This window comes from Halomonas sabkhae (assembly GCF_030409265.1).
Lineage (GTDB): Bacteria > Pseudomonadota > Gammaproteobacteria > Pseudomonadales > Halomonadaceae > Halomonas > Halomonas halmophila.
In genome coordinates this window covers 114,327-171,997 of record NZ_JAUFPM010000006.1, presented here as the reverse complement: position 1 = coordinate 171,997, position 57,671 = coordinate 114,327, and the positions used below count along the sequence as shown (strand labels likewise).

Annotated in this window: 41 protein-coding genes and 1 pseudogene (2 of these 42 cut by a window edge); 23 read left to right on the top strand and 19 right to left on the bottom strand. The window is 62.0% G+C overall.

The window, feature by feature from the left end; all coding sequences use genetic code 11:
• From QWY79_RS05360 to QWY79_RS05305, 12 genes are all read left to right on the top strand, one after another.
• On the top strand, positions 1-703 hold the 3' portion of the coding sequence (locus QWY79_RS05360) for a HalD/BesD family halogenase (RefSeq protein WP_290270630.1). 191 nt of this gene lie to the left of the window's left edge; 703 of the gene's 894 nt are visible here — the last part of the coding sequence; the start codon falls outside the window, past its left edge; the stop codon is at positions 701-703.
• A 51-nt stretch (positions 704-754) separates the two neighbouring features.
• Entirely contained in the window at positions 755-2,002 is a 1,248-nt protein-coding gene (locus QWY79_RS05355) for a M24 family metallopeptidase (RefSeq protein WP_290270628.1), read from the top strand.
• A gap of 170 nt (positions 2,003-2,172) precedes the next feature.
• The gene (locus QWY79_RS05350) at positions 2,173-3,042 is read left to right on the top strand and encodes a glycine betaine ABC transporter substrate-binding protein (protein WP_290270626.1); all 870 of its coding nucleotides are present in this window, start codon (positions 2,173-2,175) and stop codon (positions 3,040-3,042) included.
• 275 nt (positions 3,043-3,317) lie between these two features.
• Complete coding sequence (locus tag QWY79_RS05345; RefSeq protein ID WP_290270624.1) at positions 3,318-4,100, top strand: hypothetical protein; 783 nt, start codon at positions 3,318-3,320, stop codon at positions 4,098-4,100.
• 123 nt (positions 4,101-4,223) lie between these two features.
• Positions 4,224-5,147 (top strand): metallophosphoesterase, encoded by a 924-nt coding sequence (locus QWY79_RS05340; protein WP_290270622.1) that lies wholly within the window; start codon positions 4,224-4,226, stop codon positions 5,145-5,147.
• A 35-nt stretch (positions 5,148-5,182) separates the two neighbouring features.
• Positions 5,183-5,719, top strand: a complete 537-nt coding sequence (locus QWY79_RS05335) for a GNAT family N-acetyltransferase (RefSeq protein ID WP_290270621.1) — start codon at positions 5,183-5,185, stop codon at positions 5,717-5,719.
• Positions 5,720-5,814: 95 nt separating this feature from the next.
• Positions 5,815-6,552 (top strand): oxygen-insensitive NADPH nitroreductase, encoded by a 738-nt coding sequence (nfsA, locus tag QWY79_RS05330; RefSeq protein WP_290270619.1) that lies wholly within the window; start codon positions 5,815-5,817, stop codon positions 6,550-6,552.
• A 21-nt stretch (positions 6,553-6,573) separates the two neighbouring features.
• A complete protein-coding gene (locus QWY79_RS05325; protein ID WP_290270617.1) occupies positions 6,574-7,764 on the top strand; it encodes an MFS transporter in 1,191 nt (396 codons plus the stop codon).
• A 376-nt stretch (positions 7,765-8,140) separates the two neighbouring features.
• Positions 8,141-9,082 (top strand): carbon-nitrogen hydrolase family protein, encoded by a 942-nt coding sequence (locus QWY79_RS05320; RefSeq protein WP_290270615.1) that lies wholly within the window; start codon positions 8,141-8,143, stop codon positions 9,080-9,082.
• Positions 9,083-9,288: 206 nt separating this feature from the next.
• Entirely contained in the window at positions 9,289-9,888 is a 600-nt protein-coding gene (locus QWY79_RS05315) for a hypothetical protein (RefSeq protein ID WP_290270613.1), read from the top strand.
• On the top strand, positions 9,885-10,430 hold the full coding sequence (locus tag QWY79_RS05310) for a nucleotidyltransferase family protein (RefSeq protein ID WP_290270611.1): 546 nt from the start codon (positions 9,885-9,887) through the stop codon (positions 10,428-10,430). The genes QWY79_RS05315 and QWY79_RS05310 overlap by 4 nt, the downstream gene beginning before the upstream one ends.
• 295 nt (positions 10,431-10,725) lie before the next feature.
• A complete protein-coding gene (locus QWY79_RS05305; protein WP_353960358.1) occupies positions 10,726-12,360 on the top strand; it encodes an MFS transporter in 1,635 nt (544 codons plus the stop codon).
• Positions 12,361-12,399: 39 nt separating this feature from the next.
• Here the strand turns inward: QWY79_RS05305 and QWY79_RS05295 are convergent, their stop codons facing one another.
• Together QWY79_RS05295 and QWY79_RS05290 are read right to left on the bottom strand one after the other, a co-directional pair.
• On the bottom strand, positions 12,400-12,717 hold the full coding sequence (locus tag QWY79_RS05295) for a CcdB family protein (protein WP_290270610.1): 318 nt from the start codon (positions 12,715-12,717) through the stop codon (positions 12,400-12,402).
• Positions 12,717-12,962, bottom strand: a complete 246-nt coding sequence (locus tag QWY79_RS05290; protein WP_290270607.1) for a type II toxin-antitoxin system CcdA family antitoxin — start codon at positions 12,960-12,962, stop codon at positions 12,717-12,719. The genes QWY79_RS05295 and QWY79_RS05290 overlap by 1 nt, the downstream gene beginning before the upstream one ends.
• A gap of 229 nt (positions 12,963-13,191) precedes the next feature.
• Between QWY79_RS05290 and QWY79_RS05285 the strand changes: the two genes are divergently transcribed.
• Positions 13,192-13,734: an OsmC family protein gene (locus tag QWY79_RS05285; protein WP_290270606.1), complete on the top strand. Its 543-nt coding sequence runs from the start codon at positions 13,192-13,194 to the stop codon at positions 13,732-13,734.
• Positions 13,735-13,899: 165 nt separating this feature from the next.
• Here the strand turns inward: QWY79_RS05285 and QWY79_RS05280 are convergent, their stop codons facing one another.
• On the bottom strand, positions 13,900-14,895 hold the full coding sequence (locus QWY79_RS05280) for an ion transporter (RefSeq protein WP_290270604.1): 996 nt from the start codon (positions 14,893-14,895) through the stop codon (positions 13,900-13,902).
• 236 nt (positions 14,896-15,131) lie between these two features.
• On the opposite strand from QWY79_RS05280, the gene QWY79_RS05275 reads away from it, so the two are divergent.
• The 4 genes and pseudogenes from QWY79_RS05275 (at position 15,132) to QWY79_RS05255 (ending at position 18,954) form a co-directional block, all read left to right on the top strand.
• Complete coding sequence (locus QWY79_RS05275; RefSeq protein WP_290270603.1) at positions 15,132-15,482, top strand: VOC family protein; 351 nt, start codon at positions 15,132-15,134, stop codon at positions 15,480-15,482.
• A gap of 120 nt (positions 15,483-15,602) precedes the next feature.
• Positions 15,603-15,944 carry a DUF427 domain-containing protein gene (locus QWY79_RS05270; RefSeq protein WP_290270601.1) on the top strand — a complete coding sequence of 114 codons (342 nt, stop codon included), beginning with the start codon at positions 15,603-15,605 and terminating at the stop codon, positions 15,942-15,944.
• Positions 15,945-16,164: 220 nt separating this feature from the next.
• Positions 16,165-18,332, top strand: a pseudogene (locus QWY79_RS05260) (AAA family ATPase).
• Positions 18,333-18,471: 139 nt separating this feature from the next.
• Complete coding sequence (locus QWY79_RS05255) at positions 18,472-18,954, top strand: GNAT family N-acetyltransferase (protein ID WP_290270597.1); 483 nt, start codon at positions 18,472-18,474, stop codon at positions 18,952-18,954.
• Positions 18,955-18,995: 41 nt separating this feature from the next.
• Here the strand turns inward: QWY79_RS05255 and QWY79_RS05250 are convergent, their stop codons facing one another.
• The 5 genes from QWY79_RS05250 to QWY79_RS05230 all read right to left on the bottom strand — a co-directional run bounded on the left by QWY79_RS05250 (position 18,996) and on the right by QWY79_RS05230 (position 34,469).
• Positions 18,996-19,250, bottom strand: coding sequence for a Txe/YoeB family addiction module toxin (locus tag QWY79_RS05250; RefSeq protein WP_290270596.1), 255 nt, complete (start codon positions 19,248-19,250; stop codon positions 18,996-18,998).
• Complete coding sequence (locus tag QWY79_RS05245; RefSeq protein ID WP_353960359.1) at positions 19,247-19,498, bottom strand: type II toxin-antitoxin system Phd/YefM family antitoxin; 252 nt, start codon at positions 19,496-19,498, stop codon at positions 19,247-19,249. The genes QWY79_RS05250 and QWY79_RS05245 overlap by 4 nt, the downstream gene beginning before the upstream one ends.
• Positions 19,499-19,584: 86 nt before the next feature.
• Entirely contained in the window at positions 19,585-22,932 is a 3,348-nt protein-coding gene (locus QWY79_RS05240) for a phospholipase D-like domain-containing protein (RefSeq protein WP_290270592.1), read from the bottom strand.
• 12 nt (positions 22,933-22,944) lie between these two features.
• Entirely contained in the window at positions 22,945-26,427 is a 3,483-nt protein-coding gene (locus tag QWY79_RS05235; protein WP_290270591.1) for a hypothetical protein, read from the bottom strand.
• Positions 26,427-34,469 (bottom strand): hypothetical protein, encoded by an 8,043-nt coding sequence (locus QWY79_RS05230; protein ID WP_290270589.1) that lies wholly within the window; start codon positions 34,467-34,469, stop codon positions 26,427-26,429. Before QWY79_RS05230 ends, QWY79_RS05235 begins: the two co-directional genes overlap by 1 nt.
• Positions 34,470-35,558: 1,089 nt before the next feature.
• On the opposite strand from QWY79_RS05230, the gene QWY79_RS05225 reads away from it, so the two are divergent.
• From QWY79_RS05225 to QWY79_RS05210, 4 genes are all read left to right on the top strand, one after another.
• Positions 35,559-36,302, top strand: a complete 744-nt coding sequence (locus QWY79_RS05225) for a sce7726 family protein (protein ID WP_290270587.1) — start codon at positions 35,559-35,561, stop codon at positions 36,300-36,302.
• Positions 36,303-36,335: 33 nt separating this feature from the next.
• Positions 36,336-37,280, top strand: coding sequence for a sce7725 family protein (locus QWY79_RS05220; RefSeq protein ID WP_290270585.1), 945 nt, complete (start codon positions 36,336-36,338; stop codon positions 37,278-37,280).
• 121 nt (positions 37,281-37,401) lie between these two features.
• The gene (locus QWY79_RS05215) at positions 37,402-38,616 is read left to right on the top strand and encodes a PIN domain-containing protein (RefSeq protein ID WP_290270584.1); all 1,215 of its coding nucleotides are present in this window, start codon (positions 37,402-37,404) and stop codon (positions 38,614-38,616) included.
• Positions 38,617-38,734: 118 nt separating this feature from the next.
• Positions 38,735-39,889 (top strand): hypothetical protein, encoded by a 1,155-nt coding sequence (locus tag QWY79_RS05210; RefSeq protein ID WP_290270582.1) that lies wholly within the window; start codon positions 38,735-38,737, stop codon positions 39,887-39,889.
• A gap of 422 nt (positions 39,890-40,311) precedes the next feature.
• Here the strand turns inward: QWY79_RS05210 and recD are convergent, their stop codons facing one another.
• The 8 genes from recD to QWY79_RS05170 form a co-directional block, all read right to left on the bottom strand.
• Positions 40,312-42,555 (bottom strand): exodeoxyribonuclease V subunit alpha, encoded by a 2,244-nt coding sequence (recD, locus tag QWY79_RS05205; protein ID WP_290270580.1) that lies wholly within the window; start codon positions 42,553-42,555, stop codon positions 40,312-40,314.
• On the bottom strand, positions 42,552-46,562 hold the full coding sequence (recB, locus tag QWY79_RS05200) for an exodeoxyribonuclease V subunit beta (protein WP_290270578.1): 4,011 nt from the start codon (positions 46,560-46,562) through the stop codon (positions 42,552-42,554). The genes recD and recB overlap by 4 nt, the downstream gene beginning before the upstream one ends.
• Positions 46,559-50,293: an exodeoxyribonuclease V subunit gamma gene (gene recC / locus QWY79_RS05195; RefSeq protein ID WP_290270576.1), complete on the bottom strand. Its 3,735-nt coding sequence runs from the start codon at positions 50,291-50,293 to the stop codon at positions 46,559-46,561. The genes recB and recC overlap by 4 nt, the downstream gene beginning before the upstream one ends.
• Before the next feature lie 67 nt (positions 50,294-50,360).
• The gene (locus tag QWY79_RS05190) at positions 50,361-50,594 is read right to left on the bottom strand and encodes an antitoxin of toxin-antitoxin stability system (protein ID WP_290270574.1); all 234 of its coding nucleotides are present in this window, start codon (positions 50,592-50,594) and stop codon (positions 50,361-50,363) included.
• 316 nt (positions 50,595-50,910) lie between these two features.
• Positions 50,911-51,366, bottom strand: coding sequence for a nucleoside deaminase (locus tag QWY79_RS05185; RefSeq protein ID WP_290270572.1), 456 nt, complete (start codon positions 51,364-51,366; stop codon positions 50,911-50,913).
• 159 nt (positions 51,367-51,525) lie between these two features.
• On the bottom strand, positions 51,526-51,912 hold the full coding sequence (locus tag QWY79_RS05180; RefSeq protein WP_290270570.1) for a DMT family transporter: 387 nt from the start codon (positions 51,910-51,912) through the stop codon (positions 51,526-51,528).
• A gap of 62 nt (positions 51,913-51,974) precedes the next feature.
• Positions 51,975-52,298, bottom strand: coding sequence for a DMT family transporter (locus tag QWY79_RS05175; RefSeq protein WP_290270568.1), 324 nt, complete (start codon positions 52,296-52,298; stop codon positions 51,975-51,977).
• Positions 52,299-52,378: 80 nt separating this feature from the next.
• Entirely contained in the window at positions 52,379-53,020 is a 642-nt protein-coding gene (locus QWY79_RS05170) for a DsbA family oxidoreductase (protein ID WP_290270566.1), read from the bottom strand.
• 504 nt (positions 53,021-53,524) lie between these two features.
• On the opposite strand from QWY79_RS05170, the gene QWY79_RS05165 reads away from it, so the two are divergent.
• Positions 53,525-53,968, top strand: coding sequence for a MarR family winged helix-turn-helix transcriptional regulator (locus QWY79_RS05165; protein ID WP_290270564.1), 444 nt, complete (start codon positions 53,525-53,527; stop codon positions 53,966-53,968).
• Positions 53,969-54,316: 348 nt separating this feature from the next.
• Here the strand turns inward: QWY79_RS05165 and QWY79_RS05160 are convergent, their stop codons facing one another.
• The gene (locus tag QWY79_RS05160; RefSeq protein WP_290270562.1) at positions 54,317-55,267 is read right to left on the bottom strand and encodes a LysR substrate-binding domain-containing protein; all 951 of its coding nucleotides are present in this window, start codon (positions 55,265-55,267) and stop codon (positions 54,317-54,319) included.
• Positions 55,268-55,436: 169 nt separating this feature from the next.
• Here QWY79_RS05160 and QWY79_RS05155 point away from each other — a divergent pair, with 169 nt between their 5' ends.
• The gene (locus tag QWY79_RS05155) at positions 55,437-56,297 is read left to right on the top strand and encodes a DMT family transporter (RefSeq protein ID WP_290270561.1); all 861 of its coding nucleotides are present in this window, start codon (positions 55,437-55,439) and stop codon (positions 56,295-56,297) included.
• Between the two features lie 101 nt (positions 56,298-56,398).
• On the opposite strand, the gene QWY79_RS05150 is transcribed toward QWY79_RS05155, so the two are convergent.
• The gene (locus QWY79_RS05150) at positions 56,399-57,256 is read right to left on the bottom strand and encodes an SMP-30/gluconolactonase/LRE family protein (RefSeq protein ID WP_290270559.1); all 858 of its coding nucleotides are present in this window, start codon (positions 57,254-57,256) and stop codon (positions 56,399-56,401) included.
• Positions 57,253-57,671: the final stretch of an SDR family NAD(P)-dependent oxidoreductase gene (locus QWY79_RS05145; protein WP_290270557.1), read on the bottom strand. Its footprint extends 448 nt past the window's final position; 419 of the gene's 867 nt are visible here — the last part of the coding sequence; its start codon lies beyond the right edge, outside the window; the stop codon is at positions 57,253-57,255. Before QWY79_RS05145 ends, QWY79_RS05150 begins: the two co-directional genes overlap by 4 nt.

Below are 57,671 nucleotides of genomic sequence, written 5' to 3'. Positions count from 1 at the left end.
ACGCTTGCGCCAGGAGAGCGCGCGCATGGCCGAGACCAGCTTCTACAACACCCGCGAGGTCAACGCCTACTTCACCGCCGACGACCCCGCACTCCCCGAAGATGACCCGCGTCGCCTGTTCATGACGCGTACCAGCGGCTTCGTGACCCGCGACATGATCACTGCCGATACCCTGATGCAGCGGCTCTATGTGTCCAGCGCCATGAAGTCCCTGGTGCAGCGTTGCCTGGGCGAGTCGCGCATCTATGAGTACGCCGATCCCTACGCCGGCCTGGTGCTCAACGTGCTGCCGGACGGCACCCAGCAGCCGTGGCATTACGACACCAACGAATTCATCGTCACCATGATGACCCAGCAGCCGGAGGATGGCGGCATCTTCGAGTACTGCCCCAATATCCGCAACCCTCGGGACGAGAATTATGACGACGTGGGGGCGGTGATTCGCGGGGAAGAGACCGAACGCGTTCAGCGGCTCGACCTGCGCCCGGGTGACCTGCAGCTGTTCAAGGGACGCTTCAGCCTGCACCGCGTCACTCGCGTGGCAGGCAATACGCCTCGCCTGACGGCGATCTTCGCCTATTCGCAGGCGCCCGACGTCGTGGGGCGCCTGGAGCGTACTCGGCAGCTCTACGGCCGGGTCTCGGAGCAGCACATGCTGGCCGAGGAACGTCGCGAAGAGCGCGCCGACGGCCTGATCGACTGACCAGCGGGCCAGCACGGCCCGGCATGACGATATCCCAACGAGGAGAAAGCGATGAAAATGGACCTGGCGTCCCTGGGGATCCTGCCGCCCACACAGGACCCGGCTGACTGCGAACCCACCGCCGACGAGATTCCGCGCATCCTGCTGGACCGGCTAGGGCGCGTTCGTGCCGAGCTGGCCAGGCGCGATATCACCGCCGCGGTGCTGTTCGACCCCGCCCATGTGCGCTATGCCACCGGCTCGCGCAACATGCAGGTCTACAGTTCACGCAACCCGGCGCGTTACGCCTTCGTACCCGCCGAAGGGCCAGTGGTGCTGTTCGAGTTCTCCGGCTGCGAGCACCTCGCCAGCCACCTGCCCACCGTCGACGAGATCCGCCCGGCCAAGGCCATTTCCTACTACTTCAACGAGAAGAACACCGAGGCGGTCACTCGTGCCTGGGCCGACGAAATCAGTGAACTGGCGCGCCACTGTGGTGGCGGCGAGCGCATTGCCCTGGAGAGTGCCACGCCGCAGGCGGCCTTCGAACTGCAGCGTCGCGGCTATCAGGTGCTGGATGCCCAGGAGCCCCTGGAGCAGGCGCGTGCCTACAAGGTGCCCAACGAAATCAAGATGGTGCGCTCCTCGCTGCGGGCCGTGGAAGACGGCGTGCGCAAGCTGGAAAACGCCATTGCCCCCGGTGTCAGCGAAAACGCCGCCTGGGCCAAGCTGCACGAGCATATCATTGCCACTGATGCCGACTTCGTCGAGACACGCCTGATGAACGCCGGGCCGCGCACCAATCCCTGGTTCCAGGAAAGCTCCGAGCGCCCCATGGGCGACGGTGAACTGGTTGCCCTGGACACCGATGTGGTGGGGCGATACGGCTACTATGCCGATTTCTCGCGCACTTTCCTGTGTGGTGATGGCGAGGCCAGCCCGGCACAGCGCGATCTCTACAAGCTGGCCCATGAGCAGATCCGCACCAACATGGAAAACCTCAAGCCCGGCGTCAGCTTCAAGGAATATGCCGAACGTGCCTGGCAAATACCTCCCGCCTACCGGGCACGACGCTATTTCGCCCTGGCGCACGGTGTAGGCATGAACGGCGAATACCCCTACATCGTTCACCGCGAGGACATCGACGACAAGGGCTACGACGGCATCATCGCGCCGGGCATGACACTCTGCGTGGAAAGTTTCATCGGCCACGAGGACGGTGGCGAAGGCGTCAAGCTCGAGGAACAGCTCTACGTGCGCGACGACGGTCGCGTCGAACTGCTCTCGGATTACCCTTTCGACCCACGACTGATCGGCTAGCTCGACCCAGGGTCAGTCGCCAGGTCGGCGGCATTCCCTTTTCTCATGGCAGGCATTCTCAATCCAAGGGCGGGGAATAGCGTCGACCTTGTTACTATCAGGTTCCTGAAAATAGCCAAGCATCGACAAAAAAACGCGATAACGGAGAGAAAATTCAAATGAAGTTTCATATGAAGACCGTCTCATCCGCACTACTGGCCTGTGCCCTTATTCCGGCGAGCCAAGGCCTCATGGCCCAGGACAAGGAACTGGTCATCGGCACCAACAACTGGGCCGAAAATATTGCCGTCGCCAACATGTGGAAGATCCTGCTGGAAGACGAGCATGGCTACGACATCGAACTGTCCAATGTCAGCAAGAATGCGCTGTACACGGCCATGTCCCAGGGCGACATCGATCTCTCCATGGAGATCTGGCTGCCGATTACCGACAAGCCTTTTCTCGAACCCTACGAAGATCAACTCCAGGTCCATGAAGCCTGGTATGAAGGTACCGGACTGGGTCTGGTCGTGCCCAGCTATGTCGACATCGATACCATCCCCGAGCTCAAGCAAAACGCCGACCAGTACGAATACCAGGGCAGCCCTTCGATCCTGGGCATCGACAGTGGCTCGGCCATCGCCGGCCTGACGGATGAGGCCATCGAGCAGTACGAACTGCCGCTGTCACAGGTGAACAGCTCCGGTCCTGCCATGATGGCGGCACTCGATGGTGCCTATGCCAGTGAGGAGCCCATTGTCGTGACTCTGTGGAGCCCGCACTGGGCCTTCGCCGAGTACGATCTTAAGTACCTGGAGGATCCCAAGGGCGTATATGGTGCGAATGAAACCATCTACTGGTTCTCGCGTGGCGACTTCGCCGCCGATGATCCCTGGCTGACCGAGGTGCTGAATGCCTGGGAAATGGACGATGACACCCTGGGCGGCCTGATGGCGACCATCGAGGAAGTCGGTGATCCCGAGGAAGGTGCCCAGCAATGGATCGATAACCACCGCGACATCATCGATAAATGGCTGGCCGCCGGCGATAAAGCGAACTGATACCCCATCCCCGCGGGGGCTTTCCAGGCCCCGCTGCTTTTCGACCGGGCCGCGCTTATGCGCGGTCTTTTTGGCATGGTTGATACCATGACTTGCGGATAACCGTTTCGGGAAAAGAACATGGCGTGGCCGGGTTGCTTGTTTTTTTATTCTTCTTGATTTTGCCTGCTACTCTATTTATTAAAGGTCACCGAGCTCAGGAGGGGTTAAGAAAAAAGTCTGACGGAAAGAACAAAAAAATACGTCAATATGAGGGCGTCAGGATGAAAATAATAATGTCTTCTACAAGAGTCTTTACCATCTTTGTGGTGGCTTTGGCGTTGATCTCTCCCACCGTCCAGGGTCAGCAATCCAGCGAAGCCCCCTGCATGACACTGGAGCCCGGCGACCACACCCTGATCATGGATGATCTGCAGCGACACATAGAACCTGCGCTCATGGTCGCCCAGGAAAAGGAGATCGATGTCTCTCAGCGTGATATGAGCCAGCAGGCGTATGTACTCTCGCAATTGGTCGAGTTCGAGGTATTTGGCGAAGCCGCACGTCCCCGGGTGGTACGGGCACAGGAATGTCTCGCCTGGATGGTCGATGCCGATGCCGAACCCGGAGAGGACTGGTCCCGATTGATGCAGCAGGGTAGTGAGGCCCTGGAAAAGGCCGAGGAACCGGCAGCGGTCGTGGACATTCTGGCGCAGCAAAAGGAAGCCCTTGAGCTGGAAGGTGATGTCGAAACAGGCCTGAGTGAGGTTGGCACCATCATGCAGGATGGCCTCGACGAAGGGCTTTATGATCCAGAAGCAGAGATCTTCCAGCGCCTGGAACAGGACGCCAACGACAATACTCAGGTTCCGGCCAGGACGGCGCGGGAACACGCCACGGAACTGGCGGTGGAGGATGCCCAGGGCGCTCTCCATGGCGCCATACGTGGCTGTGTAGCCGGGATGCTCGGTGGCGGGGTGGGCTGTGGGCCCGGCGCCGCGGGCGGTGCGGTTGCCGGAGCGGTCGGCAACTCGACCATGGCGTTGCTCGAGAAGGCCTGGAAGTACCTGGACTTTTGAGGATCCACTATCCAGAGACGCCTGGGGTGATGGCCGGTTTCCTCTGACTGGGCCGAGGGTTAAGCTGTTCGAAAACGCCGGGACATCGTGTTCCGGCGTCAGGGCACGGCACAAGGACCCTCCATGTTTGATCTGATCGGCGATATTCACGGCTATGCGGCCGAGCTCGAGGCCTTGCTCGACAAGCTGGGCTACGAGAAACGGGCCGGCGTCTGGCAACATCCCGAGCGGCGCGTCATCTTCCTCGGTGACTTCGTCGACCGCGGCCCGCAGCAGGTCGAGACCGTGAATATCGCCCGCGCCATGGTCGAGGGTGGCCACGCCCTGGCGGTGCTCGGCAACCATGAATTCAATGCCGTGGCCTGGGCGACGCCGGACCCGCAGCATCCCGGTGAATTTCTGCGCCCGCATACCGCCCGCAATCGCCGCCAGCATCAGGCCTTCCTCGATCAGGTCGGCGAGGGCAGCCAGCAGCATCGCGCCATGATCGAATGGTTCAAGACCCTGCCGGTCTATCTGGAGCTCGACGACTTGCGCGTGGTGCATGCCTGCTGGCATCCCGCGAGTCTCGCGGAGATCGCTCCCCATCTGGATGCCCATGACCGTCTGCTGCCCGAGGCCTGGGAAGCCACCAGCCGCAAGGGCAGTGTCGCCTATGACAGCATCGAAACCCTGGTCAAGGGGCTCGAGATCCCCTTGCCCGAGGGCATGTGCTTCCACGACAAGGACGGAACCCCGCGTTCGAATGTGCGAATTCGCTGGTGGCGCAGCGACTCGCGGGCCTATCGCGATCTGGCCATGGTGCCGGAGTCGCAGCGCGCCGAACTGCCGGAACAGGAGGTCGCGGCCGATACCCTGCCCGAGCAGGATGGTCGCAAGCCGATCTTCATCGGCCACTACTGGCTGACCGGTGACCCGGCGCCGCTCAGCGAGCAGGTCGTCTGCCTGGATTACAGCGTTGCCGGCAGTGGCGGCGGAAAGCTCTGCGCCTACCGCTTCGAGGCTGGTGAGCCGCTTACCGTCGACCGTTTTGTCTGGGTCACGTAATGTCGGGGCATCATCAGGAAACGCGAGGCAATGGCATGCAGATAGTGGATTACCGGCAGTGTGCGGCCAGTGAACTGGAAGCCCTGTGCTATTCGGTCTTCGCCGAATCGGAGAACGCGGCGGAAGGGCGCATGGTCAGCAAGCTGGTGGGTCAGCTGATCAGTGACACACCCGATCACGACATGCAGGGCTGGGTGGCCGTCGATGACGAGAACCCCGCCGGGCTGGTCTTCTTCAGCCGATTGCGGGTCGGCGAGCGGCCGGACATCTTCATGCTCTCGCCGCTGGCGGTCGCGACGGCACACCAGCGCACGGGCCTGGGGCAGTCACTGGTCGCGCATGCGCTCGAACAACTGCGGCAGGAGGGGGTATCGATCGTTACCACCTATGGCGATCCTGCCTATTACCGCCGGCTGGGTTTTCAGCCATTGCCGCAAACCACGCTGGCCGCCCCGCACGACCTCTCGTTTCCGGAAGGCTGGCTGGGGCTGTCGCTCACCGAGGAGAGCGTGCCCGAGGTGCCGGGCGACTGCTTCTGCGTCAAGGCCTTCGACGACCCGCTTTACTGGTGACGCCGGGCATTCGCCGCCACCGGGATGGAAAAACGTAAGCGGGTTAAGTATCTTGGCGATGTCTGCAACATCCGATTGTCCCGACACGAGGCCACATGAACCCCACCATCGAATTGCTGAAGTCCCACCGCTCGGTGCGCAAGTTCCTCGACCAGAAGATTCCCCACGAGACGCTGCTCGAGCTGATTCGTGCCGGCCAGAGCGCGGCCACCTCCAGCCACGTCCAGGCCTACAGCGTCATCCATGTGACGAATCCGGCCAACCGCGAGCAGATCGCGGAGCTGGCGGGCGGTCAGCCCTACATCGCCAGCTGCTCCGACTTTCTGGTCTTCTGCGCCGACATGAAGCGGCCCACCGAGGCCTCCGCGCGCACCGGCGCCGAGGTGACACGCGGCATGACCGAGCAGTTCCTGGTGGCCAGCGTCGATACCGCGCTGATGGCACAGAATGTCGTCGTCGCCGCGGAATCCGAGGGCCTGGGGATCTGCTACATCGGCGGGATCCGCAACAACCCCCAGCCGATCAGCGAGATGCTGCAACTGCCCGACCACGTCTTCCCGGTCTTCGGCCTGTGCCTGGGCTACCCGGACCCGGACAAGCTGCCCGAGGTCAAGCCGCGCCTGCCGGTCGAGGCCGTCCTCAAGGAAGACACCTACACCGAAGACGCGCAGCATGTCGCCACCTTCGACAGCAACATGAAGCTCTATTACCGGGGCCGCAGCAGCACCAACAAGGACACCGACTGGTCGCACAACCTGACGCCGCTGTTCAGCACCAAGGTCCGTCCGCACATGCGTGACTTCCTGCTCAAGCGCGGCTTCGACATGAAATAAGCCGGCCCCCGGGGAGATCACATGGCTCCGCCTGACAGCGCGAGGGCGGAGAACGCCCCCGCCCCGCGACAACTCGCCTTCTACACCCTGGTGGTGGTCGCCTTTCTGGCCGCCTCCAGTGTGCCGACGCCGCTGTATCCGCTCTACCAGGCGAACTGGCAGTTCTCGACGCCGATGCTGACCCTGGCCTTTGCGCTCTACATGTTCACCCTGCTGCTGGCGCTGCTGACCACCGGCAAGCTCTCCGAGTATCTGGGGCGTCGACCGGTCATTCTGCTTGGCCTGGGCATCGAGACGGCTGCCATGCTGTGCTTTCTGGTGGCGCAGGATCTCGGCATCCTGCTGCTGGCTCGCGCCCTGCAGGGCCTGGCCACCGGCATCGCGACCAGTGCCCTGGGCGCCGCCATCATCGACACCGACCACCAGCGCGGTCCCATCCTGGCCAGTGTCGCGCCGCTCGTCGGCATGGGGCTGGGGGCCCTGGGGTCCGGGCTGCTGGTCGATGTGGCGCCCTATCCCATGCGCCTGGGCTTCCTGCTGATGACCGGTATCTTCGTCTGGCAACTGATCGGTCTGCGGGGCACGCGGGAGAGCGTCGCGCCGCGCTCCGGCGCGCTGGTGTCCCTGAAGCCGACGGCGCGTATCCCGGTGCCGGTGCGGCCGACCTTTCTGCGCGTGATTCCCGCCTGCATCGCCTCCTGGTCGCTGGGCGGTTTCAGTCTCTCGCTGGGGCCGGTGCTGGCCAAACAGGTCTCCGGTATCGAGACCGCCCTGATCGGCGGCGCCATGGTCTGCCTGCTGTCGCTGATGGGCGCCGCCGGTGTATGGCGCCTGCGGCGCAAGGAGACGCGGCATATTCTGCTGTTGTCCAGCACCCTGCTGCCGCTGGGAGTGAGCATCGTGCTGCTGGGCGTGATGACCGACAGCATCGTGACCCTGCTGCTCGGCTTCGGCATCGCCGGGCCGGGCTTCGGTGGCGGCTTCATGGGCGCCATGCGCGCCATCATGCCCCTGGCCCCGGACGGCGAACGCGCCTCACTGATGGCCGTGCTGTATGTGGTCAGTTACCTCTCCGCCAGCCTGCCCGCGCTGGTGGCCGGCTTCGCCACCCAGCAGTTCGGCCTGGAACCCACCGTCTATGGCCTCGGCGGCTACGTCATTCTTCTTGCACTGCTGGCGCTGTGGGGAGTATCCCGGCAGCGTGTCGAGTAACCGGGCTTATTCTGGCCTCAGGGTGATTCCTGTCCGACGCTGTGCTCGGCGAAGTGCCTGGCTGGTGAAATAGCCATGAATAATGGCGTGGCTTCGCGCGCTCGCGCCTATACTTATTCATGAACGGGTCGCATGACCCATGACACTTCCAGCTTCGTGCGCTCAGCATCCTGACTGCGCGCAGGCATTCCTGCCCGGAAGCGATTTCTCGTGCCACCCCGCATAGTCGACGGTGATCCTCGCGCGTCAGGATTCCAGCCGTGCTGTGCCGCCTGACAGGCAAGTCCACAGCCTGCTCAGTTGCCCCAGTCCCATGGCGAAAGGCCCATCCAACGGATGTGCCGGATGAGTGGCGCCATGCATGAGGATTATCGTCATGGTTAACAAGATTGCCGTTATTCAGAAACCCCCGGTGATGCTTCAGCGAGATGCCACCATCACGCAAATGCTCGACACGATCGAAGAGGCGGCAACCCAGGGGGCGACACTCCTGGTCTTCCCGGAAGCCTACATCCCCGGCTATCCAACCTGGGTCTGGCGGCTCAAGCCGGGTGGCGACATGGCGCTTTCCAGCGACATTCATGCCCAACTGCGGGTCAACGCTGTCGATCTGGCCGCCGGACACCTGATGCCATTGCAGGATGCCGCGGCCCTGCATGATGTGACCCTGGTAGTGGGCATCAACGAGATTGATAGTCGCTACAGCGGCACGACGCTCTACAACAGTGTGGTGACCATTGGGCCGGATGGCGCCTTGCTGAATTGCCATCGCAAGCTGATGCCGACCAACCCTGAACGCATGATATGGGGGATGGGGGACGGCAGTGGACTCCGAGTGGTCGACACTCCCGCCGGTCGGCTCGGTAGCCTGATCTGCTGGGAATGCTACATGCCCCTGGCTCGCCATGCCTTGTATGCGCAAGCGATGGACATCTTCGTCAATCCGACCTGGGACTCCAGTGATATGCGCCTTGCCAGCCTGATACACATCGCCCGAGAGGGAGGCTGCTGGGTGGTCGGCACGGCCACGGCGATTCAGGGCAGTGATATTCCGGATACCTTCCCGGGGCGTGATCAGCTCTATACCCCGGAGGAGTGGATCAACGAGGGCAATGCCGTCATTGTTGACCCCTCGGGACGCATCGCAGCGGGGCCCTTGAATCGTGAAAAAGGCATCCTGTATGGCGAAATCGACATGGAAGCCGCTCGGCGAGCACGTCGTTCCCTGGATGTAAGCGGACACTATGGTCGCCCGGATATCTTTTCCTTGACGGTAAACCGCTCTCACCAGCCACCGGCAGTGTTCGTCGATGCTTGAGGTTGCCATGAGTTTTGCCCGCCGATGAGCCAGCGCCTTTCTGGTCGTCTTCCACGCGCTGCCGGCGTCGCGCCGAGTGGCAGGCGCCTGCGGACAGGCTTTATGCCACGGCGAGGGCCCTGTTATGCGATGATGCCCAGTGTCATCTCGGTGGCCTCGGCGCAGCCGCAGGGCTCGCCGGGGCAAGCGATAGCAGAGTGGTGAGCATGATGGTTGTTGTGGCGTTTTTGCTGATCTTCGTCGGGGTGACGTTCGCGCTCTATCAGGTATACAGCGTGCACTACACCCTCAATTTCGATGACGAGGAAGAGCGGCCCGCGCAGGTCAACCGGGACATGAAAACCCTGGTCGAGGAGGCCGGATCAGGCGCTTCGGGTGAGCCGTCACCCGGCTTCGAGGCGGAGGTCAGGCGCCTGTTCGGGCAGTCGGTGAGTGCCCGGCTGGTGCTGACGGCGGTGCATACCGGATGCCTCGAGCCCTTGCTGCGGCGTCGCCGCCGGGTGGAAAACCGTGACGGCCTGATCATCGCCCACCTGCCGTTCTGGAAGACGCGACCTCCGGCACGCTATCCCCGCGGGCCGATACTCACCTGTCTCATCATCTGTAGCCTGCTGGCGCTGTTCTGGGGCGGCATGAGCGTGTTCACGCTGGGCTATCCGCTGCCGGGAGCGGGACTTGCCTGGGCCAATCACCTGGGCGTGCTGACGGCGCTTGTCTACGTCTCGGCGCTGCTGGCCTGGGGCGCCGCCAAGCTCGATGGCTATCTGCACGATATTCAGCAGATCGGCCGACTGAGCCGCGAATGACTGGTGCCGCCGACCTCGAACGCTGGATTTCGCAGGATGGTCAGCGCATGGCCGCCCTCGAGGCGGCGCGTCACCTCGCGCTGCCGGACTGGTGCCTGGCGGCCGGCTTCGTTCGCAACCTGGTCTGGGATCGGTTGCATGGCTTTTCAGTGCCCACGCCGCTGAATGACCTTGACCTGATCTATTTCGAGCCTGCGGTCACCGACGCGGCCAGGGATCGCGAGCTCGAAGCCCGGCTGGACGACAGCCTGGCGCTGCCCTGGTCGGTCAAGAACCAGGCACGCATGCACGAGCGGAATCACGACGCCCCTTATCGGTCGACGGCGGATGCCATGCGCCACTGGGTCGAAGTGGAAACCGCCATCGGCGCCAGGCTGGATGAGCAGGGCAGGGTGGTGCTGGTCGCGCCCCTCGGCCTCGAACACCTTCTCGCAGGCACCATCACCCTCAACCCCGAACGTCCCAGGCCCCGGGCGTTCAGGCATCGCCTCGAGGCAAAAGGCTGGCAGCAAATCTGGCCACGGCTGGTCGTGAATAGCTGATGGCCAGGGCGCGCCCCGCTCCGCCGGCACCCATGGCGTGGATCGTTGCCCGCTTCCACCATTGAGCGTTTGCTGATACCCGCGCTCTGCGGCATGCTTGCGTGGTCTCGATCAGGGCATGGTACCTGAGCTCCTGCTCGCAACGCGCTGCGATGGCCCCGGTTGTCGCGACGGCAAGGGGCGGGCTGGTCAGGACCTCCTGGTTTTCGAGCCACAACGAGCGTCCATCGCCATCCGGGCAGGCCCGGAAGCGTGCTGGACCGGCCACTTTCGGGACGCATCAGGCGGGGGTGCCATGAAGTCTCTATCGAGCACAGGATTCGCGATCTTCGGCGCGGCCTTGATCGCCATCACCTACGGTCTGGCGCGCTTCGCCTTCGGCCTTTTCGTACCGCAGATACGCGACGAGCTGGCACTCTCGACCTATGTGATCGGCATCATCGGTTCCTTGCCGTTGATCAGCTTCCTGCTGGCCACTGCCGTCGCACCACTGATCACCAACCGCCTCGGCGCCCGCTATACGGCGGTACTCTCCGGCCTGTTCGGTGTGGCGGGCCTGTTGCTGATCAGCCGGGCCAGCGATGCCATGATGCTCGGCTCCGGGGTATTCTCCTGCGGCATCAGTACGGGACTGATGATGCCGGCGCTGACCGCCGGCATGCAGGCCATCGTCAAACGCTCCATGCACGGCCGCGTCAGCTCGGTGATGAATGCCGGCACCAGCATCGGCCTGATCGTCGCCGTGCCGACGGTACTCTTCATGGTCGGCGCCTGGCGGCTGGCCTATCTCTCCTTCGCCATCTGCGCCGCCCTCGGGGTCATGGCCGCCTGGCTCTTCCTGCCCTCGGTATCGCAGATCACGCCGGCCAACGCGGCGCCCCCGGCCCCCCTGCGCGAGCTGCCCTGGTCACGCCTGATCCGGCTGACCATCTTCGCCTTCGTGATGGGCTTCGTGTCCTCCGCCTACTGGATCTTCGCGCCCGATCTGGTGGTCACCCTGGGCGGTCTGTCCTCGGCCTCCACCGGGTGGCTGTGGCTCGCCGTGGGCATCGCCGGGCTGGGTGGCGCCGTGGCAGCCGACCTGGCCGACCGCAACAACCCGCCCATCACTCATGCGCTGATGCTGATGATGCTCGCCGCCAGCCTGGTGCTGCTGGCCGCCAGCCCCGCGCAGACGGTCCTCGCCACCTTTTCGGCACTGGTGTTCGGCCTGGCCTACATGAGTCTGACCGGCCTCTACCTGATGACTGGCATCCGCCTGCTGCCCGGACGCCTCTCGGTAGGGCCGGTACTGCCCTTCATGGCGGTTTCCCTCGGCCAGGCGGCCGGCTCTCCGGTCGTCGGCGCCCTGGTGGATGCCTTCGACTATGCTGGTGCCTTCTCCATCTTCGCCTCGCTGGGCATCCTGGTGGCCATTCTCTCGCCGTTCTACCCGGGCCACATCTACCAGGTGGGCGATGAAGAAATCGTCGAGGAAGACACCGGCCTGCAGGCCGCCTACGATCATCAGCTGCAGAACGAGGAAGGCGAGCCGCTGGAAGATCCCGAAGACCCGCAGGACGATGCTGAGCAAACGGCGGATGAAAACGCTAACGACGACGTCACTCATCCCATCAGCCTGCATCCGCACAGCAACAGAGTGAGGGTCTATCACGGCGATACCCTGCTCGCTGATACAGGCGCCGCCATCGAGCTCCGCGAGAAGGGCTATCCACCCCGCCACTACATCCCGACAGTGGATGTCGACATGTCAAGACTCAGCGTCTCCGCGACGGTGACGCATTGCCCGTTCAAGGGCGATAGCACCTACTACTCGCTGCCCGACCTGGCCGATATCGCCTGGAGCTACGACCGTCCCAACGACGACATGGACGCCATCGCCGGATATCTGGCCTTCGATGCCGACAAGGTAACGGAGAGGGTGGAGTGAGAAAGGCTGGTGCTCAGTGTCGACTGTATCAGCAGATTCTTAAACGCCCGTGATGGCCAGGTCCAGAGCTCCTACAATCTGATCCCTGTAATGCGACAGTGAGCCAGCCGGGTGTTGGAGATGCTTCTCGGGGATAGAGGAAATCTGTGGAGTTAGCAGGAGAAGATCCTGATCGGCAAAACGTATTTCGGGAGTGAGCCCTTGCATGGCTTTACCGTCAAAGGCGGCACGTTTTCCCAAGGGGATGACGATGCGCGTGGACAGATCGCTCAGCAGACCGCTCTGCACATCGACGAGGTAAGGGTAGTGCGTTTTGCTGGATTGGCTGGGGTTGGGATAAACATCGAACTGTGGCATTAGAAATCCCGGAATTCGTCGCCGAAGCAGCCGTGCTGTTCCACAAATTCATTATAACTTGCTATAGCGGCGCGATTCTCTTTGACCCATTGGGTGGCCTCGTGTCTGGCCAGCTCTTCCTTGAGGGCTCGTTCCAGGGTGGCCGACAGGTTGATGTTCAGCGCGCGGGTCCTGTGCAGCAGATCACTATTGATAGAGAGGTTCGCTGCTTTTTTGGGGGCAGCTGGGTTGTAAAGCTCGGCCATGGCAGCCTCCTGCGGGCGTTGTGCCTGTTCCTGTAGTCTATGCGCATGAGGATGCGCCCTCAAGTGCGTAATTGATATCCACAACTCCGTGTCTCTACGGTGTTTCGGGACTCCAGCCCCATGTTTTGTCGAATTTTCTCGGCCATTCGGGACATCTGCCTTATGCCGTCATGTCGCGAATCTCCCAAACTTGACTCGGGCACACCGAAATTCCACAGGGGGATGCATCATGAACATGTTGAGCGAGCGAGTGGTGCCAACGCGCCAGAGAATTCTGCACCAACAGTATCGGCAAGCGCCTGACGAGGCATGGATCCGCGATCACGCGCGGACGGTTTCAGGCGATACTTCAGACCCTTTCCACGGCGAGGTCGAACCGGCCAACAATGCCGGACACTGCTGGGCCTATGGCATTCACCGAGCAGTCGGTGGTGATCACGACGCCCCCAATCCCGGTGACTTGCTGACGTCAGCCCTTGCCGCCTGCCTGCACTCGACGATCGGTATGGTCTCGCAGTGGCTCGAGATGGAACTGGCCGATCTCGCGGTGGATGTCAGCGCGGAAGCCGATGTGCGCGGTTCGCTGCGGGTGGACGCATCCGTTCCAGTCGGTTTTCAGCGCATGCATGTCAGCGTGACCGGGCGGGTGGTATCCGGGGGCAATGATGCCGCCAGCTTGAAGACGCTGGCTGGCAGCGCCGAAGCCTGCTGTGTGGTGATGCAAACGCTCAAGCGGGGGACCGACGTGCGCAGCGAGTGGCACCTGAGCTGATTCCGGATGCGCCGCCTTCTTGCTTCGCGATCCACTCAGGCGCAGCACACATCACAGCGCCGCGTTCATCCATGGCCATGACCGGTTTCCATCAGTCTCAACCCGTGGCGAGCGTAACGCATGCCGCTGCCGTCGGGCCGCGCCACCCAGGGCCCGACGACGCCCTCACTCGTACTTGTTCTGCCAACTCTTCACAGCGATCTGATCCTTGAGCAGTTCCAGCATGTCCACCAGCACCTGCTCGGTAATCTGCTCGGTCTGCTGGTCGGTATGTAGCCAGGCATCGAAGCCGCTCTCGGCCAGATGTTCCACCAGCGATGAGAACTCCGCCGAACGCAGCCCAGCCAGGGCCTCGTCGATCAGGTGGCAGGCCAGGTCGGATAGGGACCCCTCCAGACTGCGACTCAACTGGCTGCCCATCGGCAGGCGCGAGAGCCGCTTGATCTCGGGACTCTCCGCCAAAGTACGGCTCACCAGCCCGCGCACATAACGCAGGGTATCGTCACGATTGTTGGAGTAGGCATCACCCGCCATGGCCTCCAGCCGTTGGCTCACCTCGCGGATCAGCGCCTGTTTGCGCGGCTCCACCACTCGCTCGATCAGTGGCCCCGAGAGGCCATCGCCGTTGCGCAGCTCCTGTTGCACGTTATCGAGCATGCGAATGGCGATGCGGTCGGTGAGTTCCTCCATCAGGATATCGACATACTTGGCGGCCACCCGATATAGATACCACTGGCGCACATCGATCAGCCCCATGCGCTGCAGGCGGTGCAGTAGCGAGATGACGCGCAGCACACGCAGCAGCCGGAAGCCGCTCAGCGGGATGCAACCCAGCACGTCGTACCAGTGCACGAAGGGGTAGAAGAACCAGCGATGATAGTGCCGTTCGGCAATGGCCACGGCCCAACCCAGCAGCACATCCAGCAAGAAGACCGCCACGAAGGCCAGGTCGATGCGCAGGAAATTGGCATGAATGTGCTGCTCATAGGCTTCATGCAGGCCCGGCGCCACGGACGCAAAGGCACTGTTCAAGGGCGGCAGGAGAAAGAGGCTGTCGAACAGCAACAGCGCCAGGTTGGCGACCACCAGCACGAGGATGAACAGGTCCCACACCAGGTGGACCCGCTCCATGGCAGGCGACGTCGTGCGGGTGGCGGGCATGGTGCCTCCTTGAATGCGTCGAGATGTCCGTCTACTCCATCAGGCAAAGCGTAGCGCGTCAGCTGGCTGTGGCCGAGGATCTCTCCTCTGACCGGGTATCAACCAGAGGGGAGTTGCTATCATCGGAGATAGTCTGCCTGACATCTGCCACGTGACAGCTATTGAGAGAGATACTGGCAATGGCGAGCTTCAGACAAGACTTCCGCCCTGAGACGGGAAAAATGACGAGGTGACGAATGAAGGTCAAGCGCATCATGGCCAACACCGCCACGCAAGATCTCGATAAAGCAGAAGCCTTCTATGGCGGCATACTCGGCCTGGAGCTCCTGATGGATCACGGCTGGTTCCGCACCTACGGCTCGGATGAACGCATGCGCGTTCAGGTCAGCTTTGGTGCCGAGGGCGGCTCGGGCACTGACGTGCCTGACCTCTCCATCGAAGTCGATGATCTCGATGCAGCGCTGACTCGCTTCGGGGAAGCACAGGTGCCCATCGAATACGGCCCTGTCAGTGAACCCTGGGGCGTACGGCGCTTCTACGTCCGCGACCCATTCGGCATACTGGTCAACATCCTGCAACACGAGTAAGAGCCCCCATGGCGAGGGTGCAGTGTGAATCAACGGGTGTGGAAAAGGGCGCCAAACGGTGACAGACAATACGCTCGGGTTCTAAGCTAGTTAATCAGCCAACTCGCAAGGGACCTGCCGATGGCCAATCACCTCGAGCCCCGCATCACCTTGCACCCGCACTCACGCAGGGTGCGGATCTACCACGGCGACACCCTGCTCGCCGATACATGCGACGCCCTTGAGCTCCGCGAAAAAGGCTATCCGCAACGGCAATATCTGCCGCAACCCGATGTGGATATGTCGAAGCTCAGCGTCTCCACCACCGTGACCCACTGCCCCTTCAAGGGCGATAGCACTTACTACTCACTGCCCGACCGCCCCTATACCGCCTGGAGCTACGAAAGCCCTATCGACGAGATGCAAGAAATCGCCGGCCGATTAGCTTTCGATGCCGACAAGGTACAGGAGACGGTAGAATGACAGCGGGAATCGAGGCTCAGGCCACGAGCTGCGGGGGGAGCCCGTGTTATATAGCGTGCACGTTGATTGGGCTTATATTGCGTGACTGATGCCCATTGTCATGAAAATCAGATGGTTGGTGGTTTGGTATAAGAAAATTGAACGCGCATGCTCGTTCAAGTGGAAAAACGAGCATGCATCTAATACCTGTTATGCACTTCGGTGTCAGAGGTCGTGTTGAATGATTACTGAAATCCACATCGAAGCAGTTGCGAGCTTCAAGCACGCTGCATCCCTTTTGACAGACAAAAAAATCAACCTCATATACGGATTGAATGGCACTGGGAAGTCTACTGTTTCCGATTTTCTTTATGACCCGATCGATTCAAAGTTTTCGAGGTGCAAAAAAGAGCCGGAAAGCACGCCTCCAATTCTTGTTTATAATCAAAGGTTTATACAAGACAATTTCTATGTTGCCGATAATCTGAAAGGGATATTTAGCCTTTCGAAGGAGAATAAGGCAGCTGAACAGAAAATCGCAGATGCTACGAAGAGGAACGCAGAATTAGAAGAGTTACTACAAAAAATCATGATGTAAGAGGAAATATCAACCAAGAGTTTGAGGGTCAAAAACAAAAGGCCGTGAATGAAGTTTGGAAGATAAAGACAACATACACGGGAGGAGATCGGGTCCTTGAATACTGCCTAGATGGACTAAAAGGGCAAAAGGAGAAGCTCTTTTTTAACTTGCAGAAAATATCAAAGCCAAGCACCGAGCCAGAGAGAGGTATTCAGACGCTTCGCAACGAAGTCGAAGCCCTTAAGGGCGATACGGCCCAGCCCCGCCAGCGGCTCTCCCCGCTTCTCTTCTCAGCTCACGATGTCGAATCAGATGAAATCTTTGGTACCTCCATCCTTGGCAACACCGACAGTGAAGTCGCGGCCCTGATCGAAAAACTCGGCAATTCAGATTGGGTAAAGCAGGGCCTTTCCTACCTGCCGGAGAAGGTGGAAGCGTATGGAGGACCCTGCCCCTTCTGCCAAGAGAACACAATCTCATCAAAGTTTGTCGAGAGCGTGAAAGGATACTTTGATGCAAGCTATCAGAAGCAGATGGACGCCCTTGAGACTCTCCATTCCAGGTACGCCTCCGAAATTCGCCGTCTGCCAGATGTTAGTGACTATGCAAACCACCCGTTTGCCAAGGATCATAAAACAGAGTTACATGATGCATATCATGAGCTCATTGAGCGCCTGCGAAGTAACGCAGAGAAGATAGAAGAGAAGTCAGCAACCCCGAAGACTCCGGTGACATTAGAAGACACTTCCACTTCCGTCGCGAACTTCAATGCCGAAGTCGCAGCTGTTAACGCGGCCATTGACGAGTACAACGAACGACTAAAGAATCGCGATAAGGCGCTCGCGGCGATACGCGGTGAGTTCTGGCGGCTTATGCGCTGGCAGTACGATCAGACAATATCGAGATTTGAAGCCGACCAGCAGGCAGCGAATCAGAGACTCAAAGATTTGGATAAGGAAATGAGCCAAATCAGTTCGGAGATTGCGGATAAAAAGAAAGAGATCGCAGCGGCACGGAAAGAAACTGTAAATGTTGAAGAAGCAGTAGATGCGATAAACGCGGGCCTGTTGGATCTGGGCATAGATGACTTTGAGGTGTGCAAATACTCCGATAATCTCTACCGTGTTGTGCGAACCGGTGATTCAAAGGATGCCTTTCATACACTTAGTGAAGGCGAGAAGATGATGATTAGTTTTCTGTACTTTTGCGAACTATGCAAAGGTCAAACTACGGTGGATGACACGCACACGCGGCGTATAGCTGTTATTGACGATCCAATATCGAGTTTGTCACATGTTTTCATATTCAATGTAGGGCAGTTGATAAAATCAGTGTTCTTTAGGAGCGAAAGGTTTTCTCAGGTCTTCGTGCTGACGCATAGCCTATATTTCTTCTATGAACTCACCGACCCAAACCATAAAAGACGGAAAGAAACGCAAAGTCTATTCAGAATCACCAAAGCGGCATCTGGAAGCGCTATCCAAGAGATGAAATACGAGGAGATTCAGAATGATTATCAAGCGTACTGGTCGGTCGTGAACGACCCGGATCAACGACCGGCTCTTATCGCCAATTGCATGCGCAATATCGTGGAGTATTTCTTTGGCTTTGTACAAAAGAAAGATCTCAACAATGTCTTTCAAATGCCGGAGCTTCAAGATGTTCGATTTCAGGCGTTTTATCGCTACATAAATCGTGAATCACATTCACTGGGCCAGAATATTATTGATATGAAGGAGTTTGATTATGACGTATTTAAGGAAGGCTTGAGGCCGGTTTTCGAAAAGGCGGGCTATCCGGAGCACTTTGAGGCGATGTCGAAGGACTAGCCGATGATATGCCTGCATCGGCGTGAGGATGAGAGCATAACAACGCCATTAACACGGACGGGCAAAAGCGCCGCTTCGCTCTGCTTTGGCCCGCCGGTTATGGCGAGCGTTAAGCCCAATAGCGAGTTTCGAGGCGCACATGCCGTTGAAAATAGATGAAGGGCCGCCTTCAGAGGTACCAATGGACCTTCTTCTTTTGGCAGACCCTTCTGAAGATGCGGTCAAAGAGTACCTGAATCAGTCTAGGTGTTTCGTCGCATATGCCAACGATGTTGTAGTCGGGTCCTGTGTACTCAAGCCGATCGAAGGAGGAGTGGTAGAGTTAATGAATATTGCCGTTTCACCATCGAACCAACGGAGTGGAATTGGAACGCGACTTCTGAGAAATGTTATCGACAAAGTAAAAGAGTCAGGTGCAAGGGGGCTAGAGGTCGGGACTGGCACCTTCGGTTACCAACTGACCTTCTACCAACGGCAGGGCTTCAGGGTTGACCGCATTGATAAGCGCTTCTTTTTGAGGAACTATCCAGAACCCATAGTTGAAGATGGGGTTCAGCAAAAAGATATGCTTAGGTTGACTCTCGAGTTTTGTGGCGAAATTTTACACCAACGAACGGTTTAACAATGCAATGCACGCGACAAGCGCGTGACCGCGGCGTTAAATCAGTAGTGATACCGAAGCTGAGCGATCAGCAGGGCATCATCGGTCACCTTGTAAACCATTCGGTGTTCTTCGTTGATGCGGCGGGACCAGTACCCGGCCAGGCTGTGTTTGAGGGGCTCCGGTTTACCAACCCCTTCGAATGGTTCTCGCTTGGTCTCCTTGATTAGCTTGTTGATGCGAGTAAGGATCTTTTTGTCGCTTTTCTGCCAGTACAGGTAGTCCTCCCAGGCGTGCTCGGAGAAGATGAGTTTCATTCAAGAAGTTCCTTTTCTTGACCCTCGCCCTGCTCCAGCTCGGCAACGGATCCCAGCAAACGCTGGGCGTTTTTGGGAGCGCGTAGAAGATAGGCCGTTTCTTGCAGGGCCTCGTAGTCTTCCAGCGAGACCATTACCACGGATGGCGATTTACTCCGGGTGATGATCACGGGAGAGTGATCCTCACAGACCTGCTCCATGGTTTTTGCCAGATTGGTTCTGGCGGCTGTGTAACTAATGGCATCCATAATGCTTCTCTGTACAGAATGTTGTTCATGTTCAGAATAGCGTACGCCAGGCGGTTTATCAATTGCCATCCCGCTGAGTCTCTCGGCTACCGAATGGCGTTGTTGAATTCGGTGGAGGCGTCGCCGGTCAGTGCGGCAAAGAAGGTCAGCCAGTCCGAGGTGCCGTTGGGGCGGCCGTTGGGGTTCCAGATGTCCATGTCGGTGCTGCTCGGGGCGTTGTCGCCGCCGGCGAGGTAGGCGCCGGGGTCGACGCGGCCGAGTCCGCCGCTGGCGTTGAGTTGGGTGATGGCGTCGAGGCAGTCTTCCGGGTCGTCGGGCAGGAAGTTCAGCGGCAGGCCGAGGGCATTGGCGAGCAGTTGTTGCCGGGCGGCGCGCACGGCCGCGGGGCGGCCGACGGCGACATTTTCGTCGAACAGGCCGACAGCCAACGAGCTGTCGAAGGTCAGGCCGCGTCGCCACAGGTGAGTGCTGCCGGTGAGCATCAGGGCGTCGTCGACGATCACGCTGGTGCTGGCCAGGTAGCCGGGTCGGCCGGGGCCGGCCACGGGGGAAAACAGCTGCACGCGGTCGCTGCCCGCCGTGCGCAGGGCACTCAGGGCGGCGCGTACACCGGCGCTGCGCACGTCCTCCAGCTTGGCCGTCTGGTCCGGCAGGTATTTTTCCGGCACGCACAACAGCACGCGCAGTTCAGGTCGCTCGGCCCAGTGGGCCTGGATGGCGCCGAGCAGGTCGATACCACCGGGGCTGGCGGTCATGGCATCGATGGCCGGTGTCTCCAGGTAGAGGAAATCCTCGGCGCGTTCGATGGCGGCCTGCAGGGCAGTGGCGAAGTGGGCGTTGCCGTCGCGGGTGTTGAGGATCATGCGGTCGAGGGCGGCGGCCAGGGCGTCGTCGTCGAAAGTGTTCGTGTCGATGATGGTATCCAGGTCGACCGGCTGGCCGGTCTGATTCTCCACGGCGGTCTCGATCTGGCTCTTTAGATTGAGCCAGCTCTGGCCGGGCTGAAAGCCGGGGTTGTTGGCGAGTAGTGCGCGAATGGCGGCATCGCCGGCCACGCCGTAGGTGCCGGTTTCCAGCACAGCCGCCCAGGTGGTGGTGCCGCCCGGGTCCGGGGTGGCGGTGACCGGTACGCTGGTGTGGGTGACGAAGTCGAGCAGGTTGTCGGCGCGTCGCTCCGCCATGGGCTGACGCAGGGCATCGGCGGCGGGGCCGGCCAGGGCCGCGCCGGGGCCGTGGATTTCCGCGGCGGCGGGCACGCCGGGGTGACCAAGCTGCATGGGCGGTGACTCGTGGTAGGCGGCGCGCCCCGGTGTGGCACCGATGACGCCGCTGGCCCCCTCGGCATCGTAGGCGGCCAGTTCGCGGCGCTCCTGGGAGGGAGCCGGACGGCCCATGGTCGCCACTTCGCTCAGGCCATTGCGCTCGCGCTTGACCAGAGTGGCCGCGCTGCCGGCCGCTTCGAGGTCGCCGTCCGGGGTCTGGCCAAAGGCGGGGGTGGTGATGACCAGCGTATCGCCGGCGCTCGCGGCATTGGGCAGGGTACTGGCGGCCAGGTCGCTGGCGTCGAGGCTGGCCAGGTCGACCCGTTGCGGGGCGGCGTTGGCATCGTCGGGAATGGCCAACAGAGTCTGGCCACTGGCGTACTGGCCGGTGCCACGGTTCATGGCCGCGCCCTGTTCGCACAGCCACAGCGTGATGCCGGCGGGGATGTCGGGCGGGGCGGCCAGGCTAAACTGGCTGCCGTCGATGGTGGCCGGGCGGTCGAAGCGCAGCTCGGGGTAATAGCGGCTCTGGCCATCGGCAATGACCAGCGCATCGCAGGAAAGCGGCACCGGGTCGGCATCCGGCGCAGTGGGGGCCGCGGCGCCGTCCGGCACCGCCGCTACCAGCCAGGCATCGCCATTGGCATCGGCCAGCGCGGCGCCACCGTGCTGGCGGAAGCGGCGGCCGCTTTGTGTATCCAGCCCGTGAGTCCACAGGCGCACCCAGCCACCCGGGGGCAGCGAGCCCTCGAAGTGCACGGCCACGCGCTGCTCGGCGACCGAGCCACCGGCGGAGGTCTGACCTTCGCCGGCCAGGGCGCGCACGCTGAAGTCGAGCGCATCTGGCAGGTCGTCGGTGCCGAAGTCCGCCGGCGGGGTGGTCTGGCCCCACAGCCGGTCCATGACCGGTGCCATGGCGATGCCGTTGGCGGCGGCGTCGAGCGTGGTCATGATCTGACCGGTGACGGCGTCGCTGGTGGCCAGAACGGGGTTGGCGGCGGTGTTGCGCGCCGCGCTTAGGCGCTGGCGCGGGTCGGCCTGGGGCGTGCCGGCTGTTCGTGCCAGGCCGACGATGTGTTTTTCGATATCGACACAGGAGATGCGCAGGAAGTCGCGGGTAATCCCGGCAGGGAAGCTGCCGCCGGTCCAGCCGGCGAAGGGCGTTGCCGTGGCCGGTGGCGCGTAGTGGCCGAGCGGCAGGGCGGCCAAGCGCGGCAGCGGGGCGCTGTCGGTATCGGCATCGGCCGCCTCGGTCAGCGTGATGGCCGGGTTGGCGTCGGCCTGGTAAAGCGCTGTGGAATCGTCGGTCCTGTTGAGGTCGTTGAGATTCAGGCGGTTGAGCAGCGGTGGGTCGATTGGGCCTTCGTGGGCATTGGTGAGGTGCACCACGCGACCGGCCGTGACTGCCGCGGTGAGTGGCTCGGTCTCTTCGTCGTCGGCCCACAGATTGCCCCAGTTATCTGGTTGGGCCATGAAGGTCCACCAGTTGGCTACCGCGCCGGGGTCCAGCGGGCGGCCGCGGTAGTCGAAGCACCACAGGTTGACGTTCAGCGCGGTGCCGCTGCGGTTCTGCAGTGCCACGGCGCTGGGCGTCTCCGGTTGGCGCAGCTCGTGCACGGGTTCTTTGGCATTGGCCAAGCCAGCGCTGCTGTCGAGGCCGAGAAAGGCCGCCTTGTCGGCGTCGCTGCTGAGATCGGCCGGCAGATCGGCCCCGCGCAGGTTCTCGATATCGGCCATGCTGGCGGCGCTGGCGGCGGGCACTTCCATGGCCAGCCAGCGCACCCTTGGGCGTGCCGGCTGGTTGGCCGGCGGCGCGGGGCTGCCATCGGGCGACGGGATGATCTGGCTGAGCGACCACAGCCGCAGCTCGGCTTCCGGCAACAGCGTCAGCAGCACCACCAGGTTGCCGTCGGTGAAGGCATGGCTGCCGTCTTCCTTCCGCAGACCGCGCAGGGCCGGCGGCCGTGGGTCGCTGGCAAACAGGTAGGAACGTGTGGCAACCGCTGGCGTACGCCACTGCATATCGGTGCCCAGCGACAGTGGTAGCGACAGGTCGGCGTCGGGCAGTGGCAGCGTCGGCAGGGTGACGTTGGTGTCGCTGTGCCGGAACCAGGGGCCCAGGGCCGGGGAAGAAAGGCCGAGTGTATCGGGGGCGGGGACGAGATCGACCATGAGATTGTGCTCCTAGGTGACGACCGCCAGACCGGGTTCGCTGGCGCGACCCAGGGGGTCGATCAGTTCGACCCGGTATTCGGTACCCACCGGCACCGGCGTGCTGTCGCTGGCTTCATCGTGGATGACGAAGGGCCCGCTGCCGCTGATGGTTTCATCGCGCAGCAGCTCCAGGGGGGCGCCGCTTGCCAGGCGTCGCGACAGCCGTAGCCGGTAACTGCCGACGCTGCCGCCGGAGAGCTCATCCGGGTGGCTGAAGGTGATCTGCACCCGGCTGCGGTCGCTGCCGGAGGGTTGGCCCTGCACATCATCGATGCTGGGTGGCGCCGGTGGCTGATCCGGCAGCAGCACCAGGCTGAACGGGTCCGAAGGCCGGCTCCACAGGCCGGGCACGGCCTGGCCGGCGGCCTCGGAGCCGGACTCCGGTGCGCCCTGCACCTCGGCGATCCAGCTATAGCGCACCCAGGGGCGCAGCCGGGCGTGGGCGGCGATCTGCACCGGGCCGTCGTCGCGGTAGATTGATTGCTGGCGGCCGCTGGCCTCGTCGACCTCGCCCATGGTCCCGGTGGCGACGATGGGCACACTGGCCAGCGTCTGGGTGCTTACCGAGCTGCGGCGCAGTCGCCAGTTCAGCCCCTGGGTGGTGCCGGTCAGCAGGTTGATCGTCACCTCGGCCACCAGCGGGTTTTCGCCGGCCTCGGCGGCCACCGGCGTGACCTGCACGGTGGGGCGCGGCGGCGGGTCGGCATTGGGCACGCCATAGACGATCATCGGCACATCGCTGAGCACCGGCTTGGCGCCGCTTTCGGCCTCGGCCGCGACCTTGTAAAAGTTGAGAACCCGCAGGCTGCCGGAAACCGCATGACGAAAGCCCCGTTCGCCGGAGTTGAAGGCCACGTTGACCTCACGCAGGCGCTCGAACAGGAAGTCGGGGAACAGCACCTCGTTGGCGCGAAAGATGGTGGCGCGGGCGGCGGCGTTGTCGGCGGCATCCAGGTCGTCGAGCAGGTCCTGGCGGTTGAGCTCGCCGAGGTGGCTGCGCAGCCGGTTTTCGTCGCTGTAGTAGACGCCGAAATGGTGCTGGCCCGGCTGCGGGCTCCAGCGGTATTCCACCCAGCACAGGCCGGTCACGTCCGGTCGGGCGGCGTATTGCAATTCGTCGGGCACCGGCACGGGCGCGGGTGGGCGCGGATCGACCAGCCGCAGGGTGGTCGGCGTCGACACCTCGGACTGGCGGCCCTGGGTATCGATCCAGCGGGCCGTCAGCCGCAGGGTGCGCTGCTCGGTGGCGGCGAGGATCGGACCGGTCCAGCGCAGGTCGAGCAGGAAGCGTTGATCTTCGGCGTCGGCATCTTCGTCGGCCGGGTGTACCTGCTTGTCGGCTTCGGCGGCGTCCAGCGGGGCCAGGCTGCCGTCGACCTCGTCGACGCGGAACACGCGCAGGGTCTGCAGCAGGTGGCTGCCCGGTGCCAGCGACTCGGCATCCGGCACCATGACCTTGACCAGCACACTGCCGCCCTGGGTGGCGGCATCCTCGATGGCCGGCTGGCGGTAGTAGGCCTGGAACTCGGGCCGCGGCGGCAGCGGCCGCTCGCCTTTGCGGTGTTCGCGGCGCGCCCAGTTCGACCAGCGGCCGAAGCGGTCCTGCTCGGCGATGAAGTAGCGGATGGCCTCGGGGCCGGCCTGGCGATCGGCGACGAAGCCAGTGCCGGGTTCCGGGTTCGGGGGCTGGGTGCCGTCATCGCTGTTCAGCGCCAGCACCAGCGGCAGGTGAAAACCGTCGGTGTTGGCCTTGTTCAGTGGCCGGTAAACGGCACCGGGCGCGGAGGCCGGCGCTCGCTTGCCGGCGGCCAGCAGGCCTCCGACGCGGCTCTTGTGGACATCGATGATCACTTCGCGGCGTGCGGTCGGCGGCGTTTCCGGCAGCCAGTTGTCGCGCAGGGGTGTCGATTCCTCCGGGGCTGGCAACTGCGGCGGGCGCAGCGGGTCCAGCGGGGCGCCGCGGTCGGCAATGGCAATGCTGGAGACGCCGAAGTAGCGCTCGTGATCTTCCAGTTTTTTCAGCGCCTCGGTATTCACGCCCGCCAATGGGTCGCGTTCGGTGGCGTGGGTGAGGGGTGGATCCTCGCCCTTGTGGCCGAGCAGCAAGGTCAGTGTTTTCAGCAGATTGTGGCGCGACCAGTGGCGGTGCTGTGGTGGTAATGCATTGATCATGCCCTCGACCAGAAAGTCTTCGACGGGCCGCTCGTCCTGGCGTCGGCTGGGTAGTGGTTCGGCGAAGAAGCCGAACACGCGGTAGAAGACCACCCGCTCCTCGTTTTCCTGGTAAGTATCGTCGCGCCATTTGTAGCCGAGCCGGCTGGCGGTGCCGGGGTCGGCCAGCATCTGCAGAACCCGGCTCAGGCGGCTGATGGTACTGGCGCCGACTTTCTTGCCATGCGCATCGAAGAAGTCTGCGTCGACCCACTGGTCGTGTTGTGACTGGCTCAGGTCGTTGATCAGTGGCTCCAGGTCGGTCACCGCCGTGGCACTCAGCGACTCCACCCGTTTGCGTTCGAAGTTGGCGTCGGCCAGCGGTGCCGCCGCCGGGGCCGGCGTATTGTGGGTTTCCTGCAGCGGACGGCGCTTGGGGGCCTGCTCGGCAACGCGTTGATCGGCCCGTGTCAGGGCGTCGTGGATCGGCAAGTAGCGTGCGCCGCCTTCATGGGGCAGGTTCATGATGGCGTAGGGTTCGTATTCGAGCCGCTGCTCGTCTTGCGCCTCGATCCAGCGCACCCCGCCCACACGTCCCCAACCGGTGATGCGAATCCGGGTAATGCCGGGGCCGGAAAAGGCATAGCGATACGCGGAGCGGCGCCCGATTGTGGCCGGCCCGGCGGCGGAGTCGACGAAGGCCTCGCAGGTCAGTTTGCGGTTGCGCCTCAGCAGGTCGGGGTCGATCTCGGGAATCCGCCAGCGCTCGCGGTCGAAGAAGGGCAACGGGCGGCGTGTGAAGCGCTCGGTAAAGCGGTTATCGGGAAGTGTTGGCCGCGAGCCCCCCGGTCGTACCACGCCGGGACGCGGGCGTATCGGATTGAACGGGATCGGGTTGAACGGGATCGGCTCGGCATCGGTGACCGGCGGCGCTGGGTCGCCAGGCTCCTGCGGCTTGAGCTCAGCCATCGACTGCGCCTCGACCTGGGCCCAGAGGCAGGTCTCGCCCGCCGCCAGGCTGATCACCGCGGTGACCGGGCTTTCCGGGGTGACGTTGAAGGGCGGCAGCAGCTCCTGCTGGTTGTCGCTGTCGATGTTGAGGTAGAAGCGTACATCGTTGCGCGTGTTGAGCCGCTTGAGGTTGTCGACCGAGGCGCGCGCCACCAGGAAGGGCGCCACCGGCAGGCCCAGCAACGGATGATGGTTCACCCGCAGGTGATTGCCGGGTTGAGCATGTGGCTCGTCGGTGTCGACCGGCAGCGCATGGGCATTGAACAGGTACGGCGTTACGAAGTCGCTCATCAGAAGCCCTCCCGTTCCATGATGGCCGGCCGATGGCTCAGGCGCCGGCGGCCGCTCAGCACGCCGTCGCTGGTATCCATGTCGAGGCGCAGCGTGTAGCTGCCGGTCGCCAGCGTGAAGGGGCTTTCGGCCTTGAGAAATATCCGCGTGCGGCGCTCGTTGCTGCGATGTATGGCAAGGCTGTGGCCCTCCACCTCGGCATGGCGCACATCGCAACGGGTGACGAGCTCGGCTCGGTCGTCGTCCTGCAGCACGCTGGTGGTGCGCATCAGCGGCTCGAGGCTGTCGACCAGCAGGCCCTCGATGCGCCACTGGGCACCGTCCTGGCGCCAGACCACGTAGCTGGCCGACGTAACGGTCGGCAGCGGCAGGGTATCGGCCTCCATGTCACGCAGCAGCTCGTCGAACAGGCTGTCGGAGACTTCTTCCGCGCCACCGGGCAGGGTCGCGCCGGCGGGCAGGATGATGTCGTCCGGCCGGTACGGCGCCGGGTCGCCCGGGTAATAGCCCAGGTGTTCCAGCAATTGCCGCGGGTTGGCGTAGCGCGAGGTGACAAAACGCGTGGCACTGACGGTGGGCGCATCGCTCGCCTCGCTGCTGGCACCCAGGCGCGGCGCGACCAGGCTGAAGTCGTACATGGCCTGTGGCTCGAGCGGGAACCGGGCGTGCAGCGAGGCGCCGCCGACGACGGGGGCGTCCGGCAGGCAGGGTGCTGCCGCGGCGGCCGCGTTGATGCGCTGATAGCCGGGCTCGAGCAGTTGCGGCGGGCTATGGCTCCAGCCGAGCTCGCCGGGAAGCGGCGCCAGCAGGCCCGGCAGGGGCTCGGCCGCGGGCCGCGGTGCAGGGTCGGTGCGGCGCACGTTGAGGCGCAGCTCGCGGCCATAGAGCTCGGCAAGCTGTTGCATGTGACCGGCGTCGAAATGCACCCACAGAGCGTCGTCGAGGAAGTGGCAGGCGCGGCCATCCGCCGGCTCCACGGCGCTCAGGTGGCGGCCGATGTCGCGCACATCGAAGAGGTGCTCGTTGAGGCCATCCTGCGGGCTGTTGTCGGCCGGCTGCTCGTCGGCAATGGCGAAGTGGAAGCGCTGCGGCGCCGCGGCCGACGTCCACTGGTCGCTCGGCGGCGTGGACGGTGGCTCGTTGGTGCCATCCTCATTGGCTTGCCAGGCCTGCCACGACCACTGGACTTCCAGCTCGTATTCTTCCCCGGGTTCGAGCACCAGGGCACGGCGCTGATCGGGCGGCTGGCCGGCCTGGTCCTCGGTGTTGTTGCGGCGGCGCTCGCGATTTTCGGCATCGTTCTGCCGGCGCTCCACCATGACCTGGTCGGTACCGCAGACGGCCAGCACACTGACCTGCTTGCCCGGCGGCGCGTGGATCTGGAAGCCGTTCCAGGGGCCGGCAGCGTCGCTGGCCGGGTTGTACTCGATCACCTGGCAGCGCCGGCCCTTATCCCGATGCTCATCGAGGACGCGGCCGGGCCACTGGGCATCCACGTCTTCGCCGACCATGCCGCGCACCAGTGTCTGCGTCGGTGCCGTGTCGCTACGCCCGCTGATGAAGGCCGCCAGTGATGCTCCGGCCGGGCCGTCGGGCTTGAGGGCGTCGATGGCCGCGGCGTGAGTGGCATGGGTGAGCGGCGGAGCATCGGTGCTGACCTTCTTCTGGAGCGGGCGGCAGCACAGGCGCAGCAGCACCGCTTCGCCGGCACCGCCGGCCAGCTTCACATGGCTGATGTGGCCCGCGTCGCCGGCGTCGAGCAGCACACGGTGAGCCTGGCGCTGGTCGGGTGGCGTCTGGCCGCCGGCGACGCTATTGCCGTCACTGTCATACGCCTCGGCCTTCACCGGTCTGTTGTTGAACAGCATGATCCACAGCTCGACGGCACGGCAGCGGTTGGGCAACTCGATGTGCAGGCCGGAGTCGGGGAAGTTGATCTCGGCGCTTCTGTCGCTGCCGGGCACGGGTGTTGGCCCGTTCTGGTCGACGGCATCGACCAGGCGCAGTGGCTCGCCATCCCGCAGCGGCGTGAAACGGATATTGCCGTGTTCGAGGACCTTCAACGGCTCGCGGTGCGGTTTGAGGTGCAGGAAGGACTCGCACGTCTGGTCGTCGGGTTCATCGCCCTCGGCCGTTGCCGTGAAGCAGAAGCCGAACAGCACGGCGCGCAGGCCGCCGCTCACCTGCACGCGGGCAATGCCCTCCGACGCGTTGAGGTGTGCCGTGAGGGGAACATTGACCGGCCCGCTGACGGTGTCGCTGGCCACGCTGCGGCCATTGGCATCCAGCGCACGAACCTGGAGATCGGCCTGGTCGAACTTCATCAGCCGCAGCTCGATCTGCAGGCTCGGCGACGGCAGGCGCAATTCGATACCGGCTTCGGGGAGGATGATATCGGTCTGCTGATCCTGGCCGGGGCGGAAGCGCTCGGCGTCGACTGCATCGTTCAAGACGAACGGCTGGTTGGGGTCGATGGCGACCACCTCGATGCCGTCGATGCGGGTGCGGGTGCTCTTGCCGCTGGGGCGCAACTGGCCGAAGTCGATGCATTGCTTTTGCGTGCGGCCGGGCTGGCCGGGTGCATCACAGACCAGCAGGGTGACGCGCGGCCTGGCCAGCTCACGGTCGAAGCGGGCTTCCCAGGGTAGCGGCAGGGCCAGTTGGCCGCCCTCGACGCTGCGCTGGGCCGAGGGCAGCCGATAGCCGCGTTGCAGCGCGGTGCCGGCGACGCTGACCGGGAACGGCAGCGACTGTAGTCGGCCCGGGATCAGGTGGGCGGCGAAATGGCTCAGCAGGGTCTGCAGGTCGCGGCGCCGGTAGACACTGCCGCCGCTGCGCAGCAGCGGCTCGGCCGTCAGATGGAAATGGCTCGGGTAGGGCGGCTCGGTCCGCTTTTCCTGGCGCAGTTGTACACGCTGCCAGCCGAGCCCGGTGGCGGCACGGCCGAACACGCAGGCACGCCGCGCCTCGGGCACCGGCTCACAGAGATTGCTGACTTCCTCGGCCGGGTCGCCGGCCAAGCCGTCGCCGGCGTCATCGCCCGGCAGGTTCAGCACCCAGTTCCACGGGTTCCAGTCGAGCAGCTTCAGGTTGGGCCCTTCGTGCTCGCTGGGCTCCGGGTTGTCGGCCTCGCTGACCGGTTGGCGGTAGGGGCTGCTCATCCACACCGATTCGAGCTGGGCGCCTTCGCCGACCAACAGGTCATCGCGCTTGCGGCGCAGTTGCAGGCTGTCGAGCCGGTAGGCGTACTTGAGACGGCTGCTGCCGAACCAGCGCGGCGGGGCCTGGGCATCGCCGGGGTCGAACTGCGCCGATCCTCCCAGGCCGTTGGCAATGAAGTGGCTGAAATGCAGCACCGGCGCGGTATCCGGCCAGACGGTATGGTTGTCGTCCGGCGAAGCACCCTGGTTGATGCCTTCCTCGTCGAGGTCGAACAGCGGTTCGGCGGCAATCGCCGTGCCGATCGGCGCGGCCGTGCCCATGATGCGGTCGCGCCGGTCGGTCAGCGAGACCGAGGCGATCGGCGGCTCGGGTTCCGGTGGCGTCAACGCTTCCAGGTTGTCGCCGATGCTGACGCCGACACAGCCCTTGATGGAGAAGAAGAACAGATCGACCTCGCCGCAGAATTCGCCGTCCAGGCGCAGCAGGGCGCTCTGGTCCGGTGGGTCGAGGTAGGTCAGGATCAGCTCGCCGCGGGCGGAGATCGACAGCACCACCAGATCCAGCTCGCCGGCGACGAACACGCCGCCCTTGATCAGCAGCGGCTTGGTGCCGAAGCCGACCAGCACCTTGGCCGAGGCCGAGAGACTGATCGGCCCGGCGCTCCAGTCGATGCCCCAGCCGGCGCCGAAGCCCACCGCGAAGCCGTCGAAGGAGAAGCGCGAATCCCCGCCCAGTGATTCCAGGCCGCCCTGCTCGATCATCAGGTAGGCCCAGGCCTGCACGTTCAGCGTGTCGGGCAGCAGTTTCAGCGTGATGGGTTCGCCGTGTCGGCCGAATTCTGTCTGGCCATCGCAGCCGAGGCGCACGAAGGTGCCGTCGCCGTCGTAGGGGAAGTAGGCGCCGAACGGCACCTTGACCTCGAGCACCTTGGGAATCTTGTACTGAGCCGAGACGGCCACGGTGACGGCCTCGTCGTCGATGACGATCAGCCCGGTAATCGCCCCCTCCGACGAGCCTTCGTCGCTGACCGTGGTGTTCGGCACCTCGATGACCTTGACGTCGACGCCGAGGATCACCTCCGGGTCGGGGAAGCCGACCACCACCATGCCCGAGGCCGAGAAGCAGAAGCTGACATCGGGCAGCGTGCCGACCACCACACCCACGCCCAGCGCGTACTGGCCCTTGAGTGCCCGGTATTTGTCTTCCGGGCGCTCGCCCCACCAATCCAGCTCGCGGCCGACCGGGTCGTCGGTTTCGGCGGGGGTGTCGCGCTCGCCGTTCATCACGAACATGCCCTTCATGCCGTACAGGGCGGCGCCGGTCTGCAGCAACGGCAGGGGCGTGGAGAACTGAACGCCCACGGCCAGGCTGAGGAAGGTGTATGGTTCGTCGTTGGGGTCGGTCTCCTGGGAGAGCGCCAGGGCGGCGCTGGCCTTGAGATCCAGCGGGATGATGTCGGCATCGACCCCGGCGCGAATCAGGCCGCCATCCTCGATGCGCAGCCGACCCTCGCCGGTGAGCACGGCCGGTACGTCGGCCTTGAGCACGAAGCCGCGCAGCTCGAAAGTCGGCAGCGGGCTGCCGTCCTCGAAGGTGAGCCGGATGATGGCCTCGGAGATTTCCACCACGCCGATGTTCAGGGCCACGGCGATGCGCCCCTCGATCCACAGCGAGCCGCGGCCCATGGCCACCTCGACGATGCGCAGCAGGTTGCCGAGCACGCCGTCGATCTGCCACTTGCCGGGGTCCTCGATCTCCATGCTGCTGGTATCGAAGGCCAGGCCGATCTTGTCCCAGCCCTCCTGCGAGTTGTCGAACTCGAAGCCGACGCCCTTGTAGCGAATCTTCATCGGCCGGTCGGCGGCGGTCCTGATGCCGAGTGCGCCGCCATTGATGTGCAGCGTGCAGGTGTAGTCGCTGGTCAGCTTGACCTGGTAGTCCGCCGCCGCATCGCTGATGGCACGGGTCTGCGCCTCGGCCTCGACGGCGATCAGCGCGGCCTTGGAGCCGTTGCCGACCAGCGGGTCGCTGCCGCCCAGCGGCACATCGGCAAAGGCCGCCGCGGCGATCAGCGCGGCGACGCGGGCGCCGGCTTCGACCATCTCGGTCTCGGAATCGACGCCGGAAAGCAGCATCGGCCCGAAGGCCAGCGCCGCGGTCAGGTTCTTCTGCTCAGTGGATACCAGGCCGTCCGGATCGCCGTCGGAGCGGATGCCGAGCGTGGTGCGCGTGAAGCCGGTACGCACATCGTGGATCCACTGGGCGTGGATAGTCAGCGTCTCGCGCGACAGCTCGGTGGGCTGGCCGCCGACATCCGGCAGCGGCAGCTCGGTGGGCGACCAGACGAATTCGGCTTCGGCCAGCGTCGGCACCGCATCTTCCCAGCGGGTGACCGTGGGGCTGTCCCAGACGAAGCGCAGCTTGACGCGGTAGTCGATGGCGGCGGCCTTGGGCGGTACCGCGGCCGGGTCGCGACCCGGTGCCGGCACCAGCGAGCGGCGCAGGGTGGCGCTGTCCCCCGGGTTATCGGGCGTTTGAATCTCATCGTTCTCCGGGGTGCCGCCAATCGCGTAGATATCGGCCCGACGGTAGGCCTGGCGTTTCGGCTCATAGGGATGCGCCGAATCGTGCTCCATCTCCCAGCCGTTGCGCTCCAGCTGGTGGCGAATCAACCAGCCCAGCGCGAAGGCGGAGTCGCCGAAGGCTTCCGATTTCTCGGCCGGGGCGAGGCCGATGTCGGCGCTCTCTTCCAGGCTGTCGCCGTCACTGTTGGCCGCATCCCAGTCGCTGTGCTCACCGCGGCGCACGATCCGGCTGCTCTCGATCGCCGTCCGGCCAGAGGTGGGCGTGGTCAGGAACTCATGGGCCTTGTCGGCGCGGTCGCGGGCCAGAGTGATATTGCCCTGGGCCGCCGCGGGGCCGGGCTCGTCAAAGTTCAGGTCATCGGTACGGCCGATGATCAGGAAATCGGCGCCGGGGTACTTGCTGGCCCAGTCGAGCAGTTGCTGATGGATATTGGCCGCGCCCGACGCGCTGTGGACGCCCTTGGGGGTGTGCTCGCCCCAGCTCAGCGGATTGTTCTTCTCGAACTCCATGAGGATCTGCACATGGCGATCGTCGCGGATGTTCTCGGCTGGCGGCGGGCTGCTGCCATCGCCGATGACCACCCGTGCCAGGCCGTCGCTGGGCACACTGACACCGGCCGGGGAGGCGTCGAGCATGGCGCTGACCAGCCGGTCGGTGAAGTCGCCCTGGGCGTGGAAGTCCGAGAGATCGAAGGTTTTCTCGACCTCGACCAGGTCCAGCGGGGTGCTGGCGTCGGCGGCATCGAAGACGCCGTTCTCGCAACCGATCAACAGCGGCGTACGTTCGGTCAGCTTGAGATGCAGGCGCGCCACCCGATGGCCCTTCTCGCCATCGACCTTCTCGCGCAGACGCACGAAGAGGTGGCCGTCACGGTCCGCCGAGAGCCCGGTCAGGTCGGGGCTGAAGGTGGCCCCCGTGGCACTGCTGCCATTGGCCTCGATGCTCCAGTCGAATTCGCTCGTGCTCGGGTCGCCGGCGTGGGAGACCGCTTCCAGGATCAGGGGCTCGATCTCCGCGGTGGTGCCGTTGAGCTGGACGACATTGTCGAGCCGCTCGCCACCACTGGTGATTACGGCAATGCTCGGCGGGTCGCCGGCGGCGATGAAGCGGAAGGTGAACGGCGGGTGCTTGAAGCGCTGCTCCTGGCCGTCGATGGTCAATATCTCGACGGGCTGGACGGTCAGCACCTCATTCTGGCCGACGCTGCCGCTGGAGCTGTCGCCTTCCTCGTCCTCGCGGTCGGGCCAGGTCCAGATGGCGGTCCAGTCCTGCAGGGCGCCGTCGGGCAGGCTGCCATCGTCCGGCGGCGCCGGGGCGTTGAAGCCGGCGCGAAAGTTGACCCGCTCATCCGTGCTGCCTTCGAAGATCACCCGCGGGAAGCGGTCGCTCATGTCGACCGGCCGGTTCTCGCCGCTGGGTTGCTGTTCGAACTGGAAGGTGGCCGGGTCCAGCGCCGTGCGCCCGAACTGCAACTCGAACTCGCCCTGGATGCCGGCCGGTCGGCCGATCAGTAAGTCCTTGACGCCGCCGGACAGATCGCCGACTACCGGCAGGTTGCGCGGCGCGTAGACGGTGGCCTCGCGAATGGCCAGGCCCATCCAGGCCGGCCCCTGATTGCGCTCCAGCACTTCCGCCGGCGAATAGCTGGAAGAGAAGTCGAAGGTCAACTTGCCGACCGACAGGCCGATATCCGACGAGCCGAGGAAAAAGTGCGGCGGGGTGAAGTTCAGCGACACCACGGCGCCGGATTTCAGCGTCGGGTCGAACGGGTCGGGCTGGTCGATGAACAGGAAGTCGACATCGGAACTGCCGGCGTTCTTCTGGAGCCGCAACACCGCCGAGCCGGTGATGCGTACCGTGTCGTTGTCCGGGTCACGCAGCAGATGCCGTGGCGTGGTGCCGGTTTCCTCGACGAACAGGGCCGGCTGCAGGCCGTCGACGCTGAGACTGAAATCGGCCAGGAAGAGATCGAGCTGCCAGGCATCGGGCGCCGGTTCCAGGTTGTCGGCAATGCCCTGGCGCTCAAGCGAGAGCTGGAACGGCATGCCGGTGTGAATCAGCGGTAACGACAGGATGCCGATGCCGACATCAAAGCCCTCGGAATCGGCATCAAGCGACGCATCCAGCGCCTGAATGCGCCCCTGGTGAATGATGGCACCCGGCGAGCGGCGGCTGCTGTGGCCGATGACCGCGAAGCGCCCCACGAAATCCCGCACCGCCTGAGGCAGTACGGACTCGACCTGATCCACCGCGGAGAACAGCTCCAGCAGGGGAATACCAGCATGGCGCGGCATCGGCTTGCCTCTTGTTCTGTCGTGAAGCGAACAGCCTGAAAGTTAATAAAGTTGAAGATAGAAAGCGCCAGCCCATACAGCAAGAAAAGCCTGACAATTAATGTCGATTTATCCCCTTAAGACAAGGATCAAAGCAGCCAGTGACAAGACTTTCACGATGAAAAGCCAACAAGAAAATCAGCAGGATGAGTATATAAACACTGTTCTTTTTGGTGGTGATTCAACGCATTCAGCAAGGTTATTTTTCGTCAATAAACAAACACTGTTTTGTTGGCTGAGCTTTACATCCCGACCCTCCGCGCTGCTCGCCCAGTGCTTGACCTCACCGCCGCGGCTGTATGCCGACGCAACTCGAGAGCCACGCCGCCCAGCAACGCCACCATCATGGGCAATGCGCCGGCGCCAAGGGGCAAGTATGTGATTGACGCGAAACCCCCGCCAATTGAGGGCCTTAGGCAGATTAGACGAATTGCTGAGCTCGGCTTGTCTCCAAACAGTGACAGTATGAGCAAATCGGCTTAAGCTGACCCGAGACGCCAACCAGCAAGGGAACTGCCATGGTCGCTATCATCACCTCCGGGGTTTACCGCGCCCCCTACCGCGACGGCTACCTTATCTCCGCTGATACCGCTCGGAACGGCGAACTCCCTTTGGTGATGGGGACGCTATCCCACGCAAGGCTCGCGCCAGATACAGACAAGGGTGGGGAAAGAGGTAGTGAGGGAACGCCGGGGCAAGTTCAATGGACAGGATCAACCGTGGTATCCAGCGTCTAAGGTTCGCCTAAATATTTGTTATACATAGCTTTTTTTTGCTTCGTGCGCCTTGCGCTTCACTATGCTCGGCGAGTTATTCAGCGTTCCCCTAATACCTGTTAAAGTCATCTGTCACTTGATGGAGTGAATCTGCTAGGATCAGCGCCCTGATTCTCAATGCCTAGAAGGGCTACACGCAGACGGAAGGATAAGGTTCTTGATAAATACTCTATATCCAGCATTTTTTCGTTCAAAAAATCTTATCGAAACTGCTTGGCACGGGACTACGGAAGTTACACGGGACGTGGTTAAGCACTTAGTCGAAGAGCGTGTAATGAATGAGACAGATTCGCTCGCCTATGCGTGTGATCTTGCCTATGAGCGCCTGCTCCTGTCGTCCCGTCCTGAATACGTGTATAAAAATGTTCTTTTGTCGAAAATGGTGTTTGGAAAACATAGTCCAGCTACTACATCTTGGTTATATGAATTTCGAGTTGGTGAGGCGCGTGCAGATGCAGTTTTGATTAATGGAGTTGCAACAGCCTTCGAAATTAAAACAGATCTTGATGACTTTTCCCGTGCTCAGTCTCAGCTAGAGGCCTACTATTCTTGTTTCGACAGAGTTTTTTTTGTTGTTGGAGATGGGCAGGTTAAAAAGGCTCTTCAGTTTTTGCCGGATTATGTAGGGATCTTGAGGCTTTCGAGTAGGTGTCAACTTTCGGAAATTCGAAGAGCTGTATCATACACAAATGGTCTTTCTTCGGAAGCAATGTTTTATCTTTTTAGAAAAAATGAACGTGAGGATCTACAGAAGAAACACGGCATTTTCACCGACCACTTGCCGCCGATAGAACGATATTCTTCGGCCCGTGATGCCGTGTCTTTGATCCACCCGAAAATTATTCAAGAAAATTTGGTCGAAGCGCTCCGAAGACGAGAGCCTGCGACAAAGAAAGCCGCTATTTCTTATAGGTTACCGAACTCATTACGTGCCGCTGCATTCGGTTACAAAATGAGAAATGCCGACTGGTTTCTCCTTGCTTCGAAACTTCGAGAGCCAGCTTCCAGTGCGCTTTAGGTTAAAGCACAGTTATCAACATGGAGAGTAATGATGTACTGGCCATTTTTTCGCTCTAAGCAAGAAGAAATGATTGCGCTAAAAGAGCTTGGGTACCATATGGGTAGTAACCTTTTAGTCCCCATTATCAAGCCACATGACGCGGGGAAACGGGTTGAAGGGCAGATATCTAGGGTTGTACAGACAGGTTTGCGGGCAGCACTTATTATTAATACAAACGAGGGTTCTCCTGTGCCTTCAATCGCACAGATTGTGGCGATGGAAAACAACTTAAAAAATGAATATCCAGATCAAATATTTCCAGCATTGGAGGTACACCCCGGTGTCACGGCTTCTGATGTGAGCTGGTTTTTGACCACCTACAGTGGGCGAACTCAAGTTTTTGTTCATCGGGCACATACCCTTAGTGCTGCGGCTTTTCCCGAAAACGGTGCAATTCATATTTTTGAATCGAATCAGGTATCCCCACACTTTATTTCTGCATTTTCTGCGTCGCGGCGCGTGATTCTTCGTGATGGATTCAATAAGCAACCTGTTAACGGAAACTACCCTCCCGCCTCTTATTTTGACGATTTGGTGTACAGTTATCGAACACATGGTTTCGATGGTTTTGGTGATTTTGCAACCATAGGGGATGTGCCTTATAACACAGGCGGAGGCCAACCGAGTCACGTTGCTCTTCACCTCACAGAACCTCATCAGAATAAAACTTTTCAGTGCCTGCATTTTGTTTCTTCTGTTCCGCCAGAAACCACAGATGTTCAGACGAAGTATTTTGATGCCTTGTCTCAGTTGATAGGGCATACGGGATCGCCAGGTGTAGGTCCATTCAGTACGTTGGGCGTGACTGATTACTGTAACAACTTTGTTGCGGGCACTTTCCCTGGTTTAGGTTCTCCAAAGCGCTGGTCTACAAAACATCACATTCAATTGCTCCATTCTGTTCTTGCTACGTCTTATGCTGCTCCTTGGGTTTAAGGTTTTTATTATAGGATAATGGGTTTTTAAATCGGGTGATTTTTACATGTGTGATCAGTGTCTTGAAAAAGTCCAAGTAAAATCCTTTAAGCACAAGGGCTACGGTAAAGGACACCATTAGATGTCAGAAATCGATGCAGTGCTTCTGATTGATGCTAACAAGTATCTGGACCTTTATCGAACAGATAAAGGTCGTAAGTTACTGGCACCTTTGTCCGAACAAGCATCTCACATTTTCGTTACTCAGCAGATAGTTGATGAGGTGCAGCGAAACAAGCTTCGTGCAGCAGCAGATTTTCTGCGAACGAAGAGTCAAGGCATGAAACTTCATGGCATCAATGTTCCCGATCATTTTTCTGGGTCCGAAAGTGGCAAGAACCAAGAAATTCTTGGCCAAATGAAGGATATCAATAGATCTGTAGTGGCAGTTAATGCTGAGATAGACACCCATACACATGAAATAATGACACAAGTGGCTGAATCTAAAGATGAAGTTTCGAAAGCTTTGGCTCCTATCTTTTCTGAGGCAGTTCAGGCCACTTGCGATGAAATGAAACGGGCACGAGAACGAAAAGAAACCGGAAACCCTCCAGGAAAGGCAAGCGATCCCCTTGGTGATGAAATTACATGGGAACAGGTTCTCAGCCACTTCGAGGGTAAACGACGGCTTTGGATAATTTCACGAGACGGTGATTATGGCACTGCGTTTGGAGGAAGTTTTTTTCTAAATAGCTTCTTGAGATCAGAGATTGATAAAATTGCTAATGAATTCATTGTGCACATATTTGAAGATTTAGTTGAGGGCCTGACGCATTTCGTCGAGACAACGAAAGTTGACGCTACCATAAAACTTAGCCCTGAAGAGATAACGGAAATCGAAACGGAGGAGAGGTCATTACCTCCGGTAGACTCTTCACGCTATTCGTCAACTTCAATTCAATCTGAGTTCTCGCTAGCCGAGCTGGAACGGATTAAGGAGGCAATGGCGCCCTCCGCTGAGATGCAGCGAGTTATGGAGGCAATGCAGCCTACTGCCGAGATGCAACAGGTTATGGAAGCCATGAAGCCTACTGCCGAGGTGCAACAGGTTATGGAAGCAATTAAGCCTAGTGCCGAGATGCAACGGTTTACGGAGGGAATGAAACCTACCGCTGAGATGCAGAGAGTCATGGAAGCAATGAAGCCTAGCGTCGAGATGCAACGGGTTATGGAGGCAATGAAACCTACTGCTGAGATGCAGAGAGTCCTGGAAGCGATGCAGAATATCGATTCAATGCAGCGATCTGTAAACGCATTGAAGCCTTCAGTTCAGAAGCCAAAAGATGAGGATGAATAGAACTTAAGTATGGCTTTTAGGCTGGCTTAACAAGTAAGCTTTACTCGGATATACTGCTCGCTACTCTCCCAGTTTTCTGGTGAGCAGCGCGTTACGTGTCACGAAGAAGGAGGAGTTCGTGTCTGAAGAAGATAAAGAAGTAAAGTCTAACAAGAAGCGAAAAAGACGAGTTGTACCATATCCACTTTGTGCCTTTGAAGAAGTCGTAGACTTTGCGGAGGCGCTGTACGAACTTGGGTCAGGGCATAAAGTTCGACGTGTCACTCTTTTCGACCATATTGGCAAGTCGCCTGATAGCGGCCCATCAAGAACGCTAGTTACTAACTCTAATAAGTATGGCTTGGTTAAGGGCGGGTATCAGGCGGAGCAGCTTGAGCTCACTTCTGAGGCTATTAAAGCTTTCAGCGAATCAAGTTCAGAATATGAAAAAGCACAGGCCAAGATTTATTTAGCAATACTAAATGTTTCGCCCTTTCAGATTCTCTTTGAAAAGTTTTCTGGAAATAAGATGCCAGTTAAGATGGTCCTTGCAGATACGTTAAGAGAAAATGAGATAGATGAAAACGTAATTGATACGATTGTTGATATTTTTGTAGTAAATGCTGAGTATGTTGGTGTTTTGCAAATCCTCGCCGGAGCAGAGAGAATCGTCACAGTAGATCATGCGCTTGAGAAATTATCTAGGTCTCATTCTGCTTTGCCAGTGGTGCACGATGAAGCTACTGCAGAAAGTAATAGAAAAGAGGCTTCTGGAACCGCCACTTCCGGGAGCTCAACTTTCGATACTACCTGCTTCTATATTACTCCAATTGGTGAGGATGATTCTGAAAACCGTAAACACTCTGATCTTTTTCTTGGATCTATTATAGAGCCAGCTATCGAATCTCTTGGTTTGAAGGTTGTGCGTGCCGACGCGATTGATCAGCCTGGTCTAATTACAAATCAAATAATTGAATATATTCTTAGGTCAAAGTTGGTTGTCGCAGATTTATCGTTTAATAACCCCAATGTTTTCTATGAGTTAGCCTTGCGGCATGTTTCAAGATTACCAGCAATACAAATTGTACGTAAAGGCGACAAAATACCTTTCGATATCGGTAATTTTAGGACAATTATTCTTGATTGTGCGGATATATATACGCTGGTGCCTAAGCTTGAAACGTACAAGTCGGAAATCGCTGCACAAGCCAGAAGGGTTATGGATGATCCTGACTCGGTAGAAAATCCGGTAACATCTGTATATCCAACGTTGAACTTGGAGTTACACAAGTGAAAGTATGTAACATGTTTTTCAGTGAGAAAAGCGTTAGGAACCTATGACACATATGGATATCTGTAAAGCCAACATTGCACTGGTTCAGGAAGTGCATGACTTTACGGTCCATGTGTCAGTTGTTCATGAAGGGTCCGTTACGGGCTTTCTTATTTGGCTTTGGCGCCAGTTGGGTAGGCGGCTTAATTACTTGACCGCCCAGACTTTTACTAAGCATCAAGAACATCACGTCACTGGAGCCGGTTTTGAATTGGAGCTTTGACTGGTAGGGCGGAAGGAAGCTATTCCGTTTTTGTTTTAGGCAAAAAGGTTACTTTTTCTTACCCTATTGTTTTGAGTGATTTGACTGGAGTGTCTGGTGTGTTTTTTCTGATAGCTTTCATCTTTACCCGGGAATTCAGAAAATAGGCTATCAGGTCACTTCACTTCACTTCACTTCCCCCCCCCAACCCACTCACCCGCATCACCCTCCTCTGCGCGGCATCCATCAACTGGCCGCGGCCGGTTTCTGCTAGCGTCAGCCAGTGGCGGGCGCGGGTGATGCCGGTGTAGACCAGTTCCCGGGTGAGGATGGGGTTGGGGGCGTCGGGCAGTACCAGAGCGGCGTGGGTGAATTCCGAGCCCTGGGATTTGTGCACGGTCATGGCGAAGACGGTTTCCACGGCTTGCAGGCGTGAGGGCAGTACCCACTTGATGCGCTCGCTGCCGTCGCCGGCGGGGAAGGCGACGCGCAGCAGGTAGCCACTTTGCCCACTCGGGCTGGCGTCGGGGCGTGGCATGGCGAGGGTGATGCCGATGTCGCCGTTCATCAGGCCGAGGCCGTAGTCGTTTTTGGTTACCAGTACCGGGCGGCCGGGGTACCAGAGTTGGCGGCCGTCCTGGCTGTCGATCAGCTTCTCGCGCTCCAGCGCCTGTCGCACGCGCTCGTTCAGGCCTTCCACGCCCCAGGGGCCGCGGCGCAGGGCGCACAGTAGCTGGAACTGGCCGTGGGCGTTGAGCACGCGGCGTGCCCAGTCGTCGAAGGCGGCCTGGGGGGCGTCATCGGCGGGGCGCTCCCTGGCCATGATGGTCAGGAAGTGCGCATAGCCCACGGGCGGGACAGGTTTTGCGGCGTTTTCCTGGCGTGTCTCGTTATGGTCCTTCTGCGGGAAGCCTTGCGGGTAGCCGGTGACGGCCAGGCGCGGCAGCCACTGGGTATCATCGCTTTTCAGCTTGAGGTGCGAGAGGTCGGTATAGCCGTTGTCGAGCACGCGGTGGATGGCGGCGCGTTTCTCGCGGGCCTCACTCTCGGCGAGCGACGCGTTGATGGCGGCGGCCAGTTGGCCGATGCCGCTCTCGGCGGTGAAGCGATGGCTGACGCGCAGCATGGCGATGCTCTGGTCGAGCGGCTGGCCGTGCGTATCGAGCACCTCGTCGGGCAGGCGCTGCCCGGTGGCCTCATGCAGCCAGTCGGCGGTGGCCGGGGTGTAGTGGCCGCCTTCGGCGCGGGCGCACAGGTCGCCGAGGATCGAGCCGGCTTCCACCGAAGCGAGCTGGTCCTTGTCGCCGAGCAGGATCAGCCGCGCATGCGGCGGCAGAGCCTCGAGCAGGGCGGCCATCATCACCACGTCGACCATCGAGGCCTCGTCGACCACCAGCACGTCCAGCGGCAGCGGGTTGTGGCGGTCGTGGCGGAAGCGCCGGGTGTCGGGGCGCGAGCCGAGCAGGCGGTGGAGTGTTGCCACTTCCCTGGGCACTGCCTTTTGCAACGCCGCCGTGGCGCCTGGCTCGTCTTCCGCCGGTGGCGTGTCATCCGGCCCGGCTTGTCGAGCCAGGGCCTCGAACGGCAACCGGCCGACCTGGCCGGCAATGGATTCATTGAGCCGGGCGGCGGCCTTGCCGGTGGGCGCGGCGAGGCGGATGCGCAGGGCCTGTTCGCCGCGGCCCAGGGTGAGGCCCTGCAGCAGGGCCAGCAGGCGTACCACGGTGGTGGTCTTGCCGGTGCCGGGGCCGCCGGTGATCACCGCGAAGGGCGAGCGGGTCGCCAGGGCGCAGGCGGTCTTCTGCCAGTCGTGTTGGTCCTGCGGCGCGAAGAGGGTGTCCAGCAGCGGGCGCAGGCGCGCGGCCTCCGGGGGCTCGGTCGCTGAGTTATCAACCGCCAGACGCATGGCGATGCGGCTGTGGATATCCTGCTCGTGTTGCCAGTAGCGGCGCAGGTAGAGGCGCGGGCGTTCGGCCGTGCCGTCGAGCACCAGGGGTGTGGCGCCGGGGCCGTCGCCGACCAGTTCGGGCTGGTGCAGGGCGACGCGCCAGTCGGCGACCTCGAGCCCGGCCATCACCTGGCTGGGCAGCGGCGGTGGCTCCTCCAGGCTGTCGCCTTCGGGGGGCAGCGAGAGCGCCAGGTCCGGCGTTTCCAGGGTCAGGGCGAGATCCAGGCAGACGTGGCCGCGCCCCAGTTGGTGACTGGCCAGGGCGGCGGCCAGCAGCAGCCGGGGCGAGGCGTCGGCGACCTCGCGATACAGGAAGTCGGCGAAGGCGCGGTCCAGCGAGCGCAGCCAGCCGCGGGCCACCCAGCGTTCCAGCAGGGCGAACAGCGCCGCGGGCTCGGCCAGCGCGTTTTCGGGTGCTTGATCAAGCGTGCCCTGCGGTGCGGCGTCGAGCGGCGGATGGGAATGCGTCGGGCTCATGCGGCGGCCTCCTCGGCGGCACGGAACAGGGCATCGAGCCCTTCGATCAACTCGCGGGGCGGGCACTCGGCATGCACGCCGCGCGAGGGCGCGCGACTGCCGCGCAGGAAGATGTAGAGCGCTCCGCCCAGGTGGCGTTCGATGTCATAGCCCGGCTGGCGGGCCTTGAGCAGCCGGTGCAGGGCCAGCAGGTAGAGGCTGTACTGCACGTCGTAGCGCTTGGCGAGCACCGCCTCGGTCATGGCCTCGGGGGCGTAGGCGGCGTCATCCGCGCCTAGGTGGTTGGACTTCCAGTCGAGCACGTAATAGCGCCCCTGATGCTCGGCCACCAGGTCGATGAAGCCCTTGAGCATGCCGTTGAGCCGGTCCGGGTCGAGGGCCGGTCGGGCGTGGCCGCCCAGGGTGTGACGGCTGACCAGGGCATCCAGCTGGCGGGTGTCGACCTGATGGACCGCCAGCCAGAACTCCATTTCCACGCGGTAGCGGCTGAGCCGGTCGAGGCGCAGCGGCGTGGTGCCGCCGGCATCCGCGTCACTACCCGGCAGGGGTAGCTCGGCGCTGAGCAGCTCGGGCAGCCATGCACTGAGCGCGGGAATCTGGTGCTCCCAGCCGCGGCGCTTGGCGCGGCGGGCGATGGTCTCGTCGCGCAGCTCGGCGTCCTCGGCCACCCGGGCGAAGCCCTGTTCGCCGGCCCACTCCAGCAGGCCGTGGAGGAAGGTACCCGCCGAGGGCCCGCGGGGGAAGGCATGCAGGGCGCCTTCACCGGCCGGCCCGCCGTGGAGGGGCAGGCTGCCGCTGTCTTGGGGTTCGTCATGCACTTCCCGGGCGCTTTCCTCGCCGGGCGTGGTGGGCTCGCTGGGCAGGCTCGGTTCATCGGCGGTGTCGCTGGCCTGGCGCTGCGAGTAGCCGAGCGCCGAGTAGCTGGCGATCCACCAGTGTTCGCGAATCCTGCGGTTCGGGCTGCGGGCCGGGGCCAGCGGGGTGGTGTCCTCGCGGCTCGGCACCGGGGTGGCGTCACGCGCCGGAGCCTCGCAGACGCTGATCATGCGCGCGCCGTCGTCGGTCGAGCCGTCCGGGTGATGGGTGTCGTCCAGGGGCTCGAGGGCCGGGCGCAGGCTCTGGCCGTCCAGGGGCGCGTCGCCGCCGATCAGCCGGCCGATGGCCGAGTGCTCCAGTTGCTCCAGCGGCGCCAGGCCCAGCCAGGTGGCGTGGCGGGCGCGGGTCAGGGCGACATAGAGCTTGCGCATGTCCTCGCTGAGGCGTTCGTGGTCGGCGCGTTCGCGAATCGCCTCGTCGGCTTCCAGGGAGAGGCGCAGTCGGCCCTCGTCGTCGTGCCAGCGCAGTGGCAGGTCGTCCTTCTTGGTCTGGCGGGCGGCGGCGATGAACGGCAGGAAGACCAGCGGGTACTCGAGGCCCTTGGACTTGTGAATGGTCACCACCTGCACGAGGTCGGCGTCGCTTTCCAGGCGCAGCTTGTGGGCCTCGCTCTGCTCCTGGGGGCGGCCGATGGCTTCGCGCAGGTGGCGCAGCAGGGCGTGCTCGCCGTCCAGCTCGGTGCTGGCCTGTTGCAGCAGCTCGCCGAGGTGCAGAAGGTCGGTGAGCCGGCGCTCGCCCTCCGGCACCGTGAGCAGCCGGCCGGGTACGGCGAAGTCGGCCAGCATCTGGTGAAGCATGGGCAGTACGCCGCGTTGCCACCATTGGCGGTGGTAGTCGCGGAACTGCATGACGCGGGCTTCCCAGGCCAGTTCGTCCTGCTGGTCGCCTCCGTTGAGGGCGTCGAGTTCGGCCAGTGTGAGCCCCAGGCTGGGGCTGGCCAGGGCGGCGCGCAGGGCGCGGGCGTTGTCGGGCTCGGCGCAGGCGGCCAGCCACAGCTCGAGTTCGGCGGCGGCCTCGGTCTCGTAGACGCCTTCCTTGTCGGAGAGGTAGACGCTGCGCACGCCGCGTTGCAGCAGGGCGCGGCGGATGGCGCGGGCCTCGCTGCCGCTGTTGACCAGCACGGCGAGGTCCGAGGGCGCCAGGGGGCGGAAGCTGTCGTCCTCGCGGTGGGCGAAGCCGGTCTGCCCGGCCTGGCCTTCGTTCAGCAGCCTGGCCATCTCGCTGGCGCAGCGTTCGGCCAGCTCGTTGATGTAGGCGCCCTTGCCGATGCCGGCCTCGGCTTCCAGGTGCCACAGGCTGAGCGCCGGCTGGGGTGTGCCCTGGCGGACCAGTGCATCCTTGCGGCCCTTGGCGGCGACGGATTGAAACGGAACCGGATCTTCCTGGCCTTCGCCCTGGCCCTGGCGAAACAAAAAGGCGCCGCTTGCGAGGTTGGCTTCGGCGTGGGCGAAGACGCGATTGACGGCGCCGACCATGGCGGCGGCGGAGCGGAAGTTGGTGCCCAGGGTGACATGGCGGCCCCGGGTGTCGCGGCGGGCCTTGAGGTAGGTGTGAATATCCGCGCCGCGAAAGGCGTAGATGGCCTGCTTGGGGTCGCCGATCAGCAGTACGGCGCAGTCCTGGCGGTTGTCGGCGAGCTGGTAGACGTGGTCGAAGAGCCGGTACTGCACCGGGTCGGTGTCCTGGAATTCGTCGACCAGGGCCACCGGGAACTGCTGGCGGATGCGGGTGGCCAGGGTCTCGCCGGCCTCGCCCTGGAAGGCGGCGTCCAGATGGTGCAGCAGGTCGTTGGGGCCGAGCTCGGCGCGGCGGCGCTGGACCATGTTGCGCCGCTTGGCCATCCAGTGCACGGCATGGCTGAGCAGGTCGGCGAAGGGCTCGGGCAGGCTGTCGAGGCGTGCCTTGAGGGGCTCGGTGGCTTCCAGCGCGGGGTGCGCGAGGGGCGAGCCGTCCTTCCAGATTTCGGCCATGCCTTCCGGGGTGAGGCGCTGCCAGGCGGCGTCGGTGAGGCCGGGGTGGATGGCCTCGGGGTCGTGGGCCCAGGTGCGCAGCTTGTCGAACCAGTTGGTGCGGTTCTTGACGTTGAGTTTCTTGCCGTCGAAGGCCTTGCGGCTGGCGGCTTCCTCGATCTGCTGTTGCAGGTCGTCGATCCATTCGCGCCAGGGGGCCTTGAGTTCTTCGAGGATGCGCTCACGTTCCTGGCGGGCGTTGGCCAGGGTAGTGGCGGGCTCCGGGGCCTCGGGCAGGGCGTCGGCGTGCACGCGCAGCTGGTCCACGGCCTGGTTCAGGGCGTCCGGGGATTTCCAGTGGCGGGTGATGACGCCGAGTTCCTCGGGTTCCAGGGCGTAGTAGAAGCTGCGCCAGTAGTCGCGGGCGATCTCGAGGTTCATGGCCGATTGGTCGAGTTCCATGGCCAGGGCGAACAGGCTGCCGCTGTCGAAGGCGTGTTCGCGCAGCATGCGGTGGCACCAGGCGTGGATGGTGGAGACGGCGGCCTCGTCCATCCATTCGGCGGCCAGGCGCAGGCGGCGGGCGCAGGCCGGCCAGCTTTCCCTGGGGTAGCTATCGCGGAGGGCGAGTAGCGGGTCGGCGCTCGACGGCTCTCTGCTCGCAGTATCCACCGTTGGTTCTGTGGAGAGGTCGGCGGTGTCATTCCGGTACGGGGCTTCTTCTGGAGCAGGCCTTTCCGGAGGCGCTGTAAACCCATCCCTGGGCGCTACCGATGCCATACCTGGCATCGGACCTCCTTCAAGGCCTGCTCCAGACGCCCCTTCGAGGTTTCCGCTGGTTGTCTCCGACGCGCCTGCTCTTGATCCGCTATCAGCGTCGCCGCCTGTCTCCGCCGCGGTGGTGTCGGGTTGGAAGGCGTCGGCGGCTTCCACCAGCCGGGCGCGGATGCGTTCGCGCAGTTCCTGGGTGGCGGCGTTGGTGAAGGTCACCACGAGGATTTCCGGGGGCGTGAGGGGCCGCGGGAAGGCGTCGCTGTCGTGCTCGTCGCGTGGGCCGAGGACCAGGCGCAGGTAGAACAGGGCGATGGTGAAGGTCTTGCCGGTGCCGGCGCTGGCTTCGATCAGCCGGCTGCCGGGCAGCGGCAGGTGGATCGGGTCCAGGGTGGGGGCCTGTTCGCTCATGGCTGTTTCCCCTGCGCTGTGGTCTTGTTGCCCTTTGAGCTTGCCTTGTCGCGTTTGACCGCGTGATGCAGCGGTGCGTAGAGGGCGTCGGCCAGTTCGCCGAAGTGGCGCTCGGCGGTGCGCTGACGGGTGAGTTCATCGAAGCTGCGCCACTGGCGGGCCAGGTAGGCGTCGCGGTGGAGCTCGCCGGGGTTGTAGTCGTCGCCTTCGAAGACCTTGGCGGCGGCCTGATAGGCCTTGAGGTCGTTGTCCTCCTGGCGCTCCGGGCTGCCCAGGCAGCGATCCAGTTGGGCGATGTCGCCGCCCTGTTCGATCCAGGTGAAGGCGGCGTCGCGGGCCAGCGGCAGGGGGGCGGTCATGCCGGCCTGCCAGGCCGAGGCGATGGCGGTCAGGCGGGCGCGGGCCAGTTCCGGGTCGAGCGGGTGGAGGGTGCCGCCGCCAGCGCGCGAGCGCAGCTCGGTGGTGACCGGGCCGATGACGATCTGGGCGGCCAGGTGCTCGACCCAGGGCGTCAGCCAGTGTTTCCAGTGGTACTTGCCCTTGTTGACCAGACTGCTGGTGATCAGCTTGAGGCGGCATACGTCGCCCTGGTCGTTCTCGCGCAGTTCGTCGAGCCAGTCTTCCACGGCGAGGGGGCCGCCCGCGGCCTCGAGTTCCAGCGAGACGGGCGCCGGCAGGGCGCGGGGGTGGGGCCAGGCGGCGAGCAGTTCGGCGTATTCGCTGAACAGCCCGTCCAGCGGTTCGACCAGGTCGTCGCGCATGCGCTGGGCGAAGCCGCCCATGGCCAGCCGGCCTTCGCGTTCCAGGCGCGCCAGGGTGCTCTCGACGGCGGGCATGTGGGGCGAGCGGTCTTCCACGGCGCGGCGTCCGGCCCGGATCAGCTCGTCCTGCAGTTGCCAGTGGGTCAGGCCGTCCAGCTCGAAGGGCTCGTGGTCGGGGCTTTCGGCGCTCTCGCGCTCCAGATGGACGCCCAGCCGGGTGTTGAAGAAGGCCTTGACGGGGTCCTTGAGGAAGGCGCCGAGCTGGCCGAGGGTGAGCGGGGCGGCCTGGCTCATGGGCGGCAAGGGCTGCAAGCTGGCTGCGCTCGCACAGTTTGTGGAGCTAGTAGAGCTTGCGGGTGTAACCGTTGCGTCGCTCGCTGTGGTGCTCTGCGGTGCATGAATGGCGCGCCATTCATGGGCGTAGGTGAAGAGGGCGTTGTCGGCATCCGGCGCGGCCGTGAAATAGGCGCGGCTGAAGGGCTGCAGCGGGTGCTCGGTGGTCAGGGCGTCGAGCAGGGCCTGGCCGGGGTCTGCCTCGGCCGGCGCGGCGGCGAGCTGCCAGCCGGCGGCGATATGGTCGCGCAGCTGGCCGAGCAGTACCGAGGGCGGCCGCGGGGCGTTGTCGTGGATGCTGCGGCCGACCCAGCTGATCATCAGCCGGTCGCGGGCCGAGAGCAGCGCCTCGAGAAAGAGGTAGCGGTCGTCCTCGCGCCGTGAGCGGTCGCCGGGGCGGTAGTCGTGGCCCATCAGGTCGATGTCCAGCGGCCGCTGGGTGCGCGGGTAGTCGCCGTCGTTCATGCCCAGCAGGCAGACGTGGCGGAAGGGGATGGCGCGCATCGGCATCAGGGTGGCGATGTTCACGGCGCCGGCCAGGAAGCGTTGCGAGAGGTTGTTGTCGTCGATCTGGCCGAGCCAGTGTTCGCGCACCACCGAGAGCGGAAGGGGCTCCTGCAGGTCGGCGTCGTCGGTGGCGTCGCGCCATTCGTCGAGGATCTCCTCGAGGCGCGTCAGGGTGTTGAGGTCGGCCTCGTCGGCGGCGCTGAAGCAGTCGGCCAGCAGCTCGCGCAGGCGCTGGCACCAGGTGGCCACGTCGGTGGGCTCGGTGAGGCGCAGCCAGAGGGCTTCCAGGGTGTCGAGCAGGTCGACCAGCGGGCCGGCCAGGGCGGCTTCCAGACCGCCGATATCACCAAAGGGCTCGATGTCGTGCCAGGGGCCGTCGGCGCTTTCGTTGTCGGTACTGTCGCCCACCGCATAGCCGAGCAGCAGGCGGCGCAGGCCGAAGGCCCAGGTGTTGGCGGTGAGGCCCTCGGGCAGGTCGAGCCGGGCACGCTGGCGGGCGCTGAGCCCCCAGCGGATGCCGGCGCCCTCGATCCAGCGGCGCAGGATCGGTAGGGCCTCGGCGTCGAGGCCGAAGCGCTGGCGCAGGGCGGGCACTTCGAGCAGGTCGAGCAGCTCACCGACGCTGAGGCGCGATTCGGGGAGTTGCAGCAGGGCCTCCAGGGCGATCAGCAGCGGCTGACGGTGGCGGCTGGTCTGGTCGGACAGGGTGAACGGGATGTGCCGCGGGTCGTCCGGCGCGAGGCGGCCGAACACCGCCTGGACGGCGGCGGTGTAGGTGTCGATGTCCGGCACCATGACCAGGATGTCGCGGGGCTTGAGGCTCGGGTCGGCATCGAAGGCGGCGAGCAACTGGTCGTGCAGGATCTCCACCTCGCGCAGGGCGCTGTGGGCGACATGAAAGCGCAGGCTGGTGTCGTGGTGCGGCTCGACCGCCGGCCAGGCCTCGCGGGTCTCGGCGGGTGGTCGCAGCTCCAGAATGTCGTCCTGCAACTGCTGGAGCAGGCCGGGGTGCGCGCAGTCTTCCAGTGGTGACTCGAACAGATCGATGCGCAGCGCCTCGGCCTCGAAGCGCGCGCGATAGCTTTCCTGATCATCGAATTCGTCGAGCAGGCGCAGGTAGTCGCGGCCCTGCTTGCCCCAGGCGGCGAGCAGCGGCTGGGCGTGCAGGTGGAGCTGGGTGTCGTCGAGCTCGATGGGCATGCCGGGGCGCCGCTGCTGGCGCTTGCGGGCGGCGCGCAGCAGGTCCTTGTGCTCGATGATATCGGCCCAGTAATGCCGGCAGGGGTTGTGCACGCAGAGCACCACCTGGCTGAACCGGGCGATGGCGGCCAGGGCTTCCAGCGTCTGGCGCGGTAGCGAGGAAATGCCGAAGACGATGACGCGACGCGGCAGGCCGGGAGGACGCGCCTCTCTATCACCCTGCTGTGGGCTCTCGGCCAGTTCGCGGCAGGCCTCCAGGAAGCGGCCATGCACCACGGCGCGGCTGCTGGCCAGGCCGGCGTCGCCCAGGTGATGGGCGATGTCGTCGCGCAGGTAACGCCACAGGGCCGGCTGCCAGCGCTGGTCGTCGTCCAGCGGGCGGGCCTGGCCACGGGCGTCGATGATCTCGTCGCGGCCCTCGGCCCAGGCCGCCAACCAGTCGGCGCGATAGACCTGATACTGGTCGAACAGATCGGCCAGTCGCTCGGCGAGCTGATGACGCTTGCGCAGATCGTCGTCATCGGCCAGGAAGCGCGACAGGGGCGCGAACAGCGGGTCGTCGAGCAGCGCCGGCAGCAGGCGCATCAGGCGCCAGATCAGGCGCGGCTTGTCCAGCGGCGACTCCGCCGGCACCGCACCCTCGCCGTCGCGATGCACCAGCACACTGCGGTAGGCCTGCCACAGGAAGCGCGCCGGCAATGTGACATCCAGCGCCGCCGCCACGCCGCTGCCCCGGGGATCATCGGCGGCCAGGGCCAGCTTGAGCCACTGGCTGATGCCGTTGCTCTGCACCAGGATGGTCTCGTCCTCCAGCGGGTCGAGCGGGTGCTGGCGCATCCAGGTCACCGCCAGATCGCGCAGGTCCTCCAGGCGGTTGCCGTGCACCACCATGAAACCGGGTTGCAGGGATGCATCGGAGGAGGCGGGCATGGCGATTCCTTGGCAGCGGACAACGTGCCCTCATGGTGCCGGAAAACGCCCCAAGCATGAAGCCGGCTTACACTCCCTCGTTTGAGCGGCCCTGGCCGGCCTGCACCGAGGTCTGCGCCTTGTCCACCTTGCGGCGCTGGAATTCGTCATATTCGCGTGCTTCGCGCTGCCGCTCGATGAATTCCCGCATCAGCTCGCGGACAACCTGAGACGCTGGGCGGTGGGCGGCTTCAGCTTCCGCCATGAAGGCTTCGCGTAGCTCGGATTCAAGCTTCATGGTGAACACGGACTCTTTGCTCATCGTGACTCTCCCATAACTGGTACTGAAAAAGTATATACGATGTCATCACAAAGTTCGTTCTCCTGATGGCGACCCTTGCGTGTCGCCCGTGACGCCTTGTTGAGCAGCCGTGCCATCAGCATCGGGCTTACCGCATCCGCTAGCTCCGTCAGAGGCAGGAAGTCATGGCTCACTCCTAGGTATCACCAGGGCTAGGTGTGAGCTCTCGGTTAGTGGTTAATCCAGGGCCCTTCACCTAGCTTGGCAAGGGCCCGCTCGGCGGTCAGTCAGATGGAGACAATCGGAATTCCTAGCGAGCGAAGGTTGAGGCGCTCGATCAGTGATCGTTCTCTCTCATCCGTTTTCTCTGAATGAGCTGGAAGGGCTCTAGAGACCCGGCCGTTTTGTGCTTGTGGATGTGCATCGGCCACTTATTCGGGAAGTTAGCCAGCATCTCGTAAGACCCACGGTAGTCGAACCCATACTTGGCAGCCTCGTGTCGGTCGGCTGCGAACACCACTTCTCTGATTCCTGAATAAAGTGCGTTGAGGTAGCACATGGCACAGGGCTCACCCGATGCCAGGAGCATCGCTCCACGTAGGTGGGGGACTCCTGTGACACGACATGCATCTCGAATAGCCTCGACTTCTGCATGCGCAGTTGGATCATTATGTTCCAGGACGCGGTTGACGCCGCGCCCCAGAACCTCACCGCTGGCATCCACAACGAAGGCCGTGAATGGTATGCCGCCGCCATGGACATGCTCTGTGGAATAAGCAACAACATCCATCATGAGCTGACCAAGACGAGCGGATTGACTTGTGGGCATCAACTTCTCCAGAAGAAAATTTTCAATTGGAAGAGCAAGTAGTTTAAGGCATATGTTGACGAATGCGTCACTTATGGATCATTAAGTTACTTGCCCTTCTCTTTTGTTTATATTACATCAAGTTTATGCAAGGCTTGGGTCAGTGTCTTGCAGTTTTTCGCTGCTGGCGAGCTTCAACCAGATGACACCGGCGATGATGACTGCCAACCAGAAGGCTTGGGTCATTGTGAGCGTTTGGTCGAAGAGAGTGCTTCCGAACACGGCAGAACCTACCGCGCCGATTCCTGCCCATACTGCGTACCCAATCCCGACATCGATCGTTTTCAAGGCAACGCTTAGGGCATAGAGCGTTAGCAGAAAGAATACGATGGCAGAGACCGACCAGCTCAGTACGCTGAATGCTTCACTTCCTGCCACGCTCAGCGCATACCCGATTTCGAAGGCTCCAGCGAGTAGCAGCATGATCCATGCCCTGCCAGTGCTTGCTTGCTTTTCAGATGCTATAGTCATGATTTTTACTCTCAGAAAGGTTGATTAGTTTGCAGTTGGTAGTATTGGTAAGCTAAGGGGTTTTATGCAGCGCCACTGAGGTGAAGACCAATAACACCTCCGATAACCAGGGAAATTCCTAACAGTTTTTTTCTGCTCAGACGCTCTCCAAAGAACAACGCACCCAAGATGACAACCCCGACCCCCGCTGCAGAAGTCCAGATCGAGTAGCCAACACCAACGTCGAATTCTAGTAGAGAAAGGCTAAGGAAGAAGGTGGCAATCGCACCGCTTACCAGAGTGGCTACTGTCCACCAAAGCCTGGTGAATCCTTGCGCATTTCCTGCAGAAATTGCGACTGACGTTTCAAAAAGTACGGCAATCCCAAGGTAAATCCAGCTAATCATATGTCTTTCTCCTACATAGCTATTTGCGGGTGGTTAGTCTGATTGGTTAGTGACTCAATGCGTTTTTGACCAGTACGTTCTTATGGGAAAGGCGTGTGAGAGGGACGCTCAGACCAGGTCTCACTATCGACCTGGTCCAGGTTCTCGATTGCCTGACGCAGTTCGGACGGGTTCGGGACCCCCGTGAAGGTTTTCTGACCGACGATGATTGTCGGTACCGACGATATCTGAGCTACGTCGACTGCATGCTGCTGTGCCGCAAGCTGGCGGTCGCGATAGGTCCCCTCGACTAGGGCTTCCTGTACAGCATCCCGAGAAAGCCCTATCTCCGCTGCGAGGTCTGCCAGGACTTGGTGCTTCCCAATGTCTTTCTCCTCCTGAAAGAACGCTTTGAGCACCTGCATCGTAAAGTCGTGGCCCATGCCATGCTCTTCCGCCATGGCAAACACCTGGAAGGCCTTATCTGTCCTTGGCTGCGGGGTGATCTCTGGCAGCTTGATTGGCACGCCAAGCTGTTCCGCCATTGGATAGACTGACCGCTTCCAGATGTCGGGAAGGTACGGGTCCTCCACGCGGAGGGTGGGCACCGGATGGGGACGCAGTTCGAACGGCCGCCAGTGGATCGAGATGTCCCGATTTTTAGTCACCTCACTGATGACGTGCTCTGCGAGAAGGCAGTAGGGGCACACGTAATCGGTGTAGATTGTGAGTGTCTTCGTCATTATTCAATCCTGTGTTTGTGCATACATATTTATGGCTTTACATTGCGATCCGCTCTTTATTTGCCTGGGCTCCTTCGACGTAATAAGCCAGTGCAGACAAGAGTTTCAGCTATTTCATGGACCCCTATCCTTGGTGAAGGTAGTGATTATTTATTTGCATGTGCATGCACTTTATAGAGGACAGGGAGCTGCTCTGTCAAGATGCATGCGCATGCAAACAAATGGTTTCCTTGCTGTGCCCGACCAGCCACTCGATAGCGTGCACTGGCTCTGCTATAGGACGAGAAGCTTGGTAGGTCGGTAACTATCTGATGTTTTTATATTTTATATGGAAGTACCATAAAGGGAGAGGGGTGGTGCGGTATCACTGGGCCTGGTTGAAGCAGAGCGCAGCCTAGAGGCTCATTCTTCGGTAGGCTACTTGGACGGTATAGCGTACTATATGTATGTACACAGAAATCAAGCTTAATAGACTATGTTTATATCACTTAGGAATATCTATCTATGATCTCGCAATCTGTGCTTTGGCAGAGAGTCAAGAACGTTGTTGATAGCGTGGAAAATCAGGTCGCGAAAGCACTCCTACGGGAACATGGGATCGGTCTTACAGACTACCGCGCTCTGAAACTGCTCTCTGATGCCTCTGACTCCGAGCTGCGAATGCTGGAGCTGGCCAAGCTTTTGGGATTAAACCAGAGCTCTGTGACTCGGCTGGTGGAGCGCCTTGAGCGGGAGGGGTACACGACTCGTGATCTTTGCCCGGATGATAAGAGGGGCGTCTACACCGTACTGACTGATCGTGGCAGGGAGATGCTGAGTCGGGCGGGACAGGACTATGATGACTACCTTAAAAAGGCTCTGGACGAGGCTGGTGCTCATGTGGAGAGCAGACAGATCGTCCAATGTCTTCGCAAGATGACTCAGGACCAGTCTCCGACAGAGGTGTGAACCGCGCCGGCTTTCTCGGAGATCCGTTGGTTGGAGTCAGGCTGCCTTCTTGGCCTGACCCTATTGCGCAAAATACAGCGCTTATCGCTCGGTTGGTGGCATGTTGCCGATCTACTCCAGGAGCCACCGATATTGCACCAGTCGGCCCACTCCAGGGTAGCGAGCCACTGGCTTCTAGGTGTTGTCATGGCCACCTTCGGCGCCGCTCCTGTCTTGAACAACCCGATAACAGTCTTGGCCAGTGCGTTGTCCTATGAGTCGCCGGTACTCCTGACAGACAGTGGGGTGCCCGGCCCTGGGACTGTGAAGGCGTGGCGGCATGGTTGCCCTTGAGTGGCGTGATGACAGTTAGTGAGCCTTGCCGATCGTCGCTCGCTCGAAGGCGTCGGCTTCGTTCAACAGCCAGTCGATGAAGCTTGCTACGGCGGGCGGGGCTTCGCCGTGCGTGGGCGTCAGCAGGTCGTAGGTCATGGGTGAGGTGAGGACATGACGGTCGCCGAAGGGGCGCACGAGTACTCCGCTTTCCAGCCGGTCCCTGGCGACGGTGTGATTGGCCAGCATGATGCCACGCCCAGCGATGGCCTGATCCATGGCCAGGCCATATAGCGAATAACGACGCTGCGGCGGCGCGACTCGGTCGGCGATGCCGACGGCTTCGAGCCATGCCTGCCAGCCGGGGAAGGTGGCGCCCTGTGTCGAACACCAGCCGACTTCGAGCAGGGTATGGTGGGCCAGGTCGGCAGGTTCCAGCGGGCGGTCATTCCGCTCCAGCAAGGCTGGGGCACAGACGGGAAACAACTCGTCGCCGAACAGGCGGTGATTCATCACCTCCGGCCAGGGACCGCGGCCGTATCGGATCGCCAGGCGGGCCCCGTCGCCTTGCCAGGCCGGTATCGTCAACGACTGGCTGGCCTCCAGGGAGATGTCGATGCCGCCCACGTTGGCGTCGAAGTCCGCCAGCCGTGGCAACAGCCATAGCTGCATGAAGGATGGCGGGGCGCTGAGCGTCAGCATGGGCGAGCGGCGCGCACTTTCCTGGGCAGTCTGGACGCCGGCGGCGATGCGCTCGAGGCCGCTGTCGATGTCCTTGGCCAGTTGGCGTCCGGCCTCGTTCAGGTGCACGCCGCTGGCCTGCCGGGCGAAGAGTGATACGCCGAGCCGCGATTCCAGTTGCTTGATCTGACGGCTGACCGCACCGGGCGTTACGCCGAGCCGACCGGCGGCGTCCTTGAAGCTTTCCGTGCGCGCCGCTTCGGCAAATGCGCGTAGCGCGTTCAGGGGTAGGCGTTCGATCTTCATGAGTTGAGTTTTCCTGAGCCTTGACCTCCAGATTAATCGTTTGGCGCCGCCGCCAGCAAATGCTGAACTTGGCGCAACTCAATGATCAGGGGGCGATATGCAGAATACCAGCCAGTTGAATAATGCTATGGCAGCGAGGGGTGTCGGCTCGGCGCGCCGGAAGCTGGATATGCCGGCCAGTGCCTTGATGGTGCTGTTCTGCCTGGCGCTGGGGTTTCAGCAGGTGGCCATCAAGATGGTAGCGATGGACATCTCGCCGCTGGCGCAGATTGCCCTGCGTTCGTCACTGGCGGCGCTACTGGTGGCGGCGCTGGTCTACCGACAAGGCATTCGGATGCACGATCTGCGTGCGCATATTGGCCCGGGCATCCTGGTGGGAATGGGATTCGCCGCGGAGTTCGTGTTTGTGGCCTGGGGGCTGAACTACACGCTGGCTTCGCACATGTCGGTGTTTCTGTACACGGCGCCGGTGTTTGCGGCGTTGGGGTTGCACTTTTTGGTTCCCGGCGAGCAGTTGACGGGGCGTCAGTGGCTAGGCGTGGGGCTGGCCTTCGGCGGCATGGTGCTCGCCATAGCGCCCGCGACCGACATCGAGAACGCCGCCGACATCCTGCGGGGCGATATCCTGGGGCTGTTGGCCGGTCTGGCCTGGGCCGCCACCACCCTGGTGATACGCCGTTCTTCGCTTTCTGAAGTGCCCCCGGTCCAGACGCTGTTCTATCAGCTCGCTTTCACCGGGCTGATGTTGCTGCCCGTGACCGCACTGCTCGGCGATCTGGGTCGCATCCAGGCGACCGGCGCCGTGATCGCCAGCCTGACCTTCCAGACGCTGGTCATTTCCCTGGCGGCGCTGCTGCTGTGGTTTGCGCTGTTGCGGCGCTACTTCGCCTCGCAACTGGGGATCTTCTCGTTCCTGTCGCCGGTGTTCGGCGTACTGTTCGGCGCGCTGCTGCTCGGCGAGCCTCTAACGATCAACTTCCTTGCCGGCGGGGTGGCCCTGCTTATCGGCCTGCTGGTGGTGACGCGTTAGGTGTCCATACAGACCAGTGACCTGGGCGTGATTCAGCATCCTTGGTGTTTATTGACACTGGGAAAACCAGGCCCGTGCAGGTCAGTAGAGAGTCAGGTGCATTACCAAATAGTTTGTAAGGCCTGCTCGTGATCGATCCGAAGCAAAGATCCGGAGGCCGGCATATCAGCTAGAGTAGTGGTCGATAAGCCCAGTCGAGCCGAAGTTACGAAAAGATACTTGTTACTGCTATCGAAGATACAGCTCGTTGGGCGAAGAACAGGGAGTGTTATTTTTTGTACGATGTCACCGTTCGGGGATATTCGTGCAATGCCGGCCCCATCGAAGAGAACGCTGAGCAAAAAACCTTGCTGGTCAACCACCAGTCCATCCGGTTTCCCTTGGTTTGGGTCAATGTCGGTCAGTCTTCGCCGATAGCTGGCCTCGCCGGAAGATATGTCATATTCATAGGCGTAAATGGCACCACGTTTTGAATCCGTGACGTAGAGTGTTTTTCCATCAAGGCTCCGGTCGATGCCGTTGATGAGAGTGAAGCCAGAATCGATGGTTTTCCAGATTCCGTTGGGGTCAAGGCGATAAAGGTAGCCGGACCCTTCGCTCAGGCTTTCATCCATCAGGCCAACCCAAAGACGGCCTTCAGGGTCGAGGTAAGCGTCGTTAAGCCGGTAGCCTGTCCGAGCGTGAGGCGCCGTAGCTATTCTCTGCCTCTGCCCTGTGGTCTCATCGACTTGTTCTACATGGCAGCCAATACCAACGAGCAACTGGCCCTTATGTGTCTCAGTGACAAAGCCGAGAGGTGCAGGCAAGGCATGGGTGATATTGTGTCCTCTGGCTGGGTCGAAGATATTGAGAGAGGCTTCGAGGGTGTCTACCCACAAGAGATGGCCTCTGGATGGACTCCATACGGGGGACTCGCCGAGCGTTGCCTGGCTCGAAAACGCGACTGATGTGGCCTTCATGCGCGCGGCTCCACGTCAGGAATGGCGATCAGGGGCCAGCTTTTCGCCACCTCATGAGCCGTTGATGCGGGAGTTGCTTGCAGGTTGCGAGGATAATCAACACCCTCGGCCTCCATTGCTTTGGTGGCATGAAACTGGCCGTTTGCGGCACGCAGAACCCATCCACCTTCGATGCATGCAGTGGAAGCGAGGAATGCCACACCTGGAGCCACTTCGGAAGGACGTAGTTCGTCAGGCTCGCTATTGATGCCCCACATGCGAGTCTTGGCGACAGGGGAAACTGCATTGACGATGATATTGTCCTCTTCGCCTTCGGCCGCCAGGACATTCATGATGCCTACCACTGCACTTTTGGCCGCGGAGTAAGATGCCAACCCTTTATGCACATATTGAGGATAAAGCGCGCGACAGGATG

Bases quoted from the DNA above. Each gene is read 5' to 3' on its own strand.
- QWY79_RS05355 (WP_290270628.1), top strand. From the start codon at position 755: ATGAAAATGGACCTGGCGTCCCTGGGGATCCTGCCGCCCACACAGGAC.
- QWY79_RS05350 (WP_290270626.1), top strand. From the start codon at position 2,173: ATGAAGACCGTCTCATCCGCACTACTGGCCTGTGCCCTTATTCCGGCG.
- QWY79_RS05345 (WP_290270624.1), top strand. From the start codon at position 3,318: ATGTCTTCTACAAGAGTCTTTACCATCTTTGTGGTGGCTTTGGCGTTG.
- QWY79_RS05340 (WP_290270622.1), top strand. From the start codon at position 4,224: ATGTTTGATCTGATCGGCGATATTCACGGCTATGCGGCCGAGCTCGAG.
- QWY79_RS05335 (WP_290270621.1), top strand. From the start codon at position 5,183: ATGCAGATAGTGGATTACCGGCAGTGTGCGGCCAGTGAACTGGAAGCC.
- nfsA (WP_290270619.1), top strand. From the start codon at position 5,815: ATGAACCCCACCATCGAATTGCTGAAGTCCCACCGCTCGGTGCGCAAG.
- QWY79_RS05325 (WP_290270617.1), top strand. From the start codon at position 6,574: ATGGCTCCGCCTGACAGCGCGAGGGCGGAGAACGCCCCCGCCCCGCGA.
- QWY79_RS05320 (WP_290270615.1), top strand. From the start codon at position 8,141: ATGGTTAACAAGATTGCCGTTATTCAGAAACCCCCGGTGATGCTTCAG.
- QWY79_RS05315 (WP_290270613.1), top strand. From the start codon at position 9,289: ATGATGGTTGTTGTGGCGTTTTTGCTGATCTTCGTCGGGGTGACGTTC.
- QWY79_RS05310 (WP_290270611.1), top strand. From the start codon at position 9,885: ATGACTGGTGCCGCCGACCTCGAACGCTGGATTTCGCAGGATGGTCAG.
- QWY79_RS05305 (WP_353960358.1), top strand. From the start codon at position 10,726: ATGAAGTCTCTATCGAGCACAGGATTCGCGATCTTCGGCGCGGCCTTG.
- QWY79_RS05295 (WP_290270610.1), bottom strand. From the start codon at position 12,717: ATGCCACAGTTCGATGTTTATCCCAACCCCAGCCAATCCAGCAAAACG.
- QWY79_RS05290 (WP_290270607.1), bottom strand. From the start codon at position 12,962: ATGGCCGAGCTTTACAACCCAGCTGCCCCCAAAAAAGCAGCGAACCTC.
- QWY79_RS05285 (WP_290270606.1), top strand. From the start codon at position 13,192: ATGAACATGTTGAGCGAGCGAGTGGTGCCAACGCGCCAGAGAATTCTG.
- QWY79_RS05280 (WP_290270604.1), bottom strand. From the start codon at position 14,895: ATGCCCGCCACCCGCACGACGTCGCCTGCCATGGAGCGGGTCCACCTG.
- QWY79_RS05275 (WP_290270603.1), top strand. From the start codon at position 15,132: ATGAAGGTCAAGCGCATCATGGCCAACACCGCCACGCAAGATCTCGAT.
- QWY79_RS05270 (WP_290270601.1), top strand. From the start codon at position 15,603: ATGGCCAATCACCTCGAGCCCCGCATCACCTTGCACCCGCACTCACGC.
- QWY79_RS05255 (WP_290270597.1), top strand. From the start codon at position 18,472: ATGCCGTTGAAAATAGATGAAGGGCCGCCTTCAGAGGTACCAATGGAC.
- QWY79_RS05250 (WP_290270596.1), bottom strand. From the start codon at position 19,250: ATGAAACTCATCTTCTCCGAGCACGCCTGGGAGGACTACCTGTACTGG.
- QWY79_RS05245 (WP_353960359.1), bottom strand. From the start codon at position 19,498: ATGGATGCCATTAGTTACACAGCCGCCAGAACCAATCTGGCAAAAACC.
- QWY79_RS05240 (WP_290270592.1), bottom strand. From the start codon at position 22,932: ATGGTCGATCTCGTCCCCGCCCCCGATACACTCGGCCTTTCTTCCCCG.
- QWY79_RS05235 (WP_290270591.1), bottom strand. From the start codon at position 26,427: ATGAGCGACTTCGTAACGCCGTACCTGTTCAATGCCCATGCGCTGCCG.
- QWY79_RS05230 (WP_290270589.1), bottom strand. From the start codon at position 34,469: ATGCCGCGCCATGCTGGTATTCCCCTGCTGGAGCTGTTCTCCGCGGTG.
- QWY79_RS05225 (WP_290270587.1), top strand. From the start codon at position 35,559: ATGAATGAGACAGATTCGCTCGCCTATGCGTGTGATCTTGCCTATGAG.
- QWY79_RS05220 (WP_290270585.1), top strand. From the start codon at position 36,336: ATGTACTGGCCATTTTTTCGCTCTAAGCAAGAAGAAATGATTGCGCTA.
- QWY79_RS05215 (WP_290270584.1), top strand. From the start codon at position 37,402: ATGTCAGAAATCGATGCAGTGCTTCTGATTGATGCTAACAAGTATCTG.
- recD (WP_290270580.1), bottom strand. From the start codon at position 42,555: ATGAGCCCGACGCATTCCCATCCGCCGCTCGACGCCGCACCGCAGGGC.
- recB (WP_290270578.1), bottom strand. From the start codon at position 46,562: ATGAGCGAACAGGCCCCCACCCTGGACCCGATCCACCTGCCGCTGCCC.
- recC (WP_290270576.1), bottom strand. From the start codon at position 50,293: ATGCCCGCCTCCTCCGATGCATCCCTGCAACCCGGTTTCATGGTGGTG.
- QWY79_RS05190 (WP_290270574.1), bottom strand. From the start codon at position 50,594: ATGAGCAAAGAGTCCGTGTTCACCATGAAGCTTGAATCCGAGCTACGC.
- QWY79_RS05185 (WP_290270572.1), bottom strand. From the start codon at position 51,366: ATGATGGATGTTGTTGCTTATTCCACAGAGCATGTCCATGGCGGCGGC.
- QWY79_RS05180 (WP_290270570.1), bottom strand. From the start codon at position 51,912: ATGACTATAGCATCTGAAAAGCAAGCAAGCACTGGCAGGGCATGGATC.
- QWY79_RS05175 (WP_290270568.1), bottom strand. From the start codon at position 52,298: ATGATTAGCTGGATTTACCTTGGGATTGCCGTACTTTTTGAAACGTCA.
- QWY79_RS05170 (WP_290270566.1), bottom strand. From the start codon at position 53,020: ATGACGAAGACACTCACAATCTACACCGATTACGTGTGCCCCTACTGC.
- QWY79_RS05165 (WP_290270564.1), top strand. From the start codon at position 53,525: ATGATCTCGCAATCTGTGCTTTGGCAGAGAGTCAAGAACGTTGTTGAT.
- QWY79_RS05160 (WP_290270562.1), bottom strand. From the start codon at position 55,267: ATGAAGATCGAACGCCTACCCCTGAACGCGCTACGCGCATTTGCCGAA.
- QWY79_RS05155 (WP_290270561.1), top strand. From the start codon at position 55,437: ATGCCGGCCAGTGCCTTGATGGTGCTGTTCTGCCTGGCGCTGGGGTTT.
- QWY79_RS05150 (WP_290270559.1), bottom strand. From the start codon at position 57,256: ATGAAGGCCACATCAGTCGCGTTTTCGAGCCAGGCAACGCTCGGCGAG.